Annotated in this window: 58 protein-coding genes and 1 riboswitch (2 of these 59 running past the window's edge); of the genes, 40 read left to right on the top strand and 18 right to left on the bottom strand. The window is 36.1% G+C overall.

What is annotated here, in order from left to right; all coding sequences use genetic code 11:
* Positions 1–1,129: the 3' portion of a tyrosine-type recombinase/integrase gene (locus BKP35_RS04295; protein WP_071312130.1), read on the top strand. It extends 38 nt beyond the left edge of the window; only the last 1,129 of its 1,167 coding nucleotides appear in the window; its start codon lies beyond the left edge, outside the window; it ends in the stop codon at positions 1,127–1,129.
* Between the two features lie 664 nt (positions 1,130–1,793).
* On the top strand, positions 1,794–3,053 hold the full coding sequence (ltrA, locus tag BKP35_RS04290) for a group II intron reverse transcriptase/maturase (RefSeq protein ID WP_071312129.1): 1,260 nt from the start codon (positions 1,794–1,796) through the stop codon (positions 3,051–3,053).
* A 249-nt stretch (positions 3,054–3,302) separates the two neighbouring features.
* Here ltrA and BKP35_RS04285 read toward each other — a convergent pair whose 3' ends face one another.
* On the bottom strand, positions 3,303–3,644 hold the full coding sequence (locus tag BKP35_RS04285; RefSeq protein ID WP_071312128.1) for a hypothetical protein: 342 nt from the start codon (positions 3,642–3,644) through the stop codon (positions 3,303–3,305).
* 185 nt (positions 3,645–3,829) lie between these two features.
* On the opposite strand from BKP35_RS04285, the gene BKP35_RS04280 reads away from it, so the two are divergent.
* The 4 genes from BKP35_RS04280 to BKP35_RS04265 all read left to right on the top strand — a co-directional run bounded on the left by BKP35_RS04280 (position 3,830) and on the right by BKP35_RS04265 (position 6,994).
* Entirely contained in the window at positions 3,830–3,985 is a 156-nt protein-coding gene (locus tag BKP35_RS04280) for a DUF1540 domain-containing protein (protein WP_071312127.1), read from the top strand.
* 629 nt (positions 3,986–4,614) lie between these two features.
* Positions 4,615–5,526: a metal ABC transporter substrate-binding protein gene (locus BKP35_RS04275; protein ID WP_071312126.1), complete on the top strand. Its 912-nt coding sequence runs from the start codon at positions 4,615–4,617 to the stop codon at positions 5,524–5,526.
* A 336-nt stretch (positions 5,527–5,862) separates the two neighbouring features.
* Entirely contained in the window at positions 5,863–6,306 is a 444-nt protein-coding gene (locus tag BKP35_RS04270) for a MarR family winged helix-turn-helix transcriptional regulator (protein ID WP_071312125.1), read from the top strand.
* Positions 6,307–6,604: 298 nt separating this feature from the next.
* The gene (locus tag BKP35_RS04265) at positions 6,605–6,994 is read left to right on the top strand and encodes a tautomerase family protein (RefSeq protein ID WP_071312124.1); all 390 of its coding nucleotides are present in this window, start codon (positions 6,605–6,607) and stop codon (positions 6,992–6,994) included.
* Between the two features lie 95 nt (positions 6,995–7,089).
* On the opposite strand, the gene BKP35_RS04260 is transcribed toward BKP35_RS04265, so the two are convergent.
* From BKP35_RS04260 to pssA, 3 genes are all read right to left on the bottom strand, one after another.
* Entirely contained in the window at positions 7,090–7,398 is a 309-nt protein-coding gene (locus BKP35_RS04260) for a hypothetical protein (RefSeq protein WP_071312123.1), read from the bottom strand.
* 17 nt (positions 7,399–7,415) lie between these two features.
* Positions 7,416–9,995: a CBS domain-containing protein gene (locus BKP35_RS04255; protein WP_071312122.1), complete on the bottom strand. Its 2,580-nt coding sequence runs from the start codon at positions 9,993–9,995 to the stop codon at positions 7,416–7,418.
* Positions 9,996–10,343: 348 nt separating this feature from the next.
* Positions 10,344–10,883, bottom strand: coding sequence for a CDP-diacylglycerol--serine O-phosphatidyltransferase (pssA, locus tag BKP35_RS04250; RefSeq protein WP_071312121.1), 540 nt, complete (start codon positions 10,881–10,883; stop codon positions 10,344–10,346).
* 193 nt (positions 10,884–11,076) lie between these two features.
* Between pssA and BKP35_RS04245 the strand changes: the two genes are divergently transcribed.
* From BKP35_RS04245 to BKP35_RS04230, 4 genes are all read left to right on the top strand, one after another.
* The gene (locus tag BKP35_RS04245) at positions 11,077–11,856 is read left to right on the top strand and encodes a phosphatidylserine decarboxylase (RefSeq protein ID WP_071312120.1); all 780 of its coding nucleotides are present in this window, start codon (positions 11,077–11,079) and stop codon (positions 11,854–11,856) included.
* Positions 11,857–11,965: 109 nt separating this feature from the next.
* Entirely contained in the window at positions 11,966–13,099 is a 1,134-nt protein-coding gene (locus tag BKP35_RS04240; RefSeq protein WP_071312119.1) for a CdaR family transcriptional regulator, read from the top strand.
* A 158-nt stretch (positions 13,100–13,257) separates the two neighbouring features.
* Positions 13,258–14,670, top strand: a complete 1,413-nt coding sequence (gene glcD / locus BKP35_RS04235; RefSeq protein ID WP_071312118.1) for a glycolate oxidase subunit GlcD — start codon at positions 13,258–13,260, stop codon at positions 14,668–14,670.
* Positions 14,667–16,004, top strand: coding sequence for a (Fe-S)-binding protein (locus BKP35_RS04230; protein ID WP_071312117.1), 1,338 nt, complete (start codon positions 14,667–14,669; stop codon positions 16,002–16,004). Before glcD ends, BKP35_RS04230 begins: the two co-directional genes overlap by 4 nt.
* 1,087 nt (positions 16,005–17,091) lie before the next feature.
* Here BKP35_RS04230 and mnhG read toward each other — a convergent pair.
* From mnhG to BKP35_RS04195, 7 genes are read right to left on the bottom strand one after another with little or no spacing between them, the layout of a single operon-like run.
* Entirely contained in the window at positions 17,092–17,448 is a 357-nt protein-coding gene (mnhG, locus tag BKP35_RS04225) for a monovalent cation/H(+) antiporter subunit G (RefSeq protein WP_071312116.1), read from the bottom strand.
* Positions 17,429–17,710, bottom strand: coding sequence for a Na(+)/H(+) antiporter subunit F1 (locus tag BKP35_RS04220; RefSeq protein ID WP_071312115.1), 282 nt, complete (start codon positions 17,708–17,710; stop codon positions 17,429–17,431). The genes mnhG and BKP35_RS04220 overlap by 20 nt, the downstream gene beginning before the upstream one ends.
* Positions 17,710–18,186 carry a Na+/H+ antiporter subunit E gene (locus BKP35_RS04215; RefSeq protein ID WP_071312114.1) on the bottom strand — a complete coding sequence of 159 codons (477 nt, stop codon included), beginning with the start codon at positions 18,184–18,186 and terminating at the stop codon, positions 17,710–17,712. Before BKP35_RS04215 ends, BKP35_RS04220 begins: the two co-directional genes overlap by 1 nt.
* A gap of 5 nt (positions 18,187–18,191) precedes the next feature.
* Positions 18,192–19,676, bottom strand: coding sequence for a Na+/H+ antiporter subunit D (locus BKP35_RS04210; RefSeq protein ID WP_071312113.1), 1,485 nt, complete (start codon positions 19,674–19,676; stop codon positions 18,192–18,194).
* Positions 19,669–20,007, bottom strand: a complete 339-nt coding sequence (locus tag BKP35_RS04205; protein WP_071312112.1) for a Na(+)/H(+) antiporter subunit C — start codon at positions 20,005–20,007, stop codon at positions 19,669–19,671. Before BKP35_RS04205 ends, BKP35_RS04210 begins: the two co-directional genes overlap by 8 nt.
* Positions 20,007–20,429, bottom strand: a complete 423-nt coding sequence (locus tag BKP35_RS04200) for a Na(+)/H(+) antiporter subunit B (protein WP_071312111.1) — start codon at positions 20,427–20,429, stop codon at positions 20,007–20,009. Before BKP35_RS04200 ends, BKP35_RS04205 begins: the two co-directional genes overlap by 1 nt.
* A complete protein-coding gene (locus BKP35_RS04195; RefSeq protein WP_071312110.1) occupies positions 20,429–22,849 on the bottom strand; it encodes a Na+/H+ antiporter subunit A in 2,421 nt (806 codons plus the stop codon). The genes BKP35_RS04200 and BKP35_RS04195 overlap by 1 nt, the downstream gene beginning before the upstream one ends.
* Before the next feature lie 325 nt (positions 22,850–23,174).
* On the opposite strand from BKP35_RS04195, the gene BKP35_RS04190 reads away from it, so the two are divergent.
* The gene (locus tag BKP35_RS04190; protein ID WP_071312109.1) at positions 23,175–23,366 is read left to right on the top strand and encodes a hypothetical protein; all 192 of its coding nucleotides are present in this window, start codon (positions 23,175–23,177) and stop codon (positions 23,364–23,366) included.
* A gap of 94 nt (positions 23,367–23,460) precedes the next feature.
* Here BKP35_RS04190 and sda read toward each other — a convergent pair whose 3' ends face one another.
* Positions 23,461–23,601, bottom strand: a complete 141-nt coding sequence (gene sda, locus BKP35_RS04185) for a sporulation histidine kinase inhibitor Sda (protein WP_071312108.1) — start codon at positions 23,599–23,601, stop codon at positions 23,461–23,463.
* Between the two features lie 721 nt (positions 23,602–24,322).
* Here sda and yqeH point away from each other — a divergent pair.
* From yqeH to BKP35_RS04145, 8 genes are all read left to right on the top strand, one after another.
* Positions 24,323–25,426, top strand: coding sequence for a ribosome biogenesis GTPase YqeH (gene yqeH / locus BKP35_RS04180; protein ID WP_071312107.1), 1,104 nt, complete (start codon positions 24,323–24,325; stop codon positions 25,424–25,426).
* Between the two features lie 107 nt (positions 25,427–25,533).
* The gene (gene aroE, locus BKP35_RS04175) at positions 25,534–26,391 is read left to right on the top strand and encodes a shikimate dehydrogenase (protein WP_211274584.1); all 858 of its coding nucleotides are present in this window, start codon (positions 25,534–25,536) and stop codon (positions 26,389–26,391) included.
* Positions 26,385–26,675, top strand: coding sequence for a ribosome assembly RNA-binding protein YhbY (gene yhbY / locus BKP35_RS04170; RefSeq protein ID WP_071312106.1), 291 nt, complete (start codon positions 26,385–26,387; stop codon positions 26,673–26,675). The genes aroE and yhbY overlap by 7 nt, the downstream gene beginning before the upstream one ends.
* Before the next feature lie 16 nt (positions 26,676–26,691).
* Positions 26,692–27,264 carry a nicotinate-nucleotide adenylyltransferase gene (locus BKP35_RS04165; RefSeq protein WP_071312105.1) on the top strand — a complete coding sequence of 191 codons (573 nt, stop codon included), beginning with the start codon at positions 26,692–26,694 and terminating at the stop codon, positions 27,262–27,264.
* Positions 27,257–27,823, top strand: coding sequence for a bis(5'-nucleosyl)-tetraphosphatase (symmetrical) YqeK (gene yqeK / locus BKP35_RS04160; RefSeq protein ID WP_071312104.1), 567 nt, complete (start codon positions 27,257–27,259; stop codon positions 27,821–27,823). Before BKP35_RS04165 ends, yqeK begins: the two co-directional genes overlap by 8 nt.
* Before the next feature lie 3 nt (positions 27,824–27,826).
* Complete coding sequence (gene rsfS, locus BKP35_RS04155; protein WP_071312103.1) at positions 27,827–28,180, top strand: ribosome silencing factor; 354 nt, start codon at positions 27,827–27,829, stop codon at positions 28,178–28,180.
* Positions 28,180–29,046 (top strand): CvfB family protein, encoded by an 867-nt coding sequence (locus BKP35_RS04150; RefSeq protein ID WP_071312102.1) that lies wholly within the window; start codon positions 28,180–28,182, stop codon positions 29,044–29,046. The genes rsfS and BKP35_RS04150 overlap by 1 nt, the downstream gene beginning before the upstream one ends.
* Before the next feature lie 2 nt (positions 29,047–29,048).
* Complete coding sequence (locus BKP35_RS04145) at positions 29,049–29,795, top strand: class I SAM-dependent DNA methyltransferase (protein WP_071312101.1); 747 nt, start codon at positions 29,049–29,051, stop codon at positions 29,793–29,795.
* 313 nt (positions 29,796–30,108) lie between these two features.
* Here the strand turns inward: BKP35_RS04145 and comER are convergent, their stop codons facing one another.
* A complete protein-coding gene (gene comER / locus BKP35_RS04140) occupies positions 30,109–30,927 on the bottom strand; it encodes a late competence protein ComER (RefSeq protein ID WP_071312100.1) in 819 nt (272 codons plus the stop codon).
* A gap of 98 nt (positions 30,928–31,025) precedes the next feature.
* On the bottom strand, positions 31,026–31,280 hold the full coding sequence (locus tag BKP35_RS04135; RefSeq protein WP_071312099.1) for a DUF2533 family protein: 255 nt from the start codon (positions 31,278–31,280) through the stop codon (positions 31,026–31,028).
* 47 nt (positions 31,281–31,327) lie between these two features.
* Here BKP35_RS04135 and BKP35_RS04130 point away from each other — a divergent pair, with 47 nt between their 5' ends.
* The 4 genes from BKP35_RS04130 (at position 31,328) to BKP35_RS04115 (ending at position 36,803) form a co-directional block, all read left to right on the top strand.
* Positions 31,328–31,951 (top strand): ComEA family DNA-binding protein, encoded by a 624-nt coding sequence (locus tag BKP35_RS04130; RefSeq protein WP_071312098.1) that lies wholly within the window; start codon positions 31,328–31,330, stop codon positions 31,949–31,951.
* A gap of 201 nt (positions 31,952–32,152) precedes the next feature.
* A riboswitch (SAM riboswitch) is annotated at positions 32,153–32,260 on the top strand.
* A gap of 170 nt (positions 32,261–32,430) precedes the next feature.
* Positions 32,431–33,717, top strand: a complete 1,287-nt coding sequence (locus BKP35_RS04125; protein ID WP_071312097.1) for a homocysteine synthase — start codon at positions 32,431–32,433, stop codon at positions 33,715–33,717.
* Between the two features lie 163 nt (positions 33,718–33,880).
* Entirely contained in the window at positions 33,881–34,450 is a 570-nt protein-coding gene (locus BKP35_RS04120) for a ComE operon protein 2 (protein WP_071312096.1), read from the top strand.
* A 10-nt stretch (positions 34,451–34,460) separates the two neighbouring features.
* Entirely contained in the window at positions 34,461–36,803 is a 2,343-nt protein-coding gene (locus tag BKP35_RS04115; RefSeq protein WP_071312095.1) for a DNA internalization-related competence protein ComEC/Rec2, read from the top strand.
* A gap of 91 nt (positions 36,804–36,894) precedes the next feature.
* Here the strand turns inward: BKP35_RS04115 and BKP35_RS04110 are convergent, their stop codons facing one another.
* The gene (locus BKP35_RS04110) at positions 36,895–37,026 is read right to left on the bottom strand and encodes a YqzM family protein (protein WP_071312094.1); all 132 of its coding nucleotides are present in this window, start codon (positions 37,024–37,026) and stop codon (positions 36,895–36,897) included.
* Between the two features lie 621 nt (positions 37,027–37,647).
* Between BKP35_RS04110 and holA the strand changes: the two genes are divergently transcribed.
* Positions 37,648–38,664 (top strand): DNA polymerase III subunit delta, encoded by a 1,017-nt coding sequence (gene holA / locus BKP35_RS04105; protein ID WP_071312093.1) that lies wholly within the window; start codon positions 37,648–37,650, stop codon positions 38,662–38,664.
* 110 nt (positions 38,665–38,774) lie between these two features.
* Here the strand turns inward: holA and rpsT are convergent, their stop codons facing one another.
* Positions 38,775–39,041 (bottom strand): 30S ribosomal protein S20, encoded by a 267-nt coding sequence (gene rpsT, locus BKP35_RS04100; RefSeq protein WP_071312092.1) that lies wholly within the window; start codon positions 39,039–39,041, stop codon positions 38,775–38,777.
* 166 nt (positions 39,042–39,207) lie between these two features.
* On the opposite strand from rpsT, the gene gpr reads away from it, so the two are divergent.
* The 8 genes from gpr to dnaK all read left to right on the top strand — a co-directional run bounded on the left by gpr (position 39,208) and on the right by dnaK (position 49,722).
* Positions 39,208–40,326 carry a GPR endopeptidase gene (gene gpr, locus BKP35_RS04095; protein ID WP_071312091.1) on the top strand — a complete coding sequence of 373 codons (1,119 nt, stop codon included), beginning with the start codon at positions 39,208–39,210 and terminating at the stop codon, positions 40,324–40,326.
* 160 nt (positions 40,327–40,486) lie between these two features.
* Positions 40,487–41,662 (top strand): stage II sporulation protein P, encoded by a 1,176-nt coding sequence (gene spoIIP, locus BKP35_RS04090; RefSeq protein ID WP_071312090.1) that lies wholly within the window; start codon positions 40,487–40,489, stop codon positions 41,660–41,662.
* A gap of 291 nt (positions 41,663–41,953) precedes the next feature.
* Complete coding sequence (locus BKP35_RS04085) at positions 41,954–42,298, top strand: DUF3679 domain-containing protein (RefSeq protein ID WP_084031426.1); 345 nt, start codon at positions 41,954–41,956, stop codon at positions 42,296–42,298.
* Positions 42,299–42,817: 519 nt separating this feature from the next.
* Positions 42,818–44,644: a translation elongation factor 4 gene (lepA, locus tag BKP35_RS04080; protein ID WP_071312089.1), complete on the top strand. Its 1,827-nt coding sequence runs from the start codon at positions 42,818–42,820 to the stop codon at positions 44,642–44,644.
* 173 nt (positions 44,645–44,817) lie between these two features.
* A complete protein-coding gene (gene hemW, locus BKP35_RS04075; protein WP_071312088.1) occupies positions 44,818–45,957 on the top strand; it encodes a radical SAM family heme chaperone HemW in 1,140 nt (379 codons plus the stop codon).
* 146 nt (positions 45,958–46,103) lie between these two features.
* Positions 46,104–47,138 (top strand): heat-inducible transcriptional repressor HrcA, encoded by a 1,035-nt coding sequence (hrcA, locus tag BKP35_RS04070; protein ID WP_071312087.1) that lies wholly within the window; start codon positions 46,104–46,106, stop codon positions 47,136–47,138.
* Between the two features lie 136 nt (positions 47,139–47,274).
* Positions 47,275–47,844 carry a nucleotide exchange factor GrpE gene (grpE, locus tag BKP35_RS04065; protein WP_071312086.1) on the top strand — a complete coding sequence of 190 codons (570 nt, stop codon included), beginning with the start codon at positions 47,275–47,277 and terminating at the stop codon, positions 47,842–47,844.
* Between the two features lie 36 nt (positions 47,845–47,880).
* On the top strand, positions 47,881–49,722 hold the full coding sequence (gene dnaK / locus BKP35_RS04060; RefSeq protein ID WP_071312085.1) for a molecular chaperone DnaK: 1,842 nt from the start codon (positions 47,881–47,883) through the stop codon (positions 49,720–49,722).
* A gap of 86 nt (positions 49,723–49,808) precedes the next feature.
* On the opposite strand, the gene BKP35_RS19120 is transcribed toward dnaK, so the two are convergent.
* Complete coding sequence (locus tag BKP35_RS19120) at positions 49,809–50,018, bottom strand: hypothetical protein (RefSeq protein WP_139192799.1); 210 nt, start codon at positions 50,016–50,018, stop codon at positions 49,809–49,811.
* Between the two features lie 67 nt (positions 50,019–50,085).
* On the opposite strand from BKP35_RS19120, the gene dnaJ reads away from it, so the two are divergent.
* The 5 genes from dnaJ to deoC all read left to right on the top strand — a co-directional run bounded on the left by dnaJ (position 50,086) and on the right by deoC (position 55,139).
* Complete coding sequence (gene dnaJ, locus BKP35_RS04055; RefSeq protein WP_071312084.1) at positions 50,086–51,210, top strand: molecular chaperone DnaJ; 1,125 nt, start codon at positions 50,086–50,088, stop codon at positions 51,208–51,210.
* 54 nt (positions 51,211–51,264) lie between these two features.
* The gene (gene prmA, locus BKP35_RS04050) at positions 51,265–52,200 is read left to right on the top strand and encodes a 50S ribosomal protein L11 methyltransferase (protein WP_071312083.1); all 936 of its coding nucleotides are present in this window, start codon (positions 51,265–51,267) and stop codon (positions 52,198–52,200) included.
* A gap of 5 nt (positions 52,201–52,205) precedes the next feature.
* Complete coding sequence (locus tag BKP35_RS04045) at positions 52,206–52,967, top strand: 16S rRNA (uracil(1498)-N(3))-methyltransferase (RefSeq protein ID WP_337959630.1); 762 nt, start codon at positions 52,206–52,208, stop codon at positions 52,965–52,967.
* A 5-nt stretch (positions 52,968–52,972) separates the two neighbouring features.
* On the top strand, positions 52,973–54,316 hold the full coding sequence (mtaB, locus tag BKP35_RS04040; protein WP_071312081.1) for a tRNA (N(6)-L-threonylcarbamoyladenosine(37)-C(2))-methylthiotransferase MtaB: 1,344 nt from the start codon (positions 52,973–52,975) through the stop codon (positions 54,314–54,316).
* Between the two features lie 151 nt (positions 54,317–54,467).
* Positions 54,468–55,139: a deoxyribose-phosphate aldolase gene (gene deoC, locus BKP35_RS04035; protein WP_071312080.1), complete on the top strand. Its 672-nt coding sequence runs from the start codon at positions 54,468–54,470 to the stop codon at positions 55,137–55,139.
* A 109-nt stretch (positions 55,140–55,248) separates the two neighbouring features.
* Here deoC and BKP35_RS04030 read toward each other — a convergent pair whose 3' ends face one another.
* Entirely contained in the window at positions 55,249–56,178 is a 930-nt protein-coding gene (locus BKP35_RS04030; protein WP_071312079.1) for a Na/Pi symporter, read from the bottom strand.
* A 313-nt stretch (positions 56,179–56,491) separates the two neighbouring features.
* Here BKP35_RS04030 and rpsU point away from each other — a divergent pair, with 313 nt between their 5' ends.
* From rpsU to BKP35_RS04015, 3 genes are all read left to right on the top strand, one after another.
* A complete protein-coding gene (gene rpsU / locus BKP35_RS04025; protein WP_071312078.1) occupies positions 56,492–56,665 on the top strand; it encodes a 30S ribosomal protein S21 in 174 nt (57 codons plus the stop codon).
* 19 nt (positions 56,666–56,684) lie between these two features.
* On the top strand, positions 56,685–57,128 hold the full coding sequence (locus BKP35_RS04020) for a GatB/YqeY domain-containing protein (RefSeq protein WP_071312077.1): 444 nt from the start codon (positions 56,685–56,687) through the stop codon (positions 57,126–57,128).
* Between the two features lie 269 nt (positions 57,129–57,397).
* Positions 57,398–57,671 carry the beginning of an NfeD family protein gene (locus BKP35_RS04015; RefSeq protein ID WP_071312076.1) on the top strand. It continues 1,052 nt past the right edge of the window, so only the first 274 of its 1,326 coding nucleotides appear in the window; it begins with the start codon at positions 57,398–57,400; the stop codon falls past the right edge of the window.

Genomic DNA, 57,671 nt, shown 5'->3' with positions numbered 1-57,671 from the left:
TAGTTATGCAGTGATTTACGATGAGAGATTAGATTCTAGAACTGGCAAACACTATATGAAGCAAAAATCATTTCCTACGAGTGAAGAGGCCGATAAGTTTCTTGATGAACTTGGAAGCGATAAAAGTGAATTAAGTATTTTATTGGAAACAGAACAAAAAGGGCAACAGGCAACAAAGGTCCTTTTTAATGAATACGTAGAAGATTGGTTTTATGGGGAACACGCTCATGTGATTAAACAAACGACTTTCAAAGTGAGACAAGCTTTATTAAATAAACATATTGTTCCATATTTTGGTGATAAGTACCTTCATGAAATTACTGAACAGGAAATAGCAGAATTAATTGCTCAAAAAGACCGTGAAGGATATTCGAAAAGTACAATTGGTAGCGTTCATACCTTTTTATCTACATTGTTTCGTTCGGCTGTGAAGAAAGGATATCTCGATAAAAATCCAGTACGCTTTATGAACATGGTAAGAGTTCCGAATCGTATTCCGGTAATTTTGAGTGAATCAGAAGTAGAACAGTTACTTGAAGTCGCTCACTCAGAAGGTGAAGGTATGATGTATGAATTTGAAATTAGTACAGGAGTAAGGTTAGCAGAAATATTAGCGCTTTCGTGGAGTGATATTGATTTTGACCGAGAGACAATAACTGTTAATAAGAATGTTGTCGGTGGGAACGTTAAACACAACATTGCAGAATTAAGAAGTGGCTACCGAACGATACCATTGCCTACACATTTAATGCTTAAGCTACAAAAACATAAAGAAGGACAACAGTTGATGAAGGAACAACTTGGTGATGACTACCATTATGAATTAGATCTTATTTTTCCAAAGAAAGACGGGCGAATTCAAAGTACATCGACCGTACGTGCAAGATTTAATCGTTTAGTTCACAAAGCAAACATAAGGAAAATTAACTTCCATGATTTAAGGAAAACGCATGCTACCTTGCTAGTTAAAGCTGGTGAATCCCCTTACCAAGTAAGTATACGTTTAGGTCATAAAAGTATTGATTCGATAAATGAATTCGTAAGACCGCACTTACCGATTTCTGAGATCTCAATTCATCCCTTCAGTAAGAATACTAAAACCACTGATAAGGGGGTTAAACAAGAATAACCTGATATATTAATCTCGAAAATGAGGCTAATAGGGTTTAAAAAGCATTAATAACCACCATAACTTTTTGCAATAAAAAGCGCAGTTCACTATGAACTGCGTTTTTATTATTGTGTGCCCAGCATGGGTGCAATCTCTAGGGTGAAAGTCCCGAGCCGTGAAGGCAGAAGTAACGGTTAGCTTAACGCAAGGGTGTTCACGGCGACGTGAAATCTGAAGGAAGCGAGCGGCAAACTTCCGGTCTGAGGAACACGAACTTCATATAAGGCTAGGTATCATTGGGTGAGTTTGCAATACAAAACAAAACCCTTTCTGCCAAAGGTGGTACAGAGTAAATGAAGCAGATAGATGGAAGGAAAGATTGTACCCTTACCTGGGGAGGTCTGACTGATAAGCCGAGCCCACTCGGTAACCTATTCAGCGATGAATACTTGAACAGTCAGAAGTCAGCAGAAGTCATAGTACCTCGTCAACTCGAGATGATGAGGAAAGGACTGAACAATTAGGAAGAATGAGAGCTAGGCGTGCAATTTCCTGTGCTGAAGCAGACAATCCACGGACTTACTTGAAGGAGGAAATGGTGAATACATAGGGGACTTCAAGAGGGCTGAGCAGGAATTGAAACAAACAGACACACTCATTCACGTAGAAAGGAATGTCAAACTTGTTAATGGAACGAATTCTGTCACGAGGAAATCTTTTACTTGCGCTAAAGCGAGTAGAGAGCAATAAAGGAAGCCATGGTATAGATGGAATGTCCGTAAAATTCCTACGAAGACATCTCTATGAAAATTGGGAAACTCTCCGCTCTTCTTTAAGAGAAGGTACCTATCAACCCTCACCCGTACGTCGTGTCGAAATCCCGAAACCGAACGGCGGAGTAAGGTTATTAGGCATACCTACCGTGTCGGATCGTTTCATTCAACAAGCGATTACCCAAGTGTTAGTGCCTATCTTTGATCCAATGTTCTCCGAACAAAGTTATGGATTTCGTCCGAATAAACGAGGACATGACGCAGTAAGGAAGGCAAAGGAATACATTAAAGAGGGAAATAGATGGGTAATTGATATAGACCTTGAGAAATTCTTTGATAAAGTCAATCATGACAAACTAATGGGTATCTTAGTGAAACAAATAAAGGACAGAAATCTACTGAAATTAATCAGAAAATACCTACAAGCAGGAGTTATGATCAATGGAGTTGTTCACGATACAGAAGAAGGTGCCCCTCAAGGTGGACCGTTAAGTCCACTTCTTTCAAACATCATACTAAACGAATTAGATGTGGAGCTAGAAAGTCGAGGACATAAATTCGTGCGCTATGCGGATGACTGTAACATCTACGTGAAAACGAAAAAGGCAGGCGCTCGGGTTATGAGTTCAGTATCAGAGTTCATTGAAAAGAAGCTAAAGCTGAAAGTAAACAAGGATAAATCAGCAGTAGATCGCCCTTGGAAACGTAAGTTTCTAGGATTTAGTTTTACGATCCAAAGAAATCCGAAGATCAGGATCGCCAATGAAAGTATTGAACGGTTGAAGACCAAAGTGAGAGCACTTACTTCACGATCTAAACCAATATCCATGGAACAACGGATAAAAGAACTCAACCAATACCTAACTGGCTGGTGCGGATACTATGCGCTAGCAGATACACCGAGTAAATTCAAAGAATTTGATGAATGGATAAGAAGAAGACTGCGGGTATGCGAATGGAAACAATGGAAACTTCCTAAAACAAAAGTAAGAAAACTCATTGGATTAGGGGTACCAAAGCAAAAAGCATACGAATGGGGAAATTCTCGTAAGAAATACCACAGAATTTCTAAAAGTCCAATTCTACACAAAACCCTCAATAACGCCTATTGGCGTGATCGAGGGTTGAAAAGCCTATATCAACGATATGAATATCTGCGTCAAACTTAATTGAACCGCCGTATACCGAACGGTACGTACGGTGGTGTGAGAGGTCGGGGGTTAGTCACCCCCTCCTACTCGATTTAAAAAGATAAGATAGTATAAAGAATTTTAGGAACTGTCTAGCTCCAGCGCCTAGCTTCTCGAGCGTTTCGGTCCATCAAGATTTGCCTATTCATGGGGGGGAATCGAAGAGGAGGCAAAACGTTGCTGGCCCTCCAACGCTTGTCGAAGCTGACCAAGGCGCTTGCGCTTTTCTTACTTAACAGTTACTAATTCTACTGGTCCATGATCATCGCAATGGTCACCGTGGACGTGATGAAGTCGTCCATTCACTAAATAATCGAAATGATCTCCATGAGGGACGAGTTCGTGACCACAATCTTCTTCATGGTTACATCCACAATTTATCGGTTGGCATTCATCAGGGTTTATATCGGAAACTTCTAATTTGCACTCATCCCAATGACCGTCGTGTTCATGGTGTAAATGACCATTATGAATGTAATCGATATGGTCATTATGTCTTATCTTCGTATGACCACAAGCGATACTATGTTGATGAGTGTGATCTTCATGAATGTGATGACGTTTTTCCATTTACATTCCTCCTTCTTTTTTCAGTATTACCACATAGATGATAATTACAACCAACAGCTAAATGGAAATATCTATAAGAAAAAAGGAAATAAATTTTCTTAAAAGGAAATCATTAATCCATTCCCATTTGTATTTAAACACGCAAAAAAGTCTATCCTATATAGGGAAATGGAGGTGAAGTGATAATGGCACAAGATGTATTATGTGAAGTAAGCAATTGTACGTATTGGGCAAAGGGTAATAAGTGTGCTGCAGAAGAAATTTATGTAGTAAGTAATAAGGGGAAAGAAGCTTCAAACCAAGAAGAGACAGATTGTAAAACGTTTGAGCCTGGAATGTAATAGTTATTGAAATGGGTAGTTCCAGCTACCCATTTCAATATGTTTATTATTGATAATTATTCTCAATTGTATGCGTATTATACAAAAAATAATAATTTTTTTATTTTTATGAACCATTACATTGCTTTATACATATTCTAAAATTGTGTTATTTCGTGTAATCTAATGAATTTCATAATTCAATATTTTCGCCACTAAGATCAATATATAGTTGCGTCAAAACCATTCGCAAACTATATATTTCGTGATGTGGCTCATTATTGGTAATTATGAAATTCACTCAATCAAATTAAAATTTCAAAAAAGTTGTAGACAATAAGCTAATCCATATCTTATAATGAAATCAAGTTTTGCGTTAAGGCAACATATTTACTTTAGGTGAAGAAAATGGCTATTGACCAATTGAGTCATAAGAACCGGTAATCTTAAGGTTCTAAAAATTTTTAAACAAAAAGTTTCCTTAGGGAAACAATATTAACTTTGGACAACAAGGAGGGTTAAAGTGAGGCTATTCAGTCGATTTTCACCAACGTTATCTGTGTATTTTGTTTTAATAGTTTTTCTCATGTTAACTTCATTCTTTGTAGTATAAAAAGAAAAAATATTTTATTAAGGAGAGGTTGAAAAGAATGTTTAAAAAGAACTTTATGTCAGTCATCTTTGCGTCAATTTTAGCACTAGGGGTGCTAGTAGTCGGATGTAGTTCAGAAGAGGCTACTACACCAGAAAATGAGGAAGGATTAGCGATCACAACAAGTTTCTCAGTGTTAGGTGATATTATTACTCAAATAACAGGTGATCGTGGTCAAGTAGATTATATTGTGCCAGTTGGAGAAGAACCTCATGAGTATGAGCCAACACCAGGAGACTTTGCGAAAATTAGTGATGCAGACGTTTTCTATGTCAATGGTCTTGATTTAGAAGAATGGTTAGAAAATGTGATTGGTAATGTTTCAGATACAGAGATTGTTACTCTATCTGATGGTGTAGCAGGAATTCCATTAGTTGGTGACGATGAAGATGATCCACACGCTTGGTTAAGTCCGAAAAATGTAATCATTTATGTTGAGAACTTAGTAGCTGACTTAATTGAGAGAGATCCAGCGGGAGAAGCAACATACCGTGCAAATGCAGATGCTTATATCGCTGAATTACAAGAGTTAGATGAGTGGATTACAGCACAAGTAGAACTTATTCCAGAAGAAAATCGTATTATTATCGTAAGTGAAAATGCTTTTAAATACTTTGGTCAAGATTATGGCTTCACAACAGATGGGATCTGGGAAATTAACTCATTAGATGAAGGAACACCTCAACAATACGCACGTTTAAGTGACTTTGTTGTTGAAAATAATGTTCCAGCACTATTCGTAGAATCAACAATCGATAAGCGTTATATGGAAACGATCTCTAACGAAACTGGCGTAGCAATTGCTGGTGAAGTTTATACAGATGCAGTTGGCGCACAAGGCACTAGTGCAGAGACGTATATCGGTATGATGAGAGAAAACGTGAATGTATTTGTTGAAGCATTAAAATAAATATGAAATACAAAAAAATTAGGGCTTAACGGCTCTAATTTTGTATGAAAAAAGGCGGATGATTTCGTGAACAAGCCTCTGAGATTCGAAAGAAGGTCACAGCGAAGTGAAGGAAATCATCCGCCTTTTCCATATTAGATGGTGACGGTAAATCGTCATGCTCGTTTTGTATGGAAGTTGGTTTGTTGGTTAGGAACCCCGCCCGACTTTTACATATCAGATGGTAACAGAGGTGAAGCAATGAGGGTTTTGTCTGAAAATTGACTATACGAAAGAGCTTATTTTATAATTATCTTGAATTTAAGATATTAAATAGAAAAGGTATGATAAAAGAATATGAACAATAATGAACTCGATAATTTGTCTCTAAAACTGTTTATTGTGTTGTCACGTGCAACTAGAGAAATAACCAATAAAGTTGAAGCGGATATTAAAACGTACGGTCTTAATCCAACGGAATTTGCCGTTTTAGAACTTTTGTATCATAAAGGGGATCAGCCGATACAAAAAATCGGTAAAAAGGTTTTACTCACAAGTGGAAGTATTACTTATGTTGTCGATAAATTAGAAAAAAAACAGTTGTTACATAGGAAGTCTTGCCCGAAAGATCGTCGTGTCACGTATGCCACAATTACTGAAAAGGGCACTCACTTAATGGCCAGCATTTTTCCGGAGCATAAAGCAGCAATAGAAGACATTTTTAGTGGTTTAAATAACGAAGAAAAAACAGAAGTGATTGAATTACTAAAAAAACTGGGGTACTATGCTAAATCTCTTTAATTCAGTTTAATTCCTTTAGCGATAAAATAAATAAAAATTGTTATCCGTCCAGCCAGTCCTATTTTTGTACGGAAGTTGGTTTGTTGGTTAGTGGTTAGTTGGATAGGGCATTCACCCGACTTTTCATATTAGATGGTGACAGGTGTGCCGTCACGAAGGTTTTGTATGAAAATTTTGAAGTTTTATTATAAAAGCGGTAACAATTAATAGAAAAGATGTTAAAATTAAATTGAGATAAAGAACTGAATATTTTTAAAAATCTGTTGTTTAACAAGTTTTAGAGAGGTGGATTGTAACTGTGCTACAAGTAATTATCCATAAGGTGTTAACGAATGATCGTCAAAGAAACGGAAGGTTAGCGGATGAGGTTCGCCAAGTTGTTATCGATGTTTTAGAGCTTGATGAAAGTTTTGGTAAAGTCATTATTTATGAAGCGCCGATGTATGATCGGAGCAATTATGAAAATGGAGATTTGAATTTTGTCTTTGTGGAAATTATGATGTTTGCAGGAAGAATGGAAGAAACCAAAACATTGCTTGTACAACAGGTTATAGAGAAGATTGAAAAAATTGAAGGTGTTGTAAGAGACGAGATTAACTGTGCTATTCATGAGATTAATAGCGAGAATTATTATGTTGGAAAAGAAATAGCTACAACACCACCATCACCGACTATAAAAAGTTTATAATTTCAATAGTATAAAAGGGTGTCCTATAAAAGCGTCGATTATCGGGAGTTAAAATATTACTCTGGATCGTTTGGCTATTCGGACACCCTTATTTTTTATAGCTTCTTTTTTAGATCTTCTAAACGTTCAACAGCCTTATTATAATCGATTTCTAGTTCGGTTAATATTTGTAGTGTAGGGTTTTGAGCGGCTAGCTTTTTTAAAAAGTAAAAGATAGTTGGCTTTTTACTTTTGATAATCGTCATAACTTCAGCAGAAGGAAGTGAATATTTAGCATCTCTAATCCGTAAAAAACCTCTTAAAAAATTATTATAGCCTGCTAAAGAGCTTTTTTCATCAGGTGTAGTTTCAATAAGCTCTTCAAAGTCAATAATTGCTTTTTTTAATTCGTTTTCTTTACTCATGTGCATTACCCCTTCATTCATAGATACTCTCGTTTAACTTTACTAATTGCATCTTCTTTAGAGTGAATTTCTTGATTTAAATAGGCACATTCGATTTCTAATAAGATTTTTGCAAAAAGAGGTCCCTTTTCTATATTTAAATTTAACAAATCATTTCCATCGATGAGCTTCGGAATTTGTGTTCGATTTTGTAAATACTTTTTTAGTTTATTTGCAAAACATTCTTGTAGTTGCATTAAAGCGATATAACAAATAATAGACTCTGTTTGGTAATTTTTTAGTGAGTGATGAATAGCTCCAAGTGTATCCTCTTTTAAAAAGTTTTGATTGTCATCTAGTAATTCAACAATTTGATCCGTTACTTTTAAACTTTCATTGTTTAAACAATAATCTTTTACTAGTTCAATCTCGTTTTCAGTTTCTGAAAAAAGTATTACTAAATAACAGACCCATGTTTCGCTATTTTGATTTTGTTGCAATGGTACTATTTCATCAACCAGTGACTTAAAGGTTTTTAACTTTTGTACATTAAACGAGTGAGTACCAATTAAATAGCGAATGATTCCAATTTCACCAAGGCGAACAAGGGATTCGACAGGGTGTTTTTCTTTAAGTAAAATACTTAATTCATGAGCTATTCTTGGTTTAGATGTCGATGCTATTTTGTCGGCAGAAATCATTGCTAAGTCGAATGTTTGCTGATCCATTTTAAAGTTAAACCGTTGCTCAAAACGAACTGCTCGTAAAATTCTAGTTGGATCTTCAACGAAACTTAAGTTATAAAGTACTTTTATTTTGTTTTGTTTAATGTCATTAAAGCCATGAAAATAATCGATAAGTTTACCGAAATGGTCTTCATTAATTTGGATAGCCATTGCGTTAATCGTAAAATCTCGTCGGAACAAATCTTCTTTTAAACTCGACATTTCTACATTAGGTAAGGCTGCTGGATAGTCATAATATTCTGTTCGCGCAGACGTTATATCAATTTTTAACCTTGAAGGATGTTTCCAAGTCGCAGTTGCGAATTTTTCATGGCAACGAACGGTTCCACCTAAATTCTCGGCTAAAAGATTAGCAAAGTCGATTCCATTCCCTTCGACAACGATGTCAATATCCTCATTGGTTCTTCCTATAATTAAGTCACGAACTATACCACCTATAATATATGCTGAATAGTTAATTTGATCTGCAAGCTTCCCGATTTGCTTTAATAATTGTAAGTTTTCTATAGAAAGAAAATTTTTCATTCGATCAATCAAAGTAATTTCCAAAGGGCGATCTAAATGAACTTTACCTGCAGTATTAAGCTGTTCTCCATGAAGGGCTTCGATAACATTTGTTCTGGAAATAATGCCAATGATCTCTTCATTATCCTTGACAGGAAGTCTACCTACGTTTTCATCGATCATTAAGTGTTGTACTTCTTCTAGTGACATAGCTGCATCGATCGTAATTGGGTTGGTACTCATATACCCTTTAACTGGAGCATGGCCTAAACCGTGGTGTTTTGCTTTATCGACATCTCTTCTAGAAATAACCCCGACTAGCTTTTCATTTTCCAATACAGGAAATCCGGTATGGCCATACCTAAGCATCATCTTTCCTGCATCTTCAATCGAAGTTTTCGTAGAGACTACTTTTACAGGACTTGTCATAATGTCTTTTGCAGTTATAGCAGGTTTTACGACTTGATAAATATCGTCTCTGACCGTTGTTAATACTTCATGAAAGTTACCGTCTTTGACCATAGCTGAAGCGGCTTTTTTATGTCCACCTCCACCTAGCTTTTTGACCAGCGGTAAAATGTCAATGCGCTCTGAAGTTGAGCGTCCTACAATAAAAATACGTTTTCCCATTTCCACGACAAAGATTAATGCGTCTGTTCCGGTCATTTCTAACGCTTTTCTTGATAGAAAAGCTAATCCACCTATGTATTCGTTTTGTTGATGCGATGCAATTAAAATATCAATACCGTCAATATAATGTTCCTCACTTTGCTGGATCAAGCATTGAAGTAGCTGTTGTTCTTCTTCTTGTAGTGGACTTTCGGAAAACTTCGTTATTACTTGTAAGTTTGCTCCGTTTTCAATTAAATAACTCGCCATCTTTAAATCTCTAGATGTTGTACTTAAATATGTAAATGAGCCTGTATCCGTATAAAGACCGAGGGCAAAAATGGTAGCCTCAAAGGACGTTATCGATATATTTTTCATTTTGATTTTTTCTAAAATAAGTGTTACCGTTGCACCAACCTTTTCGATTTTCGCAAGTTTTGCTTGAACATTGTGGTCGCTTTCTTCGTGATGATCATAAACGATAAACTCTACTTCTTCGTCATTAATGTATTTAGCAACATCACCTGTGCGTTGTAATGAAGCGATATCTACCATAATAACTGTACGAACTTCTTGCCAATTAATTTCATTAGGATGATATAAATTTAATGAGTCACGATATATAGCTAAAAAACGTTCAACCGTTTTTCCTTGTTTCGATGGCAATATTAATTTCGCTTGTGGGTATAATTTTTTGGCTGCAACCATCGAAGCGAGTCCATCAAAATCTAAATTCACATGGGAAATAATTACTTGCAAATGCTTTGCCCCCTTTTTACGAGCCTTTGAAAATAAGTGTATCAAATTGCTGGAATAAATTGTAGTAGCCAGAGTTTAGCGCTGTTAAAATATCTGGTATGTATGAAAAAGGCGGATGATTTCGTGAACGAGCCTCTGAGATTCGTTAGAAGGTCACAGCGAAGTGAAGGAAATCATCCGCCTTTTACATTTCAGAAAGAGATGCTCCTGCGGTTACTCGTCGCAAAGCTGCATGGAGTATATTCTAAGATGTATCTCATGGTGTAATTGAGGTCAGTAGCTTTGGTGACGGTTACCGTCATAATCGTTTTGTAAATAAAAAGTGTAAAACTATCCATTTCGGAAGTTCTACACTTTTTTCACTTTAAATGTACTTATCATAAGAATAGATAAAATAATGATAATAAACATAAAGACTGGATTAGGGATAACTCCAATGAATAAAAAGCTAACTGTTAAAATACATCCACCTGCAGTAATTGGTAAGCCGACGAAATAACCGTGGTGTTCAGAAACATTAAAACGTGCTAAACGAATTGCTCCACAAGCAATAAAAATAATCGTGAATATTGCACCAGCTGTACCGAACTCAGCTAAAATGGCAGAGTATAGTAAAAGAGAAGGGGCTACTCCGAAGGAAATAAGATCGCATAAAGAATCAAGTTGTTTCCCTATGTCAGATGTTATATTTAGTCTTCTAGCAACGATCCCATCGAAGCGATCAAAAACAGCAGCCAAGCAAATAAATAATAAGCTTGTGTATAGTTCACCTTGAAGAATGAAGATTATTGCAAAAGCGCCTAAACTTAAATTTACAATCGTTAGTAAGTTCGCTGCTTGGCTTCTAATTCTTTTAATTGTGTGGTCTAGTTGTTGTAGGATAAACACATTCATCACTCCTTGTGATAAACTAACGTTACAACCCGTTAGTTCCCCTGGAAATTATAAAGGGTTATTATTATTATAAAGCGTGTTATCATTTATTGATATACCTTTTTGTAATTAATTTAACTTGTTAAAACATAAAAGTAGCCCCAGTTTATCCTACATTTCAAAAAAGTTTTATGATGGAGGAAAAAAAGTGAAAAAGAAAATTTATCAATCATTTGTAGAATTATCAGGGAATCGTTTTAATTCATATTTGTTAAAAGCTTTTACAAAGTCGAAAATGAGTAAATTATTAAATAAATCTTTTGTTAAAGTTTATAACATTGATGAAGCAGAAATGGAAAAAACTCTTGATGAATACGAAAGTTTACAGGAGTTGTTTATTAGAAACTTAAAAAGTGAAGCAAGACTTATTGATCAAGATCCTAATAGTATCATAAGTCCTGTAGATGGTATTCTTGCCGATGTAGGTGAAATAAACGATAATTGTACATTTCATGTCAAAAACCAAGATTATAGCTTAATCGAGATGCTTGGAAATGAAAAAAGAGCTGAAAAATATAAAAATGGTACTTATATCATTTTATACTTAAGCCCTAGTCATTATCACCGAATTCATACCCCAGTTTCAGGAACTGTAGTCGGGAAATGGGCCTTAGGTAATAAATCTTATCCGGTAAATGAAATGGGTCTCAAGCTCGGTAAACGCCCTTTATCAAAAAATTTCCGGTTTATAACAGAAGTTCGCTTACGAAATACAAAACATTATGCACTAGTAAAAGTTGGAGCAATGAATGTTAATAGTATTCACCCAACTTTTACAGGGAATGAAGTACAAAAAGGGGAAGAAATGGGGTATTTTTCATTTGGCTCGACGGTTGTTCTTCTTTTTGAAAATAATGCAATAGCCTTGGGGGATTACATTGAAACACCAATGGATGTAAAAGTAGGAATGAAAATAGGTTCTTTTTAAATTGTATTCATGAAATCGTCAGACATTTGCATCTAAATGGTGGCGACTTACTTATCGTCATCATGAAGGCAAAGTTAGTCGTAAAAAAGGGTTTTAGGGTGGTGAAATTTTGAAATTACTATCAGGATTAGCACAAAGGATTGTCAATGAGGTTACTGACATATTAGATGAAGAAGTGATTGTCGTTAATCATAGCGGAATAATCATTGCTGCAAACGACGTAAATCGCGTAGGCAATTTTCATGAAGGAGCACAAATTGCTGTAAAAAGAAAAGAAAAGTTCGTCATCACTAAAGAAGATGTTTTTAACCTTAAAGGGGTAAAAGCAGGAATAAATTTGCCAATCATTTTTCATAATAAAGCGATTGGTGTCATAGGCATTACCGGTGAGCCGAAGGATGTGGAGCAGTTTGGTGAACTGATCCAAAGAATGACGGAGTTAATTATTCAACAAGCTCATTTTCATGAAAAAGTTGAATCAAAATATCGTGGTTTAGAAACATTTGTTTATGAATGGCTCCATTTAAAACAAATCGATGATGATTTTAGGGAGCGTGGAGAAATACTAGGAATTTCTATGGATATGCCACGATGCTGTGTGTTATTAGAATTTTCTCACCATAAACAGGCGAATGATGAGAACGAACTTTTAGAACGAGAAACTTTTGAAGTATTGAGAGAGTTTTTTCAAAAAGATGCTCAGGATGTGATCGTCCAATGGGGGAATGGCAGATTTGTACTATTAAAGTCTATTCGTCATTCAAATGTTGAAGAAAGTGTTGTTAAAACGATTAAATCTGCGCAGGCCTTCATTAAAGATAATTACGGGATTGCTTTTTGTGCAGGAATTGGGACAGTTGTTAATGAGCCAGCAAAACTTCATGTGTCTTACCACCACGCCAAAAAAGCGCTTCGAGTTTCTGAGGAAACTAATCCTTTAATTTGTTATGATGATTTAACTTTAGATGTTGTTTTAGCGGAATTGAATGATGAAACGCGTAAAGAAGTAGTTGAAAAAGTTTTAGGAAATTTAATTCAAGAAGAGGATCTTCTTGAAACGTTAGAGATGTATTTGCATAGTGACCTCTCGATAAAGCAGACTTCAAAACGTCTTCATATTCATATTAATACTCTTCATTATCGCTTGAAAAGAATTTCGGAATTGACCGGCTATTCATTAAAAAAGACTGGAAATTTGGTTACATTTTACATCGCTCTCTCATTTTGGAATGAAATTAGATGAAAACACAAAAAAAAATAGTAGAACGCTTTTATCTTTGTTTTTTAATACATAGATGGAAGCGTTTTATTTTTTTATAATTAAGTTACAAATAAATAATCAATGATTAAAATAAAAAGCAAAACGGAGCTATAAACAATGATTATAAGGGGAGGACTAATATGATTAGTCAAGAAGCTAAAAAGAAGTTACAAAAAATTGTAGGGGAAGAAAATTACCTTGATTCAAAACAAAGTTTAGTTGCTTATTCTTACGACTCAACACCAGGTTACCAAGCATTACCTCACGCAGTAATGAAACCAAGAAATACTCAAGACGTTTCTGAAATCGTTAAGGTATGTAATGAGTATAAAATACCGATCGTTCCACGGGGAAATGCCACGAATTTATGTGCTGGGACATGTCCTCTTGAAGGCGGAATTGTTCTTATCTTCACACATATGAACAAGATTTTAGAAATCGATGAAGAAAACTTAACTGTAACTGTTCAACCTGGATTAATTACGCTAGATATGATTAATGCTGTAGAATCAAAAGGCTTATTTTATCCACCAGACCCAAGTTCTATGAAGATCTCAACAATTGGTGGAAATATTAATGAATGTTCAGGTGGTCTGCGCGGGCTGAAATATGGTGTGACACGTGATTACGTTATTGCACTAGAAACTGTATTACCGAATGGAAATGTTATTCGTACCGGTGGAAAGCTTGCAAAAGACGTAGCTGGTTACGATTTTACGAGATTAATGGTCGGTTCTGAAGGCACGTTAGGTGTAATTACGGAAGCTACTTTAAAACTTATTCCTGTTCCTGAAACGAAGAAAACGATGTTAGCTCTTTACGATAATCTTGAAGCTGCAGGTCGTACTGTTTCTAAAATTATTGCTAATAAGATTATTCCAGCAACGTTAGAGTTTTTAGATCAACCAACGATCAAAGTTGTTGAAGACTTTGCAAAAATCGGTCTACCAACAGAAGTAGGAGCGGTTTTATTAATCGAGCAAGACGGTCCTCAAGAAGTGGTAGAAAGAGATATTGCTAATATTGCTAAAATTTGTGAAGAAGAAAAAGCGTTATCTGTCCAAGTAGCACAAACACCTGAGGAAGGTGCAGCTCTAACAACAGCAAGACGTTCGGCACTGTCAGCTCTTGCAAGAATGAAGCCAACAACGATTTTAGAAGATGCTACAGTTCCTCGCTCAAAAGTGGCGGAAATGGTTCGTGAAATCGAGGTTATTGCCAAACGTAATAATGTTGAAATTTGTACGTTTGGACATGCAGGTGATGGGAACTTACATCCAACTTGTATGACTGATGTTCGAAATAAAGATGAAATGCATCGTGTTGAAGTTGCATTTGAAGAAATTTTTGAAAAAGCGATTCAGTTAGGTGGAACAATTACAGGTGAGCACGGTGTAGGTGTCATGAAATCGCCATATTTAGCTTGGAAGCTTGGTGAAGAGGGCGTCGAAGCTATGAAAACATTAAAAATGGCGTTTGATCCTAATAATATTATGAATCCTGGAAAAATGTTTGCAAAAGAGTCACGTAAACGGGTGGTGGTTAATCGATGAGCCAAACAACTGAAAAAAGACAACAAGAATTAGCCATCGATATGAAGCAAGGAATGGATTACGATGAGCTAGTTAACTGCATGAGGTGTGGCTTCTGTTTACCAGCGTGCCCTACTTATAGAGAAACTGGTGGGAATGAAGCGGCTTCTCCTCGTGGAAGAATAGCGTTAATGAAAGCGGTCGTTGATGGCTTAATGGAACCAGATGAAGATTTTGAAAAGCAGCTTAGCCAATGTTTAGGTTGTCGTGCTTGTGAACCTGCTTGTCCTTCTGGAATGAAATACGGTTATTTATTGGAAGATGCTCGTGATATCATTCAAAAGAAGAAAAAGCATAGTATGCCAGTACGAATGTTAAGAAGTCTAGTTTTTAATGAATTATTCCCTAAACAAAACCGAATGAGAACTGTAAGTAGCTTACTATGGTTCTACCAATCAACAGGGATTCAAAAGCTTGCCCAAGCAACTCATTTAACTAAGATTGCACCAGGTAATCTATCAATGATAGAACGAGTATTACCAAAAGTTCCTTCTCCAAGTAGAATGAAGAATCGTCCAAGTCATGTTGCTGCTGAAGGTACAGCTAAAAAGAAAGTAGCATTCTTTTCTGGTTGCTTAATGGACACGATGTTTATGGAAACAAATGATGCTACGCTTTATTTATTGAGTAAAGCAAATTGCGATACCATTATTCCAAAGAAGCAAAGCTGTTGTGGAGCACTTCATGCTCACAGTGGTGAAAAAGATGGTGCAAAAGATCTAGCCAAAAATAATATTTTAATTTTTGAAAAAGAAAAAGTGGATTACATCGTTTCTAATGCTGGTGGTTGTGGAGCTTTACTCGTTGATTACGGTCACCTTTTAAAAGATGATCCAGAATGGGCAGACCGCGCAAAAGCTTTTTCGGATAAAGTTAAAGATATTTCTGAAATTCTTTATGAAGTTGGCTTACCGAAAATGGAGTTAGACCCACAAACGGTTACGTACCAAGACTCTTGTCACTTACGGAACGTAATGGGCACATTTAGTGCACCGAGAAAGCTTATGCAGTCAATTGAGGGCGTAACGTACAAGGAAATGCAAGATGCTGATCGTTGCTGTGGTTCAGCAGGCGTTTACAACATTATCGAACAAGAAATGTCGATGCAAATTTTAGATGTGAAAATGGAACACGCTAAAGCGACTAAAGCAAGAACTTTAGTTACAGCGAACCCTGGCTGTTTATTACAAATGAAGTTAGGTATTGAACGTGCAGGATTGCAAAAAGATGTACGAGCTGTTCATATTGTCGACCTTTTAGCTGAAGCTTTAAAGAAAGCTGAAGGTAAGGCATAAGCACAAAGAGAAATTGTAGTTTAACGGACTATTTAAAGTGGATATGTCGTGTGAACAAAGGCGCTTAATCTGATAAAACGGATTTAAGCGCCTTTGTTAATTTTAAAGGTGAGTGCGTGTGTGGGGAGTATAGTATCGCGTTGCTTCGTATTATGGGGGGAGTGTGCAGTAGAGCGTGGGTTGTTGATGCAAGGGAATTACATCATCTGTAAAATACATATATATAAAACCACGTATGAAGCGTGCGAATTCCAGTATTTGTGAATCGCACCGGTCAAAACCAGTGATAAGCGAGCGTGAATTCCAGTATCTGTTAAACGCGCTGGTCAAAACCAGTGATAAGCGAGCGTGAATTCCAGTATCTGTTAAACGCACTGGTCAAAACCAGTGATAAGCGAGCGTGAATTCCAGTATCTGTTAAACGCGCTCGTCAAAAGCATAGATAAACAAGTGTAAATTCCAGTATCTGTTAAACGCACTCGTCAAATCCATTGTATGGTCAAGGGTGACGCCAAATGATTACTCTCCTCGACTCAAAACCAGAGAAGAGTAATCCAAATGCTTGAATGATTACTCTTCTGAGTTCAAAACGTGAGAAGAGTAACCAAAACGCCAGAATGATTTCTCTTCTGAGTTCAGAACGAGAGAAGAGAAATCCAGTGTTAGAAAGGGCGCATTTCTACTGCATAGTCTCGCGTGCCCGAACAAAGCGCTACTTCACACAAAAGGAAACGCGAGACCTTCTCGCGTGCCCGAGCAAAGTGTCACATCACACAAAAGGTAACGCGAGACCTTCTCGCGTGCCCGAACAAAGCGTCACATCAACTAAAAGGTAACGCGAGACCTTCTCGCGTGCCCGAACGAAGCGTCACACTCACCAAAAGGTAACGCAAGATCTACTCGCATGCTTGACCCGATAAGGAACCCAACTACAGCACACTCTCCCCATAATGCATACTATCGAGCGAGTGCGAATTACTGCGCATAACCCCCATAATACGCAACAGCCACAACAGTACCTTGAAACTTTTCTTCTTTGGATCCGATACACAGCTTAAATTTCAATACAAAAGAAAAAGCTAGATCATTACGATCTAGCTTTTTTCCCTTTTTTATTAATAGCTTTCTTTAAGTCGTCTTGTACGCTTTTATCCGATAGCTCTACTCCTACGTTATAAGCGGAGCGAGCAATCATAAACCCGGCAACAGGTGCTGTTAAGAAGACGAAAACAATCGTTAATAAAACTTTACCACTAAAAACTCCTTCAATAAACTGAAAATATAGGAACACGGCTAGCATAATACTAATGACTCCTAGTGTGGCGCTCTTAGTGGCGGCATGTAGGCGTCCGTACACATCTGGGAACCTTACGATACCGATAGCTCCTAAAAGGCTTAGAAAGCCGCCTAGGAGGATGAGGATGCTAATTATGATCTCGGTCAAAGACCACACCCCCTTCGATAAACTTAGCTAAAGCAACTGACCCGATGAATGCTAAAATCGCAATGACGAGGATTACATCAGCATAAGCAAGTGTATTTTGAATGATCATGACGATCCCGATAATACCAATCAACGTAATCCCTACTGTATCTAATGCAACAACTCGGTCAGACATCGTTGGACCTTTTACAACTCGAATAAAACATACGAGAATAGACAATGCCATAATAATAAGCGCAATAGTTAATGATAGTTCTAGCACTATTGAGTCACCTCCATAATCGCTTTCTCAAAAGAATTATGGATTTGTTTAATCATCGCTTCTTTATCTGGTACGTCAATAGAATGGACAAAAATCGTTTTTCCATCATCCGAAAAATTCATTGAAAGTGTACCAGGTGTTAATGAGATTAAACTCGCAAGTAACGTAACTTCCCAATCTGTTTTTAACTTCGTTGGAACCGCAATTATACCAGGTTTAATATCAAGCTTTGGACTAAGAACAATTTTAATGACATCAATATTTGCTAAGATTAATTCCCATAAGAATAGGAAAATCAATTTAACAATAGCAATGACACGACGGAAATAAAAGTCAAATTGTAAAAAGCGTCTAAGAACATAAAGCAACACTAATCCAACGACATACCCAATTAAAAATTCTACAGGGGAGAAGTCTTGCCTAAGTAACATCCAGATAATCGCTAGACCGATATTTAATAAAATTTGAAATGCCATAGCAACTACTCCTTAAGTACAGAATTAATATAATTTGATGGTTCTAGAATTTCTTCAGCAATGTCTAATAAGTAAACAAAAACAGGTTCTGCAGCTAACCCCATAATAACCGCAAGTGCAACTAGAGGTAGGATTGACACTACGACCTTTCCAATTTTACGTTCTTTTGCTTCTTCATTAGAAAGCTTTTGTTCTCCCCAGAATGCGTAAATGAAAATTTTCATCATTGAGAAAAGTGTAAGAATACCAACAAATAAGGCAACAAAAACGATCCAGTATTGTTCTTCTTGAATACCAGATAATACTAAAGCAAACTTACTGAAAAATCCACTTAAAGGTGGTATACCTGCCATTGCCATTGCAGAGACAAAGAACGTCCAACCAAGAAACGGATGAGTTTTTAACAGTCCACCCATTTTCTTTAAGTCCGTTGTTCCAGTCACTTGCTGTGTTGCCCCTGCATATAAAAATAATGCAGATTTAACAAAAATATTATGGGCGATATGATAAATTGCACCCGCGATTGCTAGTGGTGAAAAAATTGCTAACCCCATAATCATATAACCAACCTGACTAATAATATGGAAAGACAAAATTCGTTTAAAGTCAAATTGTGATACGGCTCCTAATACACCAAAGAACATAGTTGCAGCGGCGATAAACATGATTACCGTATGTGTAAAGCCTGGCTCATGATAGAAGATTAACGTAAACGTACGAATAATCGCGTAAATCCCAACCTTCGTTAATAATCCACCGAATAGAGCGGCAATTGCAGCTGGTGGTCCATAGTACGATTTAGGTAACCAGAAGTAAAGTGGGAAAAGTGCCCCCTTCATTCCGAATACGAGTAAGAATAAAATCGCTACTACATTTAGGACGCCTCGTTGTTCAAGTTCTGCAACTTTCACAGAAATGTCAGCCATATTTAATGTTCCTGTAATCGCATAAATATAAGCGACTCCGACAATAAATAATGCAGAAGCAAAAACATTAATAATGACATATTTGATCGATTCACGAAGTTGGTATTTTGTTCCTCCGTGAACGATTAAAATATAAGATGAGATTAACATTACTTCGAAGAAAACAAATAAGTTAAAAATATCTCCTGTAAGAAATGCCCCATTAACTCCAGTAATTAAAAACAAGTAAAATGGAAAGAAATAACCTTTTTGTCTTACTTCACTTAATGTTAGAAAACCGTAAAATAAACAAACAATCCCAACGATACTAGTAAGTGAAACCATTAAAGCAGCAAAGTTATCAGCAACTAACACGATACCAAATGGTGCGGGCCAGTTACCTAGCTCAAGTGTGTGGGTTCCTCCATAGTATACAATATGGGCTAAATACAACGATAAACCTAATAGAGTAAACATAGTTATTCCACTAATTACACGTTGTACCTTTAAATTTTTAGCGAAAAATAATAAGACTACGCCTACGATTAATGGTATGAGTATTGGTAGAAAGACTATGTTATTCATCAGCACTTCCCCTTAATTGATCTAAATCATCTGTTTGATGTACTTTGTATGTGCGGTATGCGATAACGAGTAGAAAAGCCGTCACACCAAAGCCGATAACGATTGCTGTTAAAACGACCGCTTGTGGTAATGGGTCTGCATATGCAACCGCCTCTTCTCCTAATAACGGAGGTGCTCCTTGCTTTAATCCTGCTAAAGTAATAAACAAGAGATGAGCACCATGCCCGTACATGATTAGCCCGATTACAACACGAAGTAAACTCTTCGTTAAAATTAAATACGTGGCTACCGTAAAAATTACCCCTATTACTAAAATCATTAATATTTCCATTATGCATCATCCTCCGCAATCGTTAGGATGGAGAGTAATGCTACCCCTACGACAACTAAATAAATACCTAAGTCAAAAGGAAGAGCCGTCGTTAACTCGGTTTCACCTAAAATAGGTAGTTGAAAATAATCGAAATACTGAGTTAAGTACGCATCTCCTAAAAACATTGAAACAACACCAGTTCCAATTGCTAATAGCATTCCAGTAGCTATCATTGTCGTATAATTAAAAGGAATTACTCGTTTAATTGTTTTTAAATCAAAGCTGACGTATAAAAGTAATAAGCCAGCTGCTGTCATTAAGCCTCCAATGAATCCTCCTCCAGGGTTGTTATGTCCTGCAAAGAAAAGGAATACAGAGAAGGATAGAATAATGAAAGCGACAATTCTAGTTATTGTGTGAAGCATAAGTGAACTTTTCATTACACATCCTCCTTCCCAGTCATTCGAAGTTTAATTAAGACGACGATTCCGAGTGCCGCGATGGCTAGAACTAATACCTCTAACATCGTATCAAGTCCACGGAAGTCAACTAAGATAACGTTAACCATGTTTTTTCCGCCAGCAAGCTCATAAGAATTTTTAACGAAGTAGTCTGAGATCGGCTGGATTGGATTAGCATGACTAAACGCATGTGCACTTAATGCAGTGAGAGTAATCACTAAACCTACACCAATAGATACGACTAAATTCGTTAATTTAAAACGTGGCGTAAACTTTTCCTTTCTAAGTTCTGGTAAGTGATAAAACGCTAGAAGGAATAAAACAACCATTACTGTTTCAACTAAAAGCTGTGTTAATGCTAAGTCTGGTGCACGGAACACAACAAAGAGTAGGGCAATTAAGAATCCAATGACCCCAGTCGCTACGATTGCTGTAATTCTATGAGAAATAAACGGTAGAAGTACAGTTGTAGCAAGTAAAACAATAACTAAAATTAAAACGTAAGGTGAAACTTCAGCAACGTTTGCTAAATCAATCGCAAAAATATTATATTTTATCATCGTATAACCCATTAATCCGATGATAAATACAGTCATAAACACGAAATAATCTCTTAACAAACCAGTCATTTGCATGTTTGTAACTTTAATAGAACCATTGACTGTCCATACTAGAGAGTTGTCATATACCCAGTTTAATGGGTCTCTTTCTCTTAAGAACCAGTTTACTTCTGCCCATTTCTTTAAGTTTAAGTAGATTAGGGAACCGAAAATTACAACTCCGATGGTCATAAATAATTCTGTATTAAATCCATGCCAATGATAAATGTTTACGTAGAAACGTTCCCCGTCAGCTAACACATTCGGTAAGATCGAAGCCATTGTCGGCTCGATAATCGAGTAAGCAAGAAGGTTTGGAAAAAGCCCGAAAATAACCACTAAAGAAGCAAGGACAATTGGTGGAATTAATAAACCAATAGGAGCTTCATGTACTTCTTTTTCTAGTTTTTCAGGTTTGAATTTTCCAAGGAACGTGCGAGAAAACATTAATATACAGTAAGCAAATGTAAAGATACTTGCAATCCAAGCAATGACAGGGAATAAAATCCCTAATGTTTGCATGTTAAAAATATCCATGGTCGTCGCATTTAGCGCAGCTGTAAAGAACATTTCCTTACTTAAGAAACCGTTAAATGGTGGTACACCAGCCATTGATAACGTTCCAATTAAGGCTACCGTAAATGTAATTGGCATAATAGCCATTAATCCACCGAGTTTGCGAATGTCCCTTGTCCCTGTTTCGTGGTCAACAATACCGACAATCATAAACAGACTTCCTTTAAATGTTGCGTGGTTTATAAGGTGGAATACAGCGGCTAATGTAGCTGTATAGTAAAGTGTACCAACAACCGCAACGTCATAATGGAATGCTGCTGAACCGAGTCCAAGTAAAGCCATAATTAAACCTAATTGACTTATCGTAGAAAAAGCTAAAATTGCTTTTAAATCTTTTTGTCGTATAGCTGAAACAGATCCCCATATAAGTGTAAATATTCCAAAGCCCGATACAATCCAAAACCAATGTTGGGTGATCCCAAAAACTGGTGTTAAACGAGCAACTAAATAAATACCTGCTTTAACCATTGTTGCAGAGTGTAAATAAGCACTTACTGGTGTAGGTGCCTCCATTGCATCTGGTAACCAAATGTGGAATGGAAATTGAGCAGATTTTGTAAATGCACCAGCTAACACGAGTAACATAGCTGGAATAAATAGCGGACTAGTTACAATTACATCTGCTTGAGCGATAATTTCTCTTATACTAAACGTATTTGTCATTACGTAAAGTAATGAGAAACCTGCTAGCATTGCAAACCCACCAGAAACTGTGATAAGCATTGACTTTTGTGCTCCATAACGAGAACGTTCTTTATGGAACCAATAGGCAATTAATAAAGAAGATGCTAAACTAGTTAATTCCCAAAAAATGTAAAGTGTCATTAAGTTGTCTGAGAAAACAACCCCTAGCATTGCCCCCATAAACATTAGTAAATAGACATAAAAATTATGAAGAGACTCCTTCTTTTTGTTGTATAAATAGTAGATTGAATACAATACAACAAGTGTCCCGATTCCTGTAATTAAAAGCCCGAACAAAAGACCTAAACCATCAACATAAACATCAAAGTTTATTCCAAGTGATGGTATCCAAGGCTGTTGTTCATAAATTGTTTCACCTCGTGAAATCATCGGTAGAAACTGCAGGAAATAAATGAACAAAGTTAATGGAAGGATCATTACGAACCATCCAGTATGTACTTGACGAACATACTTATATAAAAATGGTACAAGTATCGCCAAGACAAATGGTGCTAAAATTACGAGATGTAACAATGACAAATGATATACCCCCTATTCTAAAATTTTTCAGTTGACAAATTAGTACACTCTTCGCCTTATAGCCAATAAAATTATATACTAAAATGAATGCTGTTGCATCCTTTACTCTAATAGACTCTGTCATTTATATAAAAATTATTAAATAAGAAGAAACTAAGCAAAAATAGCAAAAAAAAATTTTTTTTCACCTTAAATAAATAGACTGTTTTTAATTTCATGATAAATTGTCACCAAAAAAATATGTATATATTTACCGTACTAGCGCCATCCTTATAAAGAAAACTATTATTACAAGTATGTTTGTAGAGAGTGAAGGGTGAGTATTATGCTTAGGAAAGTAGTTGTTGCTGTAGGTATATTCACAATTTTGTTCGTTGTAGCTTGGTGGGCAAATGAAATAAATGAAAAAAGGTACTATACAGATGATCGTACCGGACAAATCGAACCGTTTGTAATTGACGGGGAAGATACATTTGAACGTTTTCGACCAAGAGAATATATAAAAATTCAAAGGTGAGCTTATAAATAGCTCACCTTTTGTGTTTGTTTATTTAATTTAAGTACATGTAGATGGATGTGGCTAGTCTATTGGGATTATGAAATTCACTCGATTAAGAGGTTTTTCTTATTTCGTCTATTAACGATCTTCTTTCGATTTCTTCTTTAATTAAAAAAATGAAGTCCGCACTGAGTTTTAATTCAATAGCTTTATAATACGTTTCGATTAATAAGTCATCTGATAAGTTTTTCATTATTTCCGCTGCTATAAGCAGCTCCACCTCCTTAAAAAATTATTGGCATATATATAGCGTTTCTTTCATATATTTAGTAAGTTGTGTTAGTTTGTAACTAAATTCTACCATGTACAATAAAAAGGAACAACCGTTCGTTTTATCCACAAAATACAGTGGATAAACTGTTAGCAAGTTGTTTGTAACATGGAGAAAGCTTGTTATTTCAATGGGGATTTGTGTATAAGGTTATCCACATATGTAGATCACTGATAAATTTTGTCGAAAACTTTTTATTATTTTTTCAAATTTTCTTTTCATGTTTAATGAATTTCATATTTCAATATTATCGCCATATCAGACTATATAGTTGCGTTAAAACGCTCACAACTACATATAGTCTGATATGGCTCAATTTAGGTAATTACGAAATTCATTCGAGTGTTAGATTTTTTGGAGGAATAAAAAAGTAGAAGAGAAATTTTAATATGTGTAATAGCTATTAAATAATAGAGGAAAATAATAATACAGATTGAAACGGGAATATGATATGTTTTATAATGTATAATTTGTAGTGGTAAAATACCATTAACGGATATTTATAGTAAAGTCAGAAATGAATACCTATAAAAAATCCGTTGTAAATATTAAACGCATAAAAAATAGGGGCGATCCCAAAACAAAAAGTGCCAGACACTTATGGGACTGTCATAAAATAAAGTACTTTTAGGAGGATTTACTGTTGATTGAGCGAGATTTGATTTGTTCAGGTTGTGGAGTAAAGGTACAAACAGAAAATAAAGAAGAATTGGGTTTTGTTCCTAAATCTGCTCTAGAAAAAGATATACTTATTTGCCAGCGATGCTTTCGGTTAAAACATTATAATGAAGTTCAAGATGTTTCATTAACCGACGATGATTTCTTGAAAATATTAAATGAACTTGGAAAACGGGATGCTTTAATTGTCAAAATTGTAGATATCTTTGATTTTAATGGAAGTTGGTTACCTGGGTTACACCGGTTTGTAGGAGGTAATAAAGTTTTATTAGTAGGTAATAAAGTAGATTTATTACCAAAAGGTTTAAATCATAACAAGTTAATCAATTGGATGAAGTATTCTTCCAAGGAATTAGGATTAAAGCCAGAGGATGTTTTTTTAATTAGTGCCGAAAAACGTAAAGGTATTCTTGAATTAGCTGATGCGATTGAACACTTTCGCCAGAAAAAAGACGTTTATGTAGTCGGTTGCACAAATGTAGGGAAATCAACATTTATTAACGGTCTTATTAGTGAATTCGGAGGGGATGAAGAGCAGTTCATAACCACTTCTCATTTTCCTGGAACAACATTAGATATGATTGATATTCCGCTTGACGATGGCAGTTCATTATTTGATACGCCAGGGATCATTAACCATCACCAAATGGCACACTTTGTAACAAAAAAAGAGTTAAAAACGATTACTCCAAAAAAAGAAATAAAAGCGAAAGTTTTTCAACTAAATGAAGAGCAAACATTGTTTTTTGGTGGACTAGCTCGACTTGATTACATTTCAGGGGGTAGAAATTCTTTAGTTTGCTATGTGTCAAATGAAATTAACATTCATCGAACGAAGCTCGAAAAAGCAGACGATTTATATAAAAACCATGTTGGGGATATGTTGCAACCACCAGGAAAAGGGGTTGAAAACTTCCCACCCTTAGTAAGGCATGAGTTTAAAGTAAATGAAGAGAAAATCGATATCGTCTTTTCAGGTCTAGGGTGGGTCACAGTCGAACAAAAGGGAATTGTCGCAGCATATGCCCCAAAGGGCGTTGCAGTGTCGGTGAGGAAAGCACTTATTTAGTTTTGAGTGAAGAGTTTTGAGTTATGAGTTGCTTTTGTATCGCTTCGAAGTCTAAGCAAAAAACTCAACACTCAAAACTCAACACTAGAAAAAGGGGGAGAGGTAGTTTGGAGAAGCTTTTTGGTTTAATAGGGCATCCTGTCGGTCATTCAATGTCGCCTCTTATGCATAATGATGCGTTTAATCAACTAGGAATTGATGGACATTACCATGCTTTTGATATAGAAGAAGGGGATTTAAAGGAAGCGATTGCTGCATTTAAAGTTTTAAATGTTTCAGGATTTAACGTAACGATTCCACATAAAGTAAAAGTCATGGAATTTCTAGATGAAATTGATGAAGAAGCGAAAATGATTGGAGCAGTAAATACGGTTGTCAATAACAATGGGCGTTTAATTGGTTATAATACAGATGGAAGAGGATATTTATCTTCTTTATTAACGGTCATACAAAAGCCGATATTAGAAAGTAACGTATTAGTCATTGGCGCTGGTGGAGCTAGCCGAGCAGTTGTTACTGCAATTTGTGATCACGGTGTGAAAAAACTTGCGCTCACTAATAGGACTTTAGAAAAGGCTAAAGAGATCAAAAACAATTATAACAATTACAATAAATGTAATAATACATCCATGGACATTGTTTCCTTAAAAGAAGCAGAAGCTAATATTGAAGTTTATGATATTATTATCAATACCACTTCAATAGGGATGAGCCCGAATGTCGAAGGAATTCCAATTGCAGTAGATCATATTAAGCGAAATGTTGTATTAAGTGATTTAATATATAATCCACTTAAAACAAGGTGGTTGCAATTAGGGGAAGAAAAGGGAGCTATTATTCATAATGGTGTAGGCATGTTTGCGATGCAAGGGGCCCTAGCTTTTCACAAGTGGACAGGCATTGAACCGGATACAAAAAGAATGATGAATAAAGTAATTACACAATTAGGAGGAACATCATGTTAACAGGAAAACAAAAACGCTTTTTGCGCGCAGAAGCGCATCATCTTAACCCAATTTTTCAAGTAGGAAAAGGGTGCGTCAATGAAAATATGGTAAAGCAAATTGCAGATGCATTAGAAGCGAGAGAACTATTGAAAGTGAGTGTTTTGCAAAGTTGTGAAATGGACAAAGAAGAAGTCGCTAAGCGATTATCTGCTGGGACACGATCTGAATTAGTTCAAATTATCGGCAATACGATTGTACTTTATAAAGAGTCGAGGGAAAATAAAAATATACAATTACCTTAATGAGGGGGGACTTTTTTTGCGGAAAATAGGATTATTGGGTGGTACTTTCGATCCTCCGCATTTTGGCCATTTGCTAATCGCTGAACAAGCATTAGAAGCTTGTCAATTAGACGAAGTATGGTTTATGCCAACGAAGATACCTCCTCATAAAAAAGGAAGTAATCTATGTTCAGACGAAGATCGTATTGAAATGGTAAAAAAAGCAATAAATGACCATCCATTTTTTAAGCTTTCTTTAATTGAATTTGAACGGAATGGTCCATCTTATACGATAGAAACGATGAAAGAATTAACGGCAATGTATAAAGAGAACGACTTTTACTTTATTATTGGTGGGGATATGATTGAATATTTGCCAAAGTGGAAGGAAATTGATGAGTTATTAAATTTAGTGACTTTTGTTGGGGTAAAACGGCCTGGTTTTATTAGTACATCTATTTATAGTGATAACTTAGTCTTAATAAATGTACCGCAACTAGAAATTTCTTCGCGAGATATAAGAGAAAGATTGAAACAAGGGCGTTCCATTCGCTATTTACTGCCCGATCATGTTTTAGCATATATAAAGGAGCGTCAACTTTATGGATAGAGTAGAAGCTTTAAACGTTGTCAAACAACAATTGACAGAAAAGCGCTATGTTCATACGGTAGGAGTGATGGAGACTGCAGTCAAATTAGCCCAAATATACGGTGCAGATGAATCCAAAGTCGAATTAGCAGCTATTTTTCATGACTATGCCAAGTTTCGACCAATAGACGAGATGAGAAAAATTGTTTCTGAACAGCAAATGGACGAACGCCTGTTAAAATATGGTGTTGAGTTACTTCATGCCCCAGTTGGTGCATATTTAGTGAAAAAAGAAGTAGAAATATATGATGAAGAAGTTTTAAATGGAATTCGTTATCATACAACAGGAAGACTGAAAATGACGCTGCTTGAAAAAATTATCTTTATTTCCGATTATATTGAGCCTAATCGTCAATTTCCCGGTGTAGAGGAAGTTCGTGAGATGGCTTTTAGTGATTTAAATAATGCTTTAATCACGTCGATATCAAATACGATCAACTTTTTAATGAAAAAACAGCAACCAGTTTTTCCGGATACACTTGCTGTCTATAATAGTCTTATCTTAAAGGAGGAAAATTAAAATATGAAAGAAAATAACGTATTGCAAATTGCGGTGAAAGCTGCTGACGATAAAAAAGCAGAAAATATAACGGTTTTAGATATGAAGGGGATATCATTAATTTCTGATTATTTTTTAATTTGTAACGGTAATTCAGAAAAACAAGTTCAAGCGATCGCAACAGAAATTAAAAAATCTGCTCAAGCACAGGACATTGAATTAAAGAGGCTTGAAGGTTTTGATCAAGCGCGTTGGGTACTTATCGATTTAGATGACGTCGTAGTACATGTGTTTCATAAAGACGAACGTGTATATTACAATTTAGAAAAGCTCTGGGGAGATGCCCCTACAATAGATATAGAAGAGGTATTAGCATAATGGAATTAAAACCAGGAATGATCGTTCAGTTAACAGTTGAACGAAAAGCAGATTTTGGTTACTTTTTAACAGACAACAACAAGGAAATAGAAGATATTCTTCTTCACAATAGACAAGTGACAGAAGCAATTGAAGTAGGGCAATCAATAGAAGTTTTTTTATTTCATGATCACCATGGACGTCTTTCGGCAACTATGGAAGAGCCAATTATTTCATTAGACAGTAATTTTGATTGGTTAGAAGTTGTCTCGGTAAATGAAAAGGACGGAGTGTTCCTTTATAATGGAATTTCCCGTGATTTATTTTTGTCGATGGACGATCTTGGTAGTGACCGTTCACTATGGCCAAAGGTAGGTGAAAAGGTACCGGTTTCACTTACCTTTGATAAAAAAGGACGTTTAATGGGACGCCTTTTAAGAGGCACGCCAGTAGAAGAGACGGCATCTGAAGCACCAAAAACGATTTTGAATAGTGAAATCACTGGGACGGTTTATTCTTTTTCTGAAAAAGGTGCCTTTGTTTTTACAGAACAAAGTTATATTGCTTTTCTTCATTTTAATGAAACTTCAGAGGAGTTGCACCTTGGAAAGGTGTTGACAGCAAGGGTGACCTTTGTTCGTGATGACGGGAAAATTAATATTTCAATGCAACCGAAAGCTCATGAACGTCGCCATGATGATGCTGACACAATTTTTGATTTTTTACTAAAAAGAGATGGCGGAATGCCGTATACAGATAAGTCAGATCCGATCATTATCAAGCAAAAGTTTAATATGAGTAAAGGTTCTTTTAAACGAGCATTAGGAAAGTTGCTAAAAGAAGGTAAAATCTACCAAAAAGATGGTTGGACGTTTAAAAAGGAGTAATTATGAGTTACGAAAAGTTTGCCTATTTGTACGACCAATTAATGATAGACGCCCCTTACGAAGAGTGGGTGTCTTTCGTATTAAAAATGATTGAAATGAATAACGTCGATTGTAAGAAGTTGTTAGATGTTGGATGTGGCACTGGTAACATTGCGATTCCTTTAAATAAGCAAGGTATTTCAGTAACAGCAGTTGATTTATCGGAAGAAATGTTATTGGTGGCTCAACAAAAGAGTGAAAGGGAAGATGCAAAAGTTCGTTTTTTCCAGCAAGATATGCGCCATTTAGAAAGTCTTGGTTTGTATAATGTCGTTATATCTTTATGTGATACGATTAACTATTTAGCCGATGAAGCTGAAGTTGCGTCCACTTTTCAGGGGATTTTTGAACATCTTGATAAAAGTGGTATGTTTATTTTCGATGTACACACTCCATACAAAATCAATAAAATTTTTAATGGTAGTACGTACGCTTATAACGGTGAAGAGATTTCATATATTTGGGAATGTTTTCAAGGAGAAGAAAGTAACAGTGTTGAGCATGACTTGTCTTTTTTCGTTCAAACTGATGAAGGGGTGTATGAACGATTCGATGAATTACATAAACAACGAACATATTCACTTACCTTTTATAAAAATGCTCTAGAAGAAAGTGGCTTTGAAATCATTTCTATTACGAGCGACTTTTCAACCGACACATTTAATGAAAATGACGAACGCTGGTTTTTTGTGGCAAAAAAATTAAATTAGTTGGATAGTTGGTTTGTTGGTTAGTGGCTAGTTGGTTCGACCACCTCCGCTCGAATTTTCACGTTAGATGGTGGTGGCAGGCAAGCCCCCATGAGAGTTTTGTATGAAAAAAAGGCGGATGATTTCGTGAACGAGCCTCTAAGATTCGTTAGAAGGTCAAAGCGAAGAGAAGGAAATTATACGCCATTTCCATCTTATGTGGTGGATAAATCGTCATGTCGGTTTTGTACGTAAAAAAGAGGCTGTTGTTCAATAAAAATGAAAACAGCCTCTTTTCAAATCATTGAATATTTTTTATAATAAAAGTGAATTTTTAATCAAATTGCTCTTTTATTTTTCTAATATCCTCATAGTACTTAGCGTGAGTTTGCTGAAATAGAAGATCAAACATTTCGCCGACTTCTTCTTTTAACACTTTTATACCTTCGCCAGTTACACCTCCTGGTACTGACACTCTTTCTTGTAACGATGGTAGCGTGAAAATCCCTTTTTCGATTAATCGTCCATAGCCAATGAGCATTTCGCTTGCTAATTGAGTAGCTTTCTCTTCGTTTATATCAGTTTGGCGCGCTGCAGCCTCAATAAATTCTTGCATTAGGAAGCTGAAAAAAGCTGGGCCACAACTGACAATATCAGAAGAAACGCGAGTGATATTTTCGTCAATTTCTACAGGGGTAGAGATGTGACTAATTAAGCTATTTAAAATCTCAATATCACTTGAAGAACATGTCGAACCATAGCTAACGAGTGATGTACCTGTTAGAGCACGATTTGTAATACTTGGAATGACACGAGCGACCTTACATGGAACGACCGTCTGTAACTGTTCAACTGTAATTGGGCTTGTGATTGAAACCACAATTTTATCAGCATTTAAAAAAGGTGCTAATTGTGTTAATAGTGGGTGAAATTGTAAAGGTTTTACACATATAAATATAATGTCGGCTAAATTAGCGACGTTCTTAGGCGTTTCTGCAACTTGTAGTTCAGGGAATTTCCCCTTTAAAGCATAAGCTTTCTCAATCGTTCGATTAGTGACTATAAGTTGAGATGGGGTGACTGCCTGTGATTCTATGAACGATTCAATTAAAATATTCCCCATGCTACCAGTTCCAATTATACCGATTTTCATGTGTTCCCCCCTCCTTCTCAAGCTTTCTTACCCTTAAGTCTATGAGGTATTAAAGGTGTTTATGACTTAATCCGTGGAAGAAAATCATTTCCTCAATATTATTTTCGATGAATAAACTCAAACACCATTTCTTTCGTTACTTTTTTTCTTATTGGAAAATTATAAGACTTACAAAGGTTATTTAATTGTTCTGTAATGAAATTAATCTCTTCTAAAGAAAAGTCTTTGTTCAGTTTTGCCGCATTGATAACTTCTTCAATTTTTTGTTCGCGACGCATATCTAGTTGCTTATACTCCTTTTCCGCAGCGATAAAGTTATTCATTTGTTCTTTGATTTGCATATGTACGCTCATGGTTCTCTTATCTCCTTTTTAAAATCTTTTTTTGGGGGGGGCTTTATATGGAAAAATTAAAACGTAATAGCGTATTCATTAGTGTAGTTTGTGCTATTATCCTGTTGTTTAGTGTAAGCTTTATTAGAAATTTTGACAATAGTAGTGTTGTTGAAGATGATTTTCAACAATTTTTAGAAGTGCAACAACCGATGGTCGAACATGATGAAGAAATTGAACTTCAAAAAGAAGAAATTGTTGTAGATGTAAAAGGCGCTGTAAATCAACCTGGGGTCTATAAAATGAAGAGTGGTGACCGAATCGTGAATGTGATTGAAAAAGCTGAAGGTTTTCATAAAGAGGCAAACATAGACTTGATTAATTTAGCTGCTTTATTGGAGGATGAAATGGTTATTTATGTTCCCTTTTATAGTGATGAGGACGATCAATTGATAGAGGAGTTTATCGCAACTACATTTTCTAATAACACTGAAGATGGAAAAATTAATATTAATCATGCAACTGTTGAAGAACTACAAACCATTCCAGGAATTGGTCCGGCGCGAGCTGGAGCTATCGTTGCCAATCGGGAAGAACAAGGTCGATTTCAATCAATAGATGATTTAGTTCGTGTTTCTGGAATTGGTGAAAAAACACTAGATAATATGAGAGAGTTTATAGTGGCTGACTGAGTGAATTTCATAATTACCTAAATTGAGGGATATCAAACTATATAGTTGCGAACGATTTAACGCAACTACATATAGATACTAGTGGCGATAATATTGAATTATAAAATTCATTAAACTAAATAATTGAAACTTTTAGAAAATTATTGACAATTCCAATGAGGAAACAGTATAATCACCTAAAGTGAAAAAAATTAAAAACAACTCTTATTGAGAGTGGTCGAGGGACTGGCCCTATGACACCCGGCAACCAGTGTGAAATACACAAGGTGCTAAATCCAGCAGAACAATTTTTGTTCTGAAAAATGAGAGAGAAAAGAATCGTTCATTAACTCTTCTCTCATACTATGGGGGGAGTTTTTTATTTTTAATTGAATTTAGAATGAAGAATTTTTAGTGATGAGTTTGGAGCTAAGGAGCACAGCCCCATTTAACTCAAAACTCAAAACTCAACATTCAAAACTTACAAGGGGGATTTTTAGGTGACTGGAAAAAATTGGAGTTTAGAAACGATTGCCGTACATGGTGGTCAAGAGGCTGATAGTAATACATTATCGAGAGCGGTACCGATCTATCAAACGACATCATATGTATTTAAAGACACAGATCATGCGGCTAATTTGTTTTCGTTATCAGAATTTGGAAATATTTATACAAGAATTATGAATCCCACACAGGATGTGTTTGAGAAAAGAGTCGCCGAGTTAGAAGGTGGTGTTGCCGCTCTAGCAACTGCTAGTGGTTCTTCAGCGATTACTTTAGCAATTTTAAACATATGTGAAAGTGGAGATGAGATCGTCACTTCTAGTTCCCTGTATGGCGGTACATATAATCTTTTTGCTCACACATTAAAGAAGTTAGGTATCAAAGTTCATTTTGTCGATAGTTCAGACCCGGAAAACTACCGAGCGGTGATTAACGATAAAACGAAGCTCGTTTATGGAGAAATTATCGGAAATCCTAAAGGAGATGTTCTTGATATTAAGGCAGTTTCGGATATAGCCCATGAGCATGGCTTACCATTAGTCGTGGATGCAACTTTTACAACTCCTGCTTTATGTCGACCGATTGAGCATGGTGCTGATATTGTCGTACACTCAGCAACAAAATTTATCGGAGGCCACGGGACGTCAATCGGCGGTATTATTGTAGACGGTGGTAATTTCGATTGGGGAAATGGAAAGTTTCCAGGGTTATCTGAGCCAGATCCAAGCTATCACGGGGTTGTTTATACTGAAGCTGTTGGTAATTTAGCTTATATTATTAAAGCACGAGTCCAGCTATTAAGAGATATGGGTCCAGCAATTGCGCCATTAAACTCATTTTTATTACTTCAAGGTTTAGAAACGTTACATTTACGTATGGAAAGACACTGTGAGAATACTGAAAAAGTCGCTCAATTCCTTGAAGAAAACTCTTTAGTCGAATGGGTTAGCTATCCTGGGCTCGAAAGTCATCCTAGCTACTCTTTAGCTGAAGAATATTTACCTAATGGTAAAGGTGCTATTTTAACCTTTGGTATTAAAGGTGGAGTAGAAGAAGGAAAAAAATTCATTAACAGCCTTAAATTATTTTCACATGTGGCAAATGTTGGTGATGCGAAATCACTTGTTATTCATCCGGCAAGTACAACACATCAGCAATTAACGGTTGCTGAGCAACAGGCAGCGGGAGTAACACCAGAATTAATTCGACTTTCAATAGGGATTGAAAACGTGAATGATATTATTGGCGACCTTCAGCAAGCACTTGAGGAGAGTCAGGGGTAATTGAATTTTGAATTTTGAATTTTGAGTTTTGAGTTTTGAGTTTTGAGTTTTGAGTTTTGAGTTTGGTTGTGAACTTTTCACAAAAATGATTAATAAACAGATTGAAAATGTGTCATATTTTGTCTACACTTAAGAAAATAAATTTTGTCGTTGGAGGCTGAATATGACACGAATATCTTGGGATCAATATTTTATGGCACAAAGTCATTTATTAGCATTAAGAAGTACATGTACACGCCTTATGGTCGGAGCTACAATTGTACGTGATAAACGGATCATTGCAGGTGGTTATAATGGTTCTATATCTGGTGGTGAACATTGTATTGATGATGGTTGCTACGTGGAAGACAATCATTGTATTCGAACGATCCATGCTGAGGTAAATGCCCTTCTGCAATGTGCCAAATTTGGTGTACCTACTGCAGGAGCTGAAATATATGTTACACACTTCCCTTGTTTAAATTGTGCAAAGTCAATTATTCAAAGTGGGATAAAAAAAGTCTATTATGCAAAAGATTACAAAAATCACCCTTATGCTATGCAATTGTTTGAAGAAGCAGGGGTTCATGTTGAATATGTTGAACTTGAAGAAATGGTTTTAGATACAAAATCATCAGATAAGTTATCTTTTACAGCATCTTTACTTTCAAAGCTTGAACAAGCCGGTGTTGATGGTGAGGAAATAAAAAAACTAACAGAACAAGCAAACAAACTATACACATCGACAAGTTAAGGAGGTTAATGTGTCTGGTAAAGTTTATGTTTTAGTAGTTGCTGCTATTTCAAGTATTTTGCTGCGAGTTGAGGGCTTTCATTCGATTTCATTCTTTTTTTTGTTAGCCCTCATATATTTTTTTTACAAATACAAATCGGATTATAAGTTATTAATATCGGCGTTAATACTCATCGTATTGTTCTATGTAAATCCACTTTATTTTAAAGATACCCCACCTAAGCCTAATACGAACATTTTGGCAGGAAAAATCACTTCTATTCCCGATCATGATGGTAATAAAACCTCTTTTGAATTAAAGTCGAATGACAGGCAAACCTATCAAGTTAATTATTTTGCTCGTGATTCTAATGAAAATAATGACCTCAAAAATTTACGTTACGGTATGGTTTGTCAAATTCAAGGTGAATATAAATTACCACCTGAACCTCGAAACTTTTATAGTTTTAACTATAAAGAATATTTAAAAACAGTTAGGAAAATTTACTACCAATTTACCCCTGATTCCTTTTCGTTAGAAGACTGCCGACAAGGCAGTGTTACCCCATACTCTTTACTCCAAAATTATCGACAAAATGGAATAAATTACATCATGGAGAATTTTCCAGAAGGAAGTAGAGGAGTCGTTATCGCTCTAGTTTTTGGTGATCGAGGGGAGATTGGCCATGAAATACTCGAGTCTTATCAATCACTAGGTATCATTCATTTATTAGCAGTTTCTGGACTGCATGTCGGTTTAGTAAGTGCTAGTTTGTATTTTTTATTCATTAGGCTTGGGGTCACGAAGGAGAGGGCCATAGATCTTTTATTAATTATGTTACCTATATATGCTGTTTTAGCAGGTGGTGCTCCTTCTGTTTTAAGAGCTACGGCAATGTCGATGGTCGTTTTGCTTTCGTTAAGGGCTCATTTGAAATTAAATCCATTAGACGGAATTAGTTATGTTTGTTTATTATTATTAGTTTTTAATCCATCTTACATTTTCCACTTAGGATTTCAACTTTCATTCCTCGTTTCTTACTCGTTAATTATTTCTGCAAACACATTATTGAATCGGTATTCAAGCTGGGTGATTCAACTTTTAGTTGTTACATTGGTGGCGCAATTCGTGTCATTTCCGATCATTGTTTATAATTTTTATGAAATATCACTTTGGAGCATACCGTTAAATTTAATTTATATTCCTTTCGTCACCTTTTTTGCTTTGCCGTTATCTTTTGTCGTCTTTATTAGTCATTTCATTTTTCCGCTATTTAGTGAGTCATTGTTAATTATTTTTGACTTTGTCATTGTTAATGCACACCGAGGGTTAGCTTATGTAATGACTTTTCCATTTTCAACGTTAACGTTTGGTAAACCACCTTTAATTATTGTCGTTTTTTATTATTTAGCGATTGGATTGAACTTATATGTGTGGGAGAAATCACCTTCAATCGGCCAATTAATAAAAAGTAGCAGTATATTTCTAGTTGTCGCTTTGTTTCATTGGCATATTCACTATATAACCAATGAAGGTGTAATAACAATGATAGACGTAGGACAAGGAGATAGTATATATATTGAGCTACCTAGAAGGGAGGCAGTTTACTTAATTGATACTGGAGGTCTTGTAGACTTTCGTCTTAATGATTGGTCAACGAGGACAAAAACTTTTGATGTTGGTAATGATGTACTTTTACCTTATTTAAAAGCAAAAGGGGTTCGCAAAATAGATAAATTAATTTTAACCCACGGTCATTTTGATCATATAGGCGGTGCCGAAGCTTTAATTGGTGAAATCCCAGTAGAAAAAATCCTTTATGGAATCGGGCCTGTTGAAGGGGTTTTTGAACAACAGCTTTTAAGGGATTTTTATAATGAAGGGACAGAAATAGAGTTTGTACAAAAAGGTTATTATTGGAAAAGAGGAGATTTTAACTTTCAAGTATTGGCACCTGTTGGTGGTGAGCAAACCTTAAATGATCGCTCAATAGTTGTTTATACGAAAATTGGTGGTTTATATTGGTTATTTACAGGTGACTTAGAGGCCCCTGGAGAAAGGCGCTTTTTAAATAATTTTAATGCTATTGAAGTCGATGTTTTAAAAGTTGGACATCACGGTAGCAATACTTCAACAACAGAGCCTTTTCTAGAATTTGTGGATCCGAGCTTTGCTCTTATTCCTGTTGGACGAACAAATTATTACGGGCACCCACATCCAGACGTGATTGGCCGTCTAGAAGCAAATGATATAAAAATCTTTCGAACCGATCACCACGGGGCGATCCGGTATCGGTTTAAAAATGATGTTGGTCACTTTGAAACGTTAATTAACGAGAGGACTGTCCCAAAACAAAGTGTCAGACACCGTTAGGTAGCAAATATAGACGGATAATAAATTTATTCGTCTATATTTAGTAAGCATGGTGTCGACCTTCTGGGACAGCCCCTCTCTCTAAAAAACTTTACACAAACAAGTCAATTAAAATTGCTACAGCAAAAATTGTAGCAAAAAAGCCGAATGAGACAACGAAACCGACAGCAGAATCGACAGCATCGTTACGCTTGCTTTGAACTTCATTTTCAAATTGATTCATTTGGCATCCCTCCTAATACAGTTTTTAGTATAAGCTAAAAAAAATAAAAAATCTACATTTCTAACATTTACTAAATGGAAATGTTAAAATCTCGATGTTTTGTTGATTCCTTATAAAAAGTGTAATAAAAATTTTATTCAAAACGAAACTTGTCATTGCTGTAAAGAGTTGACACATATACATTTGTTCTGCATAGGATATTATAACTAATACAACAGGAAAAAAAGAAAACAGTGATTATCGTCACCAAGAGGATGTCCTAGGCCCTTCTTGTTGACGTTTATCATAAATGGGGGATTAACAACTCGAGTTAATTCCCCTTTTTCAATTGTACAATCGTTATTTATATGTAAAAATAAAAATAATGCTAATGTATAGATGGCTCTTTAACCGTTGCCATCTAGGATGTAAAAGGAGGGCAATCTTCTTCTCTTCGCTGTAAAACTCTAGCGACTTTTAGAGGCTCGTTCAGAAAATTGCCCTCCTTTTTTCCATACCAAACCATGATAACGATATTCCGTAATCATCCAAGATGAAAAAAGGCGATTTCTTTTCAACTTTCACCAAACCAACAAACAACTAACCAACAAACTAACTTTGTAAGAAAGGAATTATAAATAAATGAGTTTTTTGCAGATACAGAAAAAAATCAAAAGTGGTAATATCGCTCCTCTCTATTTATTATACGGTACTGAATCATTTTTAATCGAGGAGACGATACATAATATTTTAAATCAAGTTTTAACGGAAGAAGAATATGATTTTAACTTTTCAAGCTTTGAATTAAAGGAAACTCCGATATCGGTAGCAATTGAAGAGGCGCTTACGTTACCTTTTATGGGAACGAACAGAATTGTTATCGTTAAAGATCCCCAATTTTTAACTGGAAAGGATCCATCAAAAGTTGAGCATGATATAAAAGCTTTTGAAAATTATATTGCAAACCCTGTTATGGAAACGAGTTTTATCGTGGTCGCTCCTTATGAAAAATTAGATGAGCGGAAGAAAATTGTAAAACTTTTAAAAAAACATGCTGAAGTCCTTGAAGCTACACCAATGAATGAGCAAGATCTTGGGAAATGGATTGCTGCTAGAGTTAAGGTTTACGACGTTGAAATTGCACATGAAGCAAAAGAAAAATTAATGCACTTGTTAGGGAACAGTTTGATGATGATTGCCGGGGAAATAGAGAAGTTGGCACTGTTTGCAGGTCCTGGTGGCTTTATTGATGAAGAAACAGTGGTTAAATTAGTATCAAAAACGGTCGAACAAGATGTATTTTCGTTAGTAGATCATGTTGTACATCGGAGAAAGACTGAAGCTTTGCAAGTGTTCTATGATTTATTAAAGCAAAAGGAAGAGCCGATAAAAATTTTGGCGTTATTAGCTAGGCAATTCAGAATTATTTATCAGGTGAGTGAGTTATCAAAACGAGGATATTCACAGCAAAAAATCGCGGGGATATTAAAACTTCATCCTTATGTTGTTAAATTAGCAAACCAAAAAGGTAATTTATTTTCAGAAAAGCAATTATTATTATTTATAGATGAGCTTGCTGAAGCAGATTTTAATATTAAAACGGGGAAGGTAGACAAACAGTTAGCGTTAGAACTATTTATTTTAAAGGTGTTAGGATAAATCAAGCGGAGAAAATATTTATGGAAAAAGCAAAAAAAGGGCTGCCTGGTGTCAGACACCTCAATGTTGAGGTAGCTGACACCAGTAGCCCTTTTTTTATACGTTTTTAATTATGCTGAAAGCTCGTTTAATTTCTTCGCTAGGCGAGATTTTTGACGAGATGCCGCATTTTTATGAATTAAACCTTTTGTTGCAGCTTTATCAAGCTTTTTGGTTGCAACCAAGAACGCTTCTTTTGCACCTTCTACTTCTTTGCTTTCTACTTTAGTTTCGAAAGTTTTGATAGCAGTACGAAGAGCAGATTTAAGCGCAGCGTTATGAGCGCGACGTTTTTCGCTTGTCTTTACGCGTTTGATAGCTGATTTAATATTTGGCATTCCTTTCACCTCCTTGATGCAACCGGATAATTGCGAATATATAAGTACAACACATTGCATTGTAACAAAACTAGAGATTAATTGCAATAGCAGAATGAAAAAGGAATAGTCGGATAAGCTACTGGGAACAATTTGAATACAATATTGTTCAAAGAGGGTGTTGTAAATGACTAAAGAAATTAACTTAGAAAAATATAATATACGTACTGATTTAGCAGTTGAAGCTCATGAACTGGTTAAAGAAAGGGAAGAAAGAAAAGCACCTAAAGAACGACAATCATTAAATGGGGTTATTGTAAAAGAACGTGATGAAGAAGGAGTACATATAACAACGGTTGAGATTACTAAAGAAGGTGCAGAGAGGCTAGGAAAAAAAGAAGGTAGCTATTTAACGTTTGAAACACAAGGAATCAGAAATAAAGACACAGAACTTCAAGAAAAGGTTGAGCGTGTTTTTGCAAAGGAATTTAATCAATTTTTAAAACACTTAGGAATAAGTAAAGATGCTAGTTGTCTTATTGTAGGTCTAGGAAACTGGAATGTTACGCCTGATGCACTAGGTCCAATTGCCGTTGAAAACTTATTAATTACGAAACATATTTTTGAATTACAGCCAGAACAAGTTTCTGATGGATTTCGCCCAGTTAGCGCAATTACTCCTGGGGTAATGGGGATTACCGGTATTGAAACGAGCGATATAATACACGGTGTGATTGAAAAAACGAAACCTGATTTTGTTATTGCTATTGACGCACTTGCTTCACGCTCGATCGAAAGGGTGAATACGACGATCCAAATTTCTGATTCTGGAATTCACCCTGGCTCTGGAGTAGGAAATAAACGGAAAGAATTAAGTAAAGATACTTTAGGAATACCAGTAATTGCTGTAGGAATTCCAACCGTTGTTGATGCAGTCTCAATTACAAGTGATACGATTGATTACGTATTTAAACATTTTGGAAGAGAAATGCGTGAAGGAAATAAACCGTCACGTTCATTAACACCTGCGGGTATGACGTTTGGAGAAAAAAGAGAGCTTACAGATGAAGATATGCCAGAACTAGATACGAGAAAAAATATTTTTGGTATGATGGGTGGCTTGGAAGAGGAAGAAAAAAGACAATTGATCCGTGAAGTGTTAGCGCCACTCGGTCATAATTTAATGGTGACCCCAAAAGAAGTAGACGTCTTTATTGAAGACATGGCCAATGTAATTGCCGCTGGATTAAACGCAGCCTTACACGGCGAAGTCGACCAAGATAATGTTGGGATGTACACTCACTAAAAGTTTTGAGTGAAGAGTGTTGAGTTATGAGTTGCTTTTCTGTATTGCTTCGAAGCAAAGCTAAAAAACTCAACACTCAAAATTCAACACTCAAAAAAAAGTTCTACCCTTTCAACTGCTGTCATATACATAATGTAGACAAGCTTGAAAGGGTGAAATTATGTCTCCAAGAAAATTTAAAGGTTTTACAGTTTCGTTAAATAGGACAAGTTTTAAGCGAATGGCGATACTCGTCATCGTTGGTATAATGGCATTATTCATTATTACAGGAATGTTAACAGCTTTTGAACCAGGCTACGGCTTATCATCGACAACCGTACATGCTTGGAGTTCGTACGTATCAAGTGATGCATTAGTGTACATGATGAGTACTGAAAACCCATATTTCACACAAGTGTTACCTGAAGAAAGTCATCCCCCTAAAGTTTCGTCGCTAGTGTTTGAATTAGCTACAAGTCTAAATCCAGAAGACCCAAGAAGTTTATTAGGGCGAGAATTACCGGGATTTGCATTATTTGATGGAACTATCGTTGTCGCTGGTGAGGGAACAGATTTTACGAATATGCCTATCGAATCAGCTCCTCCACTAGAAGTAATGATGGCAGAACGAGAAGCTACACAAGAAAGTATAAAAAAATTAGAAGATATGGATGAGGAAGAGACTGTAACACCATCAGTTTCAACTGATGGACGTAAAGTTGTTCATATCGTTCATTCCCATAGTCGCGAATCATTTTTACCAGAGTTGAAAGATGCAAGAGCTCCTTCTGAAGCCTTTCATCAGTCTGTGAATATTACTCTTGTCGGTGATCGTTTAAGTCGTGAGTTAGAAAAACGCGGCATCGGTGTAGATGTTGATAAAAGTGATATTGGAGCAATATTAAGTAACCGTGATTGGCTATATGGTCGTTCTTATGATGCTTCAAGAGAAATTGTCCAAGAAGCCATCCACTCAAATAACGATTTAGAGTTCTTTTTCGATGTCCATCGAGATGCGCAACCAAGAGATATAACCACAGTTACGATTAATGGTGTTGAGTACGCGAGAACATTATTTGTCATAGGTGAAAATAATAAAAATTACGAAAAAAATCTTCAGTTAGCTGCAGAATTGCATGAGTTGTTAGATCAAAAATACCCTGGTTTAAGTAGAGGGGTTATTTCAAAAGGTGGAGCGGGGACTAACGGCCGGTATAATCAAGATTTATCACCAAATTCTGTTTTAATAGAAATAGGTGGCATAGATAATACATTGGAGGAAGCGTATCGCTCGGCAGAAGTATTTGCAGAGGTATTTAGTGACTTTTACTGGGGCGCTGAAAAAGTAACGAAGTAAATATAACAACAGGTTGGTTTTGTATGAAAAAAGTCGAATGATTTCGTGAACGAGCCTCTGAGAATCGTTAGAAGGTGCTCTTGCGGTTACTCGTCGCAAAGCAGCACGGAGCCTTTGCTAAGAAGCGTGCCATGATGTGATTGAGGTCAGTATCTTCACAGCGAAGTGAAGGAAATCATTCGCCTTTTACATTTCAAATGGTGACGGTTACCGTCATAAGGGTTTTGTAAGAAAAAGTTGGAAGGTTGGTTAGTTGAACTAAGAGATATTTTTTCTATGGAGGTGTTGATTGTGACGAAGTTCTTTTTAAAGTGCTTTTTTATAACTACTATTCTATTTTTAGGTATATTAGTAGGGATTCAGATGGCTAGTAATAATATCGTTAAAATGACGGGTGATGAAAGTTACTCCACTGCTACGATTATTAAAAATAACGATGTAACAACGTCTGAAGTTATAAACGAAGATGATAAGATAACTAGTCACGACCTCCAAGAAAAGCAGCAACAACTTGAGCAAATTGAAACGTTTAATTTGTTTTCGCAAATGGGTGTAAAGCTTTCTGATGCTTTAGATCACCTATTTTCAAATATATTAACTAAAATAACTAATTCGGTTGCTAGTGTTTTAACATAAAGACTGCCCGCAAACGCGAATATTAAGAAAGGCTGCATTGGCGGTCTTTTTTGTTTTTAAAAGTTGACTCGTTGGTTTGTTCGTTAGTTGGAAAGAATAGAACTGAGTTTTACATAATTTTATAGTGATGGATTACCGTCATGGGCATTTTGTATGAAAAAATGAATGACGGTCGACTTTTCCGAACAAGCCTCTAAATTCGGAACGAAGTGCTCCTGCGGTTACTCGTCGCAAAGCAGCACGATGAATTTGCTAAGAAGTATCACAAGGTGTGACTGAGGTCAGTAGCTTTACAGCGCAGTGAGGGAAATCGACCGGAATTTTTTCCTGTTAGAGTGTGACGGATATCGTCATCAGTGTTTTGTACGAAAATGGCTCAATATTTCACACTAATTTTAAATTTAATTGAAACAAGTCGACGCTATTGTTATAATTTATGCTAGTGTATTAACTTGGAGTAGTTTAGTGATAGCGAGTAAACCTTTGCGCTTGAGCTTTTATACATAGGAGTGATATAAAATGAACAAAGAAGAACGTTTAAAACGCAGATCGAAAATCCGTAATTTTTCAATTATTGCTCATATAGATCATGGGAAGTCGACACTTGCAGATCGTATACTAGAACAAACAAGTGCCCTAACCCAACGTGAGATGAAAGATCAAATGCTTGATGCGATGGACCTTGAACGTGAACGAGGAATTACGATTAAATTAAATGCGGTTCAGTTAACGTATAAAGCGAAAGATGGAGAGGAATATATCTTTCATTTAATTGATACCCCTGGACACGTTGATTTCACGTATGAAGTATCACGAAGCTTAGCAGCTTGTGAAGGGGCTTTACTTATCGTCGATGCAGCTCAAGGAATTGAAGCTCAGACGCTTGCGAATGTATATTTAGCACTTGATAACGACTTGGAAATATTACCAGTTGTAAATAAAATTGATTTACCGAGTGCAGAACCTGAGCGAGTAAAACAAGAAGTAGAAGATATTATTGGTCTTGATACTTCAGATGCTGTTCTTGCTTCTGCGAAAAATGGGATTGGTATTGAAGAAATTTTAGAACAAGTTGTAGAGAAAGTACCTGCCCCTAGTGGTGACCCGGAAGGCCCGTTAAAAGCACTTATTTTTGATTCGTTATACGATCCTTATCGAGGGGTAATCGTTTATATTAGAATCATCGAAGGAACGATTAAACCTGGGGAAAAAATACGAATGATGGCAACAGGTAAAGAATTTGAAGTGATTGAAGCGGGAGTATTTACACCTAAGCCAGTGAAGCGTGATGAATTAACTGTTGGAGACGTTGGTTTCTTAACGGCATCTATAAAAAATGTGGGTGACAGTCGCGTCGGGGATACGATTACAAGTGTCAATAACCCTGCTAGTGAAGCTCTAGCTGGATATCGAAAAATGAACCCAATGGTGTTTTGTGGGTTATATCCCGTTGATACAAATGATTATAATGATTTAAGAGATGCTCTTGAAAAGCTAGAATTAAATGATGCATCCCTGCAATATGAGCCAGAAACTTCTCAAGCGTTAGGGTTTGGTTTCCGATGTGGTTTCTTAGGACTTTTACACATGGAAATTATTCAAGAACGCATTGAAAGAGAGTTTAATATTGATTTAATCACGACAGCACCAAGTGTTATTTACCGCGTCACATTAACAAATGGTGAGGAGGAGCGCATTGATAATCCATCAAAGATGCCTGATGCGCAACAAATCGAATTTGTTGAAGAACCGTATGTGAAAGCATCAGTGATGGTACCGAACGACTATGTCGGTGCAGTCATGGAAATTTGTCAGAAAAAACGTGGTAATTATCTTGATATGAAATATTTAGATGCTAACCGTGTAACAATCACATATGAAATTCCACTATCAGAAATTGTTTATGATTTCTTTGATCAATTGAAATCGAGTACTAAAGGATATGCATCATTTGACTATGAGTTGATCGGTTACAAGCAATCGAAACTCGTAAAAATGGATATTTTATTAAATGCCGAAAAAGTCGATGCGCTATCTGTTATTGTTCACCGAGATTTTGCTTATGACCGTGGAAAAGTCATTGTTGATAAGTTGAAAGAATTAATTCCTCGTCAACAGTTTGAGGTCCCAGTTCAAGCTAGTATCGGACAGAAAATTATTGCTCGTTCAACAATTAAAGCGATTCGTAAAAATGTATTAGCAAAATGTTACGGTGGTGACATCTCGCGTAAGCGTAAACTTTTAGAGAAACAAAAAGAGGGTAAAAAGCGTATGAAGAGTGTAGGGAATGTAGAAGTGCCACAAGAAGCGTTCATGGCCGTTCTTCGTATGGATGAAAGTAAGTAATAATTATGGAGTAAGCCGTAGAAGCTCATTTCTACGGCTTTAATTTAATGTACAATTCAAAATTAAAAATTCACAATTTTTTTATGCAGTCCTTCGTAGCGCTACTAAAAATAAATTTAATTTTTAATTTTAAATTGTACATTGTAAATTGAAAAAAGAAAGATGGTGACCTCATGGCTTTACCGAAAGCTGTATATGTACATATTCCTTTTTGTGAGCAAATTTGTCATTATTGCGATTTTAATAAAGTGTATTTAAAAGGGCAGCCCATTGAGGAGTACGTCAAGGCCTGTGAAAAAGAAATGAAAGAGGCGGTCTCACAATTCCCATATGATCATATTGAAACGGTCTATATCGGTGGAGGAACTCCTTCTTCTTTATCATCTCAACAGTTAGAGCCGTTATTAGATTCAATAAATCAAGTTTTTTCATTACAAAAACCGAGAGAATACACGTTTGAAATCAACCCTGGGAATATTTCTGACGAGAAGTTATCGCTGTTAAAGTCCGCTGGAGTGAACCGTTTGAGTATTGGTGCTCAAGCTTTTCAAGAAGATCTTTTAAAAAAGATTGGACGGGCTCATGATGAAAAAGATATTTATCGTACAATTGAAAGTGCAAGAAGAATGGGCTTTGAAAATATATCGATTGATTTAATGTTCGGATTACCAGGTCAGTCAGTGGCCAATTTTATAGAGTCCATAGAAAAGTCATTGGAGCTTGAGATCCCTCATTTTTCAGCGTATTCACTTAAGGTAGAAGAAAAAACGGTGTTTCACCAATTGCAACGCAAAGGAAAGTTACCCTTACCACCAGAAGATGATGAAGTAGCAATGTATGATGTTTTAATCAATATGTTAACAGAACAAAATTATCATCATTATGAAATAAGTAATTTTTCTAAAAATGGGTATGAAAGTTTGCATAATCTCACCTATTGGAATAATGAAGAATATTATGGGATCGGTGCAGGGGCACATGGCTATGTATCAGGGCAGCGCTATGCAAATGTTGGTCCAATAAAAAAATATATAAATAATGTTCATTCACAAGGGCGCCCCCTATTAGAAAGTCATGTCGTAAGTACAGCGGAAAAGATGGAAGAAGAAATGTTTTTAGGACTTCGAAAACTAGAAGGTGTTTCTATTTCACAGTTTCAAAATCGTTTCAATAAGGATCCTTTTGAAATTTTTGGTAATAACATTAAACGGTTAAAATCAGAAGGGCTACTAAAAGTGGAGGACGATCGTATCTCTTTAACGAAAAATGGTTTATTTGTAGCTAATGAAGTTTTTGAAAAATTTCTGCTATAAATGATAGTTGTCTACATAGATAGTGTTTTTTTGCCTCTTAACTCCAAAACTTCTTTCGAATCGTTGACAACGAATATAGATTTTTGGTAATTTATTAATAGGATTTAGCACTCGTTCAATTAGAGTGCTAACAGAGGTGATAAATTATGTTAACAGAGCGACAATTATTAATTTTAAAAGCAATTATTGATGATTATATTCGTTCTGCAGAACCAGTGGGCTCAAGAAGTGTATCAAAAAGAGAAGACATATCTTATAGCCCTGCTACAATTCGAAACGAAATGGCAGATCTTGAAGAATTAGGTTTTTTAGAAAAGCCTCATAGTTCTGCAGGGAGAATCCCTTCACAAAAAGGTTATCGATACTATGTAGATCACTTATTATCACCAGAGTTACTAAACAATTCTGATATTGTTGATATTAAATCAATGTTTGCCCAGAAAATTCATGAAGTCGAGCAATTAATTGAACAGTCAGCACAGATTTTATCTAATTTAACGAGTTATACTTCCATCGTGTTGGGACCGGAAGTATTCGATACGACGTTAAAGCATTTGCAAATTATCCCATTAACTAAAGAGGCAGCAGTAGCGATTATCGTCACTGACACTGGTCATGTTGAGAAACAAGCCGTTGATATTCCACAAGGTATGGAAGTAACTGATATTGAAATGATGGTTAATATTTTAAATGAACGCCTAAAAGGAGTTTCAATGCTTGAGTTGCGTGGGAAAATATTTTCAGAAGTTGGAAATGTTTTAAAAATGCATATTTCGAACTATAAAGATACGATGCAAATGTTGGAAAAGTCTTTTACTCATGAGAAAAATGATCATGTGTTTTTTGGGGGAAAGACGAATATTTTTTCACAACCAGAATTTCGTGATGTTGAAAAAGTGCGTCAGCTTCTTGAAATGTTCGAAGAAAAACAGTTGGTTCATCAAATTTTCCGTTCCGATAGTTCAGGGATTACTGTGAAAATTGGCCAAGAAAATAAACTTGAGGCGATTGATAATTGTAGTGTGATTACAGCAACATACACTGCCGACGGAAAACACCTAGGAACTATCGGTATCCTCGGACCAACTCGAATGGAATATCAACGAGTAATCGGAGTTTTAGATTATCTTTCTAAAGATATGACAAATACTTTAACAAAATTGTATCAAAGAAATAAGTAATGGAAATATTGACAAATAGTTGAGAAATGTTTATTCTCCCAATTGGTTGTATTTTCTGAGACTGTCCATAAGTGAAGTTTTAGTCTCGGGGCAGTCTCGTCATTCAGTTGGGAACTTTACTAGGGAGGTGAAATAGTTGGCGCAAGAAAAACAAAACTTACAAGAAGAACATGTATCTCAAGAAGAGATAGTAGACAATGCTGAAAATGTAGTAGATATAGAGGACGCTAAAGAAGATGTTGTTTTATCTGAAGAACAACTGAAAATACAGGAACTAGAGGCGGAAGTTGATAAGGTAAATGAGCGACTTCTCCGTGTCCAAGCAGATTATGATAATTTCCGTCGTCGTACTAAGATTGAGGCAGAGTCTGCTGCTAAATATAGATCTCAAAATCTTATAGAAGAATTAATTCCTGCGATCGATAACTTTGACAGGGCATTATCTGTGAAAGTTGAAAGTGATGATGCGAAATCATTGCTTCAGGGTATGGAAATGGTGTATCGCCAATTAACTGATGCAATGCAAAAAGAAGGTTTAGAAGTTATTGAGGCTGTAGGGAAAGCCTTTGATCCAAACTATCACCAAGCGGTGATGACGGTAGAAAGTGATGAACACGAATCAAATCAAGTAGTAGAAGAGCTTCAAAAAGGTTATAAGTTAAAAGATCGTGTCATTAGACCATCCATGGTTAAAGTTAATCAATAATTAGTCTATTTACATAATTTTTAGGAGGAAATGTCAATGAGTAAAGTAATTGGTATTGATTTAGGTACAACAAACTCTTGTGTAGCCGTAATGGAAGGTGGGGAAGCGACAGTTATCCCTAACCCAGAAGGAAATAGAACAACACCATCTGTAGTTGCATTTAAAAATGGAGAACGTTTAGTTGGTGAAGTAGCTAAGCGTCAAGCGATTACAAACCCTAACACGATTCAATCTATTAAACGTTACATGGGTACAGATCATAAAGAAGAAATTGAAGGTAAGCAATATACACCACAAGAAATTTCAGCAATTATTCTTCAAAAATTAAAAGAAGATGCAGAAGCGTATTTAGGTGAAAAGGTAACGAAGGCTGTTATTACAGTTCCTGCTTACTTTAATGATTCTCAACGCCAAGCGACTAAAGATGCTGGTAAAATTGCTGGTTTAGAAGTTGACCGCATTGTCAATGAACCAACGGCTGCAGCACTTGCATATGGTCTTGAAAAACAAGAAGATCAAACAATTTTAGTTTATGACTTAGGTGGCGGTACTTTTGACGTATCGATCCTTGAATTAGGAGAAGGTTTCTTCGAAGTTAAAGCAACATCTGGTGACAACAAGCTTGGTGGTGATGATTTTGACCAAGTCATCATTGACCATTTAGTAGCTGAATTTAAGAAAGAAAATAGTATTGATCTTTCTCAAGATAAAATGGCATTACAACGCTTAAAGGATGCTGCTGAAAAAGCAAAAAAAGATCTTTCAGGTGTGACTTCTACACAAATCTCTTTACCGTTCATTACAGCTGATGCTAGTGGACCTAAACACTTAGAGTTAACATTAACTCGTGCTAAGTTCGAAGAATTATCTAGTGATTTAGTAGAGCGTACAATGGGGCCAACTCGTCGCGCGCTTCAAGATTCAGGGATGTCTGCAAGTGAGATTGATAAAATTGTTCTTGTTGGTGGATCAACTCGTATCCCAGCTGTTCAAGAAGCAATCAAAAAATTAACTGGTAAAGACCCACATAAAGGGGTTAACCCTGATGAAGTTGTAGCGTTAGGTGCAGCTGTTCAAGCGGGTGTTCTTACAGGTGATGTTAAAGATGTTGTATTACTAGATGTAACTCCTTTATCTTTAGGTATTGAAACAATGGGTGCGGTGTTTACGAAGTTAATTGATCGTAACACGACAATCCCAACAAGTAAGTCTCAAGTATTCTCAACAGCTAGTGATAACCAACCGTCTGTAGACATTCACGTACTTCAAGGTGAGCGTCAAATGGCGGCTGATAACAAAACGTTAGGAAGATTCCAATTAACGGATATTCCACCAGCACCTCGTGGTGTTCCACAAATTGAAGTATCGTTTGATATTGATGCTAACGGTATTGTAAATGTAAAAGCGAAAGATTTAGGAACAAATAAAGAGCAATCAATCACAATTACATCTTCTTCAGGACTTTCAGAAGAAGAGATTGATAAAATGGTAAAAGACGCTGAGGCAAACGCTGAAGCTGATAAAAAGCGTCGTGAAGAAGTAGATCTTCGTAACGAGGCAGACCAATTAGTTTTCACTACTGAGAAAACATTAAAAGAATTAGAAGGTAAAGTAGACGAAGCTGAAGTTGCAAAAGCAAACGAAGCGAAAGATAAAGTGAAAACAGCTCTTGAAGGAACTGATACTGAGGCGATTAAAACGGCGAAAGATGAACTTCAAGAAATTGTTCAAGCATTATCAACAAAGCTATATGAGCAAGCTGCTCAAGCAGCACAAGCGGCACAAGGTCAAGAAGGCGAAGCGGCCGGAGAAGCTAAAGCAGATGATAATGTAGTAGATGCTGAATACGAAGAAGTGAAAGACGAAGAGAAGAAATAAGATATATGTATTTCGAAAAAAGTCAAAGTCAGACTATTAGGCTTTGGCTTTTTTCACGATGATCAGGCGCTTGCGAAGCAACTGACTTAAATAGCATCGTGTGACTTCTTCTCGGTATTACTTCGTGCAGCTTTGCGACGAGTAACCGCAGGAGCAGGTGTTTTAGTGCGACGAGTAACCGCAGGAGCAGGTGTTTTAGTGCGACGAGTAACCGCAGGAGCAGGTGTTTTAGTGCGACGAGTAACCGCAGGAGCAAGTTCTATGGAACAAGATATATTAAATTTTGATATTAACAAAATATTGCACATACTGCATATAAAATGTTAACATATTCGTTATGTAATAAATTCGGGAGTGGGTACAATGAGTAAACGCGATTTTTATGAAGTACTAGGTGTAGATAAAAATGCATCTGTAGACGAAGTAAAAAAAGCTTATCGAAAGCTGGCAAGAAAATATCATCCAGACGTAAATAAAGAACCGGATGCAGAAACAAAATTTAAAGAAGTAAAAGAAGCTTATGATACACTAGCGGATCCACAAAAAAAGTCACATTATGATCAATTTGGGCACACCGACCCTAATCAAGGTTTTGGTGGTGGTGCTGGCGGTGACTTTGGCGGTTTCAGTGATATTTTTGATATGTTCTTTGGTGGTGGCGGTTCAAGAAGAAATCCTAATGCCCCAAGACAAGGAGCAGATTTACAATATACGATGAACCTTGAATTTAAGGAAGCTGTTTTTGGGAAAGAAACGGATATTGAGATCCCAAGAGAAGAAACTTGTGAAACTTGTCATGGGGATGGGGCAAAGCCAGGAACTAAGCCTGAAACTTGTTCACATTGTCACGGTACTGGCCAACTTAGTGTTGAACAAAATACACCATTTGGACGTATCGTTAACAAGCGAGTATGTCACCACTGCGAAGGTACCGGAAAATTTGTGAAAGATAAATGTAAAACATGTGGTGGTAAAGGGAAGGTTCGTAAACGTAAAAAAATAAACGTTAAAATCCCGGCGGGAATCGATACCGGTCAACAAATTCGTATTTCAGGTCAAGGGGAAGCTGGAGTAAACGGAGGACCTCCTGGTGACTTATACGTTGTCTTTAATGTGAAACCTCATGAGTTTTTTGAGCGCGATGGTGATGACCTCTACTGTGAAATGCCAATTACATTCGTTCAGGCGACACTCGGTGATGAAATCGAAGTGCCAACACTTCAAGGTAAAATTAAGTTGAAAATCCCTGCAGGGACACAGTCAGGTACAAACTTCCGACTCAGAGGGAAAGGTGTTCCAAATGTTAGGGGTTATGGTGAAGGGGACCAACATATTCAAGTTCAAATCATTACTCCAAAAAATTTAACCGAAAGACAAAAAGAGTTGTTACGCGAGTTTGGAGATATTAGTGGTAACCAAGCCCCTGATGAGCAAAGTGAAAACTTCTTTTCTAAAGTGAAGAGAGCATTTAAAAGTTTTAACGATTGATCAATTTAGTTAATAAAAGGAATTTAGTTATTAAAAGAGATGGAGTTGGTTTAAATGAAATGGTCTGAAGTTAGTATTCATACAACACAAGAAGCAGTTGAACCGGTTTGTAATATTTTACACGAGGCGGGTGCTAGTGGTGTAGTAATTGAAGATCCACAAGATTTGATAAAAGATAGAGAAGATCAATTCGGTGAAATTTACCAACTCTCATCTACTGATTATCCAGAAGAAGGGGTAATTATTAAGGCTTATTTACAGATGAACAACACATTATCTGAAACTGTAGAAGAAATAAAAGAAGCAATTAATGGTCTAATTTCCTACGGTATAGATATTGGCGTTAATAAAGTCACGATGAGCGAAGTGAATGAAGAAGAATGGGCAACAGCTTGGAAGAAGTATTATAAACCAGTGAAAATTTCTAATCACATTACAATCAAGCCAACTTGGGAAGAGTACGAGCCAGAAAGTAACAGTGAATGTATTATAGAGCTTGACCCAGGTATGGCATTTGGTACGGGAACACACCCAACAACGGTTCTTTGTACGCAAGCGATTGAAAAAATGATCAAAGAAAAAGACTATGTCATAGATGTCGGAACAGGTACTGGTGTTTTAAGTATAGCGGCTGCAAAGCTTGGAGCTAAAGAAGTTTTGGCACTAGATTTAGATGAAGTAGCAGTAAATAGTGCAAAGATAAACGTAGAGCTTAATAATGTTCAAGACGTAGTTTCTGTCCAACAAAATAATTTGTTAGAAAATATAGATGAAAAAGCCAATTTAATTGTAGCTAACATTTTAGCTGAAGTGATCGTTCGTTTTGTTAATGATGCCTACTCGTCACTTAAAACTGGTGGTACATTTATTACTTCGGGTATTATTAAAGCGAAAAAACAAGAAGTAAAAGATTCTCTAACAAACCAAGGCTTTGTCATTGAAGATACACTTGAAATGGAAGATTGGGTAGCTTTTATTGCTAAAAAGTAAGGAAGGTGCTTTTATTGCAAAGGTATTTTGTTGCTAATAACCAGTTGACCGATAATGATTTTTCAATTATCGGTGAAGATGTTAAGCATATTAGCAAAGTTATGCGTATGAGTGAGGGAGATGAGCTGATTTGTATAAATGAGGATGGTTTAGTTGCTCATTGCAAAATTACGTGCATTTCTCCTGATGAGGTAAAAGGGGATGTCGTTGAATATTTGACGCAAAATACGGAACTTCCGGTAAAAGTTACCGTTGCCCAAGCTCTACCTAAAGGTGATAAACTAGAGTTAATTGTCCAAAAAGGGACAGAGTTAGGCGCTTTCGCTTTTCTTCCTTTTCAAGCAAGTCGTTCAATCGTAAAGTGGGATGAGAAAAAATCGGAAAAGAAGCGAGAGCGGTTAGAGAAAATAGCAAAAGAAGCTGCTGAGCAATCGTATCGAAATATCGTGCCAAAAGTTTATAGTAAACTTTCTTTTCAGCAACTATTAAAAGAGGCTGAAAATCATGATATAAAGATTGTCGCTTTTGAAGAAAACGCAAAAGCTGGTGAATTTAATAATTTAGCTACATCTCTTCTAAAAGCTGAAGTAGCTTCATCAATTTTTGTTTTAATAGGACCTGAAGGCGGCTTAACTCATGAAGAAGTATTAGAGTTAGAACAAGCTGGTTTCATACCATGTAGTTTTGGACCAAGAATTTTACGAACAGAAACAGCTGCATTATATTTTCTATCAGCAGTTTCTTATCATTTTGAAATGTTGAGGTGATGAGGATGCCGTCAGTTGCCTTTCATACCTTAGGGTGTAAAGTAAACCATTATGAAACAGAAGCAATTTGGCAATTATTCCAACAAAATGGCTATGAAAAAAAAGAATTTGAGACGATAGCCGATGTTTATGTGATAAATACATGTACCGTAACAAATACAGGAGATAAAAAAAGTAGACAAGTTATCCGACGCGCAATTAGGCGAAATCCTGATGCAGTTATTTGTGTTACAGGATGTTATGCGCAAACATCTCCTGCGGAAATTTTAGATATTCCAGGCGTGGATATCGTCGTTGGAACGCAAGACCGTACAAAGATGCTTGATTACATTGCACAATATAAAAACGAGCGTCAGCCAATTAATGCCGTAGGCAATATTATGAAAACACGTGTCTATGAAGAACTTGACGTACCAGCTTTTACAGATCGAACTCGTGCCTCTTTAAAGATTCAAGAAGGATGTAATAATTTTTGTACGTTTTGTATTATTCCGTGGGCCAGAGGTTTAATGCGCTCTCGTGACCCTAAGGACGTTATCAAACAAGCAAGTCAGCTTGTAGAAGCAGGCTATAAAGAAATTGTTTTAACTGGAATTCATACTGGTGGATATGGCGAAGATATGAAGGACTATAGTTTAGCTCGTTTATTACAAGAGTTAGAAAAAGTGAGTGAATTAAAGCGAATTCGTATTTCCTCTATAGAAGCGAGCCAAATAAGCGACGAAGTGATTAAAGTAATTAACGCTTCCGATAAAATTGTTCGCCATTTGCACATTCCACTTCAATCAGGTTCTGACACGGTCTTAAAGAGAATGCGTCGAAAATATACGATGGATTTCTTTGGGGAGCGTCTTGATCGTTTAAAAGAAGCGTTACCAGATCTTGCGGTTACGAGTGATGTCATTGTCGGTTTCCCCGGAGAAACGGCAGAAGAATTCCAAGAAACTTATGACTTCATTGCGAAACACAAGTTTTCTGAATTACATGTGTTTCCTTTTTCGAAGCGAACAGGAACTCCGGCAGCAAGAATGGAAGACCAAGTTGGTGAAGATGTGAAAACTGAACGTGTTCATAAATTAATTGAGTTATCAAACCAATTAGCGAAAGAATATGCTTCCAAGTTCGAAGCTGAAGTACTTGAAGTGATCCCAGAAGATCGAGATGATCAAGAAGAGGGACATTATATTGGTTATACAGATAACTATTTAAAAGTGAAATTTCCTGCAAGTGATGATATGATTGGCAAACTTGTAAAAGTAAAGATCATAAAATCAGGGTACCCTATCAACAGTGGTGAATTTGTTCGCGTCGTTGAAGACGATGTGCATGAAAAAGTATTAAATAGTTAAAGCTAACACCTAGCAAGTATTATCTTGCTAGGTGTTTTCTTATTGTATAACTCAGGTGCAAATGCATTACTAATTGTCTAGTATTTTTAGGAAAATAATGATATTCTATTAGTTGTACGTACAACTTAAAGAGGAAGGAAGGGGACTACTCATGAGTGAACAAATAGCTCGAATGATTGATCACACTTTATTAAAAGCAGATGCAAATAAAGAGCAGGTCGTTACTTTAGCAAACGAGGCAAAAGAATACAACTTTGCTTCAGTTTGTGTAAATCCAACTTGGGTACATACTTCAGCGCAAATTTTACAAGGAACAGAAGTCAAAGTTTGTACAGTTATTGGCTTTCCGTTAGGAGCTAATACTCCAGAAACAAAAGCTTTTGAAACGAAAAATGCGATAGAAAACGGTGCAACTGAGGTTGATATGGTTATAAATATTGGTGCACTTAAAGACAAAAATGATGAATTAGTAGAAAAAGATATCAAAGCAGTTGTTGATGCGGCAAAAGGAAAGGCATTAACGAAAGTGATTATTGAAACGTCATTATTAACTGATGAAGAAAAAGTACGTGCGTGTGTAATCGCTGTTCGTGCTGGGACGGACTTCGTAAAAACATCAACTGGTTTTTCAACAGGTGGCGCAACCGTTGAGGATATTGCCTTAATGAGAAAAACAGTTGGACCTGATATTGGTGTGAAAGCATCAGGTGGTGTCCGTGATCGCGAAGGCGCAATTGCGATGATAGAAGCAGGAGCAACAAGAATCGGTGCAAGTGCAGGTATTGCAATTGTCAAAGGAGAAAAATCAGACGCAGCATATTAAAAAAGTGAGCCACGGGCTCACTTTTTTAGTTTTGAGTTAAGAGTGTAGAGTTAAGAGTTACTTTAGCAGATCTTCGAAGCATTACTCACAAAACTCAAAACTCAAAACTCTAAACCGCCTTCCCATGTAATTTAGTTACAAATTTTGTAAATAAACCTACAAAAGGTAGTACTGCAAGGGAGGAAATAATATTAAAAATAGTGCCTGCGTGTGCAAGTTGTAAATTAGGAATGGTTGTTAAACTTTCGGATATTGAACTTAACCAGCCAATAAAAGGGAAAAAAACGAGCACTCCAATAATATTTAACCAAATGTGTGCAAAAGCTACTAGTTTTGCAGAGCGTGCAGAACCAATGCTTGCTAAAAAAGCAGTGAAACAAGTCCCGATGTTTGCTCCTAAAATAATTCCAATTCCAGCAGGTAGTGCTAAAACTTGGTCACTCATAAATCCCATTGCTATGGCTGTTGTCGCAGTACTTGATTGAATAAGTGCTGCAAGAATTGTACCTACCCCAACAGCGATAAGGTTATTTTCATTTGTCAATTGTAAAAAGTTATGTGCAGTAGGAATTGACGAAATCGGTAAGGCAAGTTTCTCCAAGCCTTGCATCGCTATAAAAATGCAACCAAGACCGAAAGAAACACAGCCAATGCAATATGCAACATGCTTTTTCATCATGAGCAGTAGCACTCCGATAATTAACAAAGGAATAACTGCTGAAGTAATATTAAAGGCAATGATTTCAGCAGTAAAAGAAGTACCAATATTTGTACCAAGGATAATGCCAATAGATTGTTTGAATGTTAAGTAACTGGCTGCGACTAAACCAACTGTTAACACAATCACCGCGGAACTACTTTGTAAAATCGCTGTAACTACCGTACCGACGATCAAACCTTTAAACGGAGTGTTCGTCATTTTCATTAATGTTATCTTCAATCGATCTTGAGATAAATTTATTAAGCCAGTTCTCATTACGGTCATTCCAAAGAGGAAAATTGTAATATAAACTGCAAATAAAGAGAATAGCTGTTGCATGATTGTCTCACCTCTATAACATGTTTATGGACAATCGAGTACAAGCATGACTAAATATTAGTAAAAAGTTTTAACAGCGATTTTTGCTGATTAATAAAATAAAAAAAGTTAGATTTAAGGTAATTATGAAATTCACTCAAGTAATAAACAATAAAAAAGTTGACCTGAAATTGTCATTATATTATAATCTTAAAAGACATGTTTTTTAATTGCCTATAATTTAGGGTATTTTCAAGTTTAAATTCGTCTCTAAAATAGAGAGACATACTGAAACATGTTTTCATTGGTTGTTTCGGAGGGAGGGAAATTAAAGATGGCAGAGACTCGTGTTCGTAAAAATGAATCGATTGACGCTGCTCTTCGTCGCTTCAAAAAGTCAATATCTAAAGAAGGTACATTGGCAGAAGTGAAAAAGCGTAAGCACTATGAAAAGCCTAGTGTTAAACGTAAGAAAAAGTCAGAGGCAGCAAGGAAACGTAAGTTCTAAATAAGAGAGGGTGTTGGGTTTGAATCTTCTTGATCGTTTAACTGTTGATATGAAGGAAGCGATGAAGAATAAGGAAAAGCAAAGGCTCTCTGTTATTCGAATGGTTAAATCAGCTTTACAAAATGAAGCTATTAAACTTGGTAAAGAACTTACAGATGACGAAGCGCTCACTGTTCTTAATCGCGAACTAAAACAACGTAAAGATTCCCTCCATGAGTTTGAAAAAGCTAATCGTGAAGATTTAGCTAAAAATGTACGTGAAGAAGTCGTTATTTTAAATGCTTACATGCCAGAACAATTATCTGAAGAGAAAGTTGCTGAAATTGTGCAACAGACGATTCAGGAAGTAGGAGCTTCTACAAAAGCTGATATTGGAAAGGTTATGGGAGCAATTATGCCAAAAGTAAAAGGTAAAACGGACGGCACAATAGTTAATCGACTTGTACAACAATATTTATCATAAATAAAACAGCGCCTTGCTTTTGCAAGGCGTTTTTGCACGTTAATGAAGGTAAATCTTAATCGGTGAGGGCTGTTCGGTTGATAGTATAAGAATAACTAAAGCTTTCGTCTGGACTGGGCAAGAGAACTCTTTCAAAACTTGTTAATGTGTTGTTATTTAATTTATAATTATATTGAATCGAATAATTTATTTTAAAAAAGAGGGAACTTTCCTATACTATAAAACGTATAGTTAATGTGCCAAGAAAAAGAAAGGAGGGGTTCATTGAAATGACAACAGCATTACTAAGGAAAATGATGTTCCTTGCTCTCATTATTTTTTCTTCTATTTCTTTAATAACCCAGCCACCAGTACATAGCCAAGCTGAAGATAAGGTTGTTTATTTTATCCCGATAGAACAAGCTGTAGAGCGGGGCCTTGAAGCATTTTTAAAAAGAGCTTTGGATACGGCTGAAGCAGAAGGAGCAGACCATATTGTTTTAGAAATAGACACGCCTGGTGGTCTTGTTGATGCTGCAACGAACATTGCTTTTTTAATTAAAA

Source organism: Anaerobacillus arseniciselenatis, from assembly GCF_001865995.1.
In the GTDB taxonomy this organism is placed as follows: domain Bacteria; phylum Bacillota; class Bacilli; order Bacillales; family Anaerobacillaceae; genus Anaerobacillus; species Anaerobacillus arseniciselenatis.
The sequence above is the reverse complement of the archived record's forward strand: the minus strand, read 5'-3'. Positions and strand labels throughout refer to the sequence as shown.

Bases quoted from the DNA above. Each gene is read 5' to 3' on its own strand.
- BKP35_RS04190 (WP_071312109.1), top strand. From the start codon at position 23,175: ATGCTTAGGAAAGTAGTTGTTGCTGTAGGTATATTCACAATTTTGTTC.
- prmA (WP_071312083.1), top strand. From the start codon at position 51,265: ATGAAATGGTCTGAAGTTAGTATTCATACAACACAAGAAGCAGTTGAA.
- BKP35_RS04130 (WP_071312098.1), top strand. From the start codon at position 31,328: ATGGAAAAATTAAAACGTAATAGCGTATTCATTAGTGTAGTTTGTGCT.
- BKP35_RS04285 (WP_071312128.1), bottom strand. From the start codon at position 3,644: ATGGAAAAACGTCATCACATTCATGAAGATCACACTCATCAACATAGT.
- BKP35_RS04230 (WP_071312117.1), top strand. From the start codon at position 14,667: ATGAGCCAAACAACTGAAAAAAGACAACAAGAATTAGCCATCGATATG.
- BKP35_RS04120 (WP_071312096.1), top strand. From the start codon at position 33,881: ATGACACGAATATCTTGGGATCAATATTTTATGGCACAAAGTCATTTA.
- rpsU (WP_071312078.1), top strand. From the start codon at position 56,492: ATGGCAGAGACTCGTGTTCGTAAAAATGAATCGATTGACGCTGCTCTT.
- BKP35_RS04200 (WP_071312111.1), bottom strand. From the start codon at position 20,429: ATGAAAAGTTCACTTATGCTTCACACAATAACTAGAATTGTCGCTTTC.
- sda (WP_071312108.1), bottom strand. From the start codon at position 23,601: ATGAAAAACTTATCAGATGACTTATTAATCGAAACGTATTATAAAGCT.
- deoC (WP_071312080.1), top strand. From the start codon at position 54,468: ATGAGTGAACAAATAGCTCGAATGATTGATCACACTTTATTAAAAGCA.
- lepA (WP_071312089.1), top strand. From the start codon at position 42,818: ATGAACAAAGAAGAACGTTTAAAACGCAGATCGAAAATCCGTAATTTT.
- BKP35_RS04145 (WP_071312101.1), top strand. From the start codon at position 29,049: ATGAGTTACGAAAAGTTTGCCTATTTGTACGACCAATTAATGATAGAC.
- yhbY (WP_071312106.1), top strand. From the start codon at position 26,385: ATGTTAACAGGAAAACAAAAACGCTTTTTGCGCGCAGAAGCGCATCAT.
- glcD (WP_071312118.1), top strand. From the start codon at position 13,258: ATGATTAGTCAAGAAGCTAAAAAGAAGTTACAAAAAATTGTAGGGGAA.
- yqeK (WP_071312104.1), top strand. From the start codon at position 27,257: ATGGATAGAGTAGAAGCTTTAAACGTTGTCAAACAACAATTGACAGAA.
- mtaB (WP_071312081.1), top strand. From the start codon at position 52,973: ATGCCGTCAGTTGCCTTTCATACCTTAGGGTGTAAAGTAAACCATTAT.
- BKP35_RS04270 (WP_071312125.1), top strand. From the start codon at position 5,863: ATGAACAATAATGAACTCGATAATTTGTCTCTAAAACTGTTTATTGTG.
- BKP35_RS04260 (WP_071312123.1), bottom strand. From the start codon at position 7,398: ATGAGTAAAGAAAACGAATTAAAAAAAGCAATTATTGACTTTGAAGAG.
- BKP35_RS04205 (WP_071312112.1), bottom strand. From the start codon at position 20,007: ATGGAAATATTAATGATTTTAGTAATAGGGGTAATTTTTACGGTAGCC.
- holA (WP_071312093.1), top strand. From the start codon at position 37,648: ATGAGTTTTTTGCAGATACAGAAAAAAATCAAAAGTGGTAATATCGCT.
- spoIIP (WP_071312090.1), top strand. From the start codon at position 40,487: ATGTCTCCAAGAAAATTTAAAGGTTTTACAGTTTCGTTAAATAGGACA.
- BKP35_RS04215 (WP_071312114.1), bottom strand. From the start codon at position 18,186: ATGGCATTTCAAATTTTATTAAATATCGGTCTAGCGATTATCTGGATG.
- hemW (WP_071312088.1), top strand. From the start codon at position 44,818: ATGGCTTTACCGAAAGCTGTATATGTACATATTCCTTTTTGTGAGCAA.
- dnaJ (WP_071312084.1), top strand. From the start codon at position 50,086: ATGAGTAAACGCGATTTTTATGAAGTACTAGGTGTAGATAAAAATGCA.
- BKP35_RS04110 (WP_071312094.1), bottom strand. From the start codon at position 37,026: ATGAATCAATTTGAAAATGAAGTTCAAAGCAAGCGTAACGATGCTGTC.
- BKP35_RS04210 (WP_071312113.1), bottom strand. From the start codon at position 19,676: ATGAATAACATAGTCTTTCTACCAATACTCATACCATTAATCGTAGGC.
- BKP35_RS04275 (WP_071312126.1), top strand. From the start codon at position 4,615: ATGTTTAAAAAGAACTTTATGTCAGTCATCTTTGCGTCAATTTTAGCA.
- BKP35_RS04150 (WP_071312102.1), top strand. From the start codon at position 28,180: ATGGAATTAAAACCAGGAATGATCGTTCAGTTAACAGTTGAACGAAAA.
- BKP35_RS04280 (WP_071312127.1), top strand. From the start codon at position 3,830: ATGGCACAAGATGTATTATGTGAAGTAAGCAATTGTACGTATTGGGCA.
- rpsT (WP_071312092.1), bottom strand. From the start codon at position 39,041: ATGCCAAATATTAAATCAGCTATCAAACGCGTAAAGACAAGCGAAAAA.
- comER (WP_071312100.1), bottom strand. From the start codon at position 30,927: ATGAAAATCGGTATAATTGGAACTGGTAGCATGGGGAATATTTTAATT.
- rsfS (WP_071312103.1), top strand. From the start codon at position 27,827: ATGAAAGAAAATAACGTATTGCAAATTGCGGTGAAAGCTGCTGACGAT.
- BKP35_RS04030 (WP_071312079.1), bottom strand. From the start codon at position 56,178: ATGCAACAGCTATTCTCTTTATTTGCAGTTTATATTACAATTTTCCTC.
- gpr (WP_071312091.1), top strand. From the start codon at position 39,208: ATGACTAAAGAAATTAACTTAGAAAAATATAATATACGTACTGATTTA.
- BKP35_RS04135 (WP_071312099.1), bottom strand. From the start codon at position 31,280: ATGAGCGTACATATGCAAATCAAAGAACAAATGAATAACTTTATCGCT.
- dnaK (WP_071312085.1), top strand. From the start codon at position 47,881: ATGAGTAAAGTAATTGGTATTGATTTAGGTACAACAAACTCTTGTGTA.
- hrcA (WP_071312087.1), top strand. From the start codon at position 46,104: ATGTTAACAGAGCGACAATTATTAATTTTAAAAGCAATTATTGATGAT.